The organism is Kocuria rhizophila (assembly GCF_003667225.1).
Taxonomy (GTDB): Bacteria; Actinomycetota; Actinomycetes; order Actinomycetales; family Micrococcaceae; genus Kocuria; species Kocuria rhizophila.
The window spans coordinates 1-43158 of record NZ_RCOM01000013.1; the positions used below are offsets into that span (position 1 = coordinate 1).

Annotated in this window: 47 protein-coding genes and 1 riboswitch; all 47 genes read left to right on the top strand. The window is 67.8% G+C overall.

The annotated features are described in order from the left end of the window. The first annotated feature begins 57 nt into the window (after positions 1–57). Positions 58–555 (top strand): cyclic pyranopterin monophosphate synthase MoaC, encoded by a 498-nt coding sequence (gene moaC / locus D9R02_RS03610; RefSeq protein WP_019309662.1) that lies wholly within the window; start codon positions 58–60, stop codon positions 553–555. Continuing rightward, positions 552–1748: a molybdenum cofactor biosynthesis protein MoaE gene (locus D9R02_RS03615; protein ID WP_220700412.1), complete on the top strand. Its 1197-nt coding sequence runs from the start codon at positions 552–554 to the stop codon at positions 1746–1748. Before moaC ends, D9R02_RS03615 begins: the two co-directional genes overlap by 4 nt. Before the next feature lies 1 nt (position 1749). Further along, positions 1750–2586: a formate dehydrogenase accessory sulfurtransferase FdhD gene (fdhD, locus tag D9R02_RS03620; RefSeq protein WP_059281404.1), complete on the top strand. Its 837-nt coding sequence runs from the start codon at positions 1750–1752 to the stop codon at positions 2584–2586. A gap of 414 nt (positions 2587–3000) precedes the next feature. Then, the gene (rplJ, locus tag D9R02_RS03625; RefSeq protein WP_019309659.1) at positions 3001–3534 is read left to right on the top strand and encodes a 50S ribosomal protein L10; all 534 of its coding nucleotides are present in this window, start codon (positions 3001–3003) and stop codon (positions 3532–3534) included. Positions 3535–3659: 125 nt separating this feature from the next. After that, entirely contained in the window at positions 3660–4046 is a 387-nt protein-coding gene (gene rplL / locus D9R02_RS03630) for a 50S ribosomal protein L7/L12 (RefSeq protein WP_019309658.1), read from the top strand. A gap of 189 nt (positions 4047–4235) precedes the next feature. Next, a riboswitch (glycine riboswitch) is annotated at positions 4236–4353 on the top strand. Positions 4354–4513: 160 nt separating this feature from the next. Next, positions 4514–7408 carry an aminomethyl-transferring glycine dehydrogenase gene (gcvP, locus tag D9R02_RS03635; protein ID WP_121566353.1) on the top strand — a complete coding sequence of 965 codons (2895 nt, stop codon included), beginning with the start codon at positions 4514–4516 and terminating at the stop codon, positions 7406–7408. Continuing rightward, entirely contained in the window at positions 7408–8553 is a 1146-nt protein-coding gene (gcvT, locus tag D9R02_RS03640; protein ID WP_039101866.1) for a glycine cleavage system aminomethyltransferase GcvT, read from the top strand. The genes gcvP and gcvT overlap by 1 nt, the downstream gene beginning before the upstream one ends. A 153-nt stretch (positions 8554–8706) precedes the next feature. Then, entirely contained in the window at positions 8707–9450 is a 744-nt protein-coding gene (locus D9R02_RS03645; RefSeq protein ID WP_039101865.1) for an MBL fold metallo-hydrolase, read from the top strand. Positions 9451–9677: 227 nt separating this feature from the next. Beyond that, the gene (rpoB, locus tag D9R02_RS03650) at positions 9678–13187 is read left to right on the top strand and encodes a DNA-directed RNA polymerase subunit beta (protein WP_070636808.1); all 3510 of its coding nucleotides are present in this window, start codon (positions 9678–9680) and stop codon (positions 13185–13187) included. 65 nt (positions 13188–13252) lie between these two features. Then, a complete protein-coding gene (locus D9R02_RS03655; RefSeq protein WP_019309653.1) occupies positions 13253–17140 on the top strand; it encodes a DNA-directed RNA polymerase subunit beta' in 3888 nt (1295 codons plus the stop codon). 620 nt (positions 17141–17760) lie between these two features. After that, a complete protein-coding gene (rpsL, locus tag D9R02_RS03660) occupies positions 17761–18135 on the top strand; it encodes a 30S ribosomal protein S12 (protein WP_012397684.1) in 375 nt (124 codons plus the stop codon). After that, positions 18135–18605, top strand: a complete 471-nt coding sequence (gene rpsG, locus D9R02_RS03665) for a 30S ribosomal protein S7 (protein ID WP_012397685.1) — start codon at positions 18135–18137, stop codon at positions 18603–18605. The genes rpsL and rpsG overlap by 1 nt, the downstream gene beginning before the upstream one ends. Before the next feature lie 81 nt (positions 18606–18686). Continuing rightward, entirely contained in the window at positions 18687–20801 is a 2115-nt protein-coding gene (gene fusA / locus D9R02_RS03670; protein WP_019309652.1) for an elongation factor G, read from the top strand. Between the two features lie 157 nt (positions 20802–20958). After that, positions 20959–22149, top strand: a complete 1191-nt coding sequence (tuf, locus tag D9R02_RS03675) for an elongation factor Tu (protein ID WP_019309651.1) — start codon at positions 20959–20961, stop codon at positions 22147–22149. Between the two features lie 677 nt (positions 22150–22826). Further along, entirely contained in the window at positions 22827–23135 is a 309-nt protein-coding gene (gene rpsJ, locus D9R02_RS03680; protein WP_003803825.1) for a 30S ribosomal protein S10, read from the top strand. A gap of 16 nt (positions 23136–23151) precedes the next feature. After that, complete coding sequence (gene rplC, locus D9R02_RS03685; protein ID WP_019309650.1) at positions 23152–23808, top strand: 50S ribosomal protein L3; 657 nt, start codon at positions 23152–23154, stop codon at positions 23806–23808. Between the two features lie 5 nt (positions 23809–23813). Next, positions 23814–24437: a 50S ribosomal protein L4 gene (rplD, locus tag D9R02_RS03690; RefSeq protein WP_019309649.1), complete on the top strand. Its 624-nt coding sequence runs from the start codon at positions 23814–23816 to the stop codon at positions 24435–24437. Further along, a complete protein-coding gene (rplW, locus tag D9R02_RS03695) occupies positions 24434–24739 on the top strand; it encodes a 50S ribosomal protein L23 (protein ID WP_019309648.1) in 306 nt (101 codons plus the stop codon). Before rplD ends, rplW begins: the two co-directional genes overlap by 4 nt. A 31-nt stretch (positions 24740–24770) precedes the next feature. Beyond that, positions 24771–25610, top strand: a complete 840-nt coding sequence (gene rplB / locus D9R02_RS03700) for a 50S ribosomal protein L2 (protein WP_019309647.1) — start codon at positions 24771–24773, stop codon at positions 25608–25610. A 12-nt stretch (positions 25611–25622) separates the two neighbouring features. Beyond that, entirely contained in the window at positions 25623–25904 is a 282-nt protein-coding gene (gene rpsS / locus D9R02_RS03705) for a 30S ribosomal protein S19 (protein ID WP_019309646.1), read from the top strand. A 52-nt stretch (positions 25905–25956) separates the two neighbouring features. Then, positions 25957–26322: a 50S ribosomal protein L22 gene (gene rplV / locus D9R02_RS03710; protein ID WP_012397693.1), complete on the top strand. Its 366-nt coding sequence runs from the start codon at positions 25957–25959 to the stop codon at positions 26320–26322. Beyond that, positions 26323–27156, top strand: coding sequence for a 30S ribosomal protein S3 (gene rpsC / locus D9R02_RS03715; RefSeq protein ID WP_012397694.1), 834 nt, complete (start codon positions 26323–26325; stop codon positions 27154–27156). It abuts the gene before it with no gap. Continuing rightward, the gene (gene rplP, locus D9R02_RS03720) at positions 27156–27572 is read left to right on the top strand and encodes a 50S ribosomal protein L16 (RefSeq protein ID WP_019309644.1); all 417 of its coding nucleotides are present in this window, start codon (positions 27156–27158) and stop codon (positions 27570–27572) included. Before rpsC ends, rplP begins: the two co-directional genes overlap by 1 nt. A 3-nt stretch (positions 27573–27575) precedes the next feature. After that, the gene (gene rpmC / locus D9R02_RS03725; RefSeq protein WP_019309643.1) at positions 27576–27872 is read left to right on the top strand and encodes a 50S ribosomal protein L29; all 297 of its coding nucleotides are present in this window, start codon (positions 27576–27578) and stop codon (positions 27870–27872) included. Continuing rightward, positions 27869–28156: a 30S ribosomal protein S17 gene (rpsQ, locus tag D9R02_RS03730; RefSeq protein ID WP_019309642.1), complete on the top strand. Its 288-nt coding sequence runs from the start codon at positions 27869–27871 to the stop codon at positions 28154–28156. The genes rpmC and rpsQ overlap by 4 nt, the downstream gene beginning before the upstream one ends. A 500-nt stretch (positions 28157–28656) precedes the next feature. Further along, positions 28657–29025: a 50S ribosomal protein L14 gene (gene rplN / locus D9R02_RS03735; protein WP_012397698.1), complete on the top strand. Its 369-nt coding sequence runs from the start codon at positions 28657–28659 to the stop codon at positions 29023–29025. Position 29026: 1 nt separating this feature from the next. Next, positions 29027–29365: a 50S ribosomal protein L24 gene (rplX, locus tag D9R02_RS03740; RefSeq protein WP_019309641.1), complete on the top strand. Its 339-nt coding sequence runs from the start codon at positions 29027–29029 to the stop codon at positions 29363–29365. Further along, positions 29365–29934 carry a 50S ribosomal protein L5 gene (gene rplE / locus D9R02_RS03745; RefSeq protein WP_019309640.1) on the top strand — a complete coding sequence of 190 codons (570 nt, stop codon included), beginning with the start codon at positions 29365–29367 and terminating at the stop codon, positions 29932–29934. Before rplX ends, rplE begins: the two co-directional genes overlap by 1 nt. Positions 29935–30008: 74 nt before the next feature. Then, on the top strand, positions 30009–30407 hold the full coding sequence (gene rpsH / locus D9R02_RS03750) for a 30S ribosomal protein S8 (RefSeq protein WP_019309639.1): 399 nt from the start codon (positions 30009–30011) through the stop codon (positions 30405–30407). Positions 30408–30438: 31 nt separating this feature from the next. Next, positions 30439–30975 carry a 50S ribosomal protein L6 gene (gene rplF / locus D9R02_RS03755; protein WP_019309638.1) on the top strand — a complete coding sequence of 179 codons (537 nt, stop codon included), beginning with the start codon at positions 30439–30441 and terminating at the stop codon, positions 30973–30975. 2 nt (positions 30976–30977) lie between these two features. Further along, positions 30978–31349 carry a 50S ribosomal protein L18 gene (gene rplR, locus D9R02_RS03760; RefSeq protein ID WP_012397703.1) on the top strand — a complete coding sequence of 124 codons (372 nt, stop codon included), beginning with the start codon at positions 30978–30980 and terminating at the stop codon, positions 31347–31349. Continuing rightward, a complete protein-coding gene (rpsE, locus tag D9R02_RS03765; RefSeq protein WP_019309637.1) occupies positions 31346–32071 on the top strand; it encodes a 30S ribosomal protein S5 in 726 nt (241 codons plus the stop codon). Before rplR ends, rpsE begins: the two co-directional genes overlap by 4 nt. Further along, complete coding sequence (rpmD, locus tag D9R02_RS03770; protein ID WP_012397705.1) at positions 32071–32277, top strand: 50S ribosomal protein L30; 207 nt, start codon at positions 32071–32073, stop codon at positions 32275–32277. The genes rpsE and rpmD overlap by 1 nt, the downstream gene beginning before the upstream one ends. A gap of 2 nt (positions 32278–32279) precedes the next feature. Beyond that, positions 32280–32747 (top strand): 50S ribosomal protein L15, encoded by a 468-nt coding sequence (rplO, locus tag D9R02_RS03775; protein ID WP_019309636.1) that lies wholly within the window; start codon positions 32280–32282, stop codon positions 32745–32747. A 189-nt stretch (positions 32748–32936) separates the two neighbouring features. Then, positions 32937–34250 (top strand): preprotein translocase subunit SecY, encoded by a 1314-nt coding sequence (gene secY / locus D9R02_RS03780; protein ID WP_121566354.1) that lies wholly within the window; start codon positions 32937–32939, stop codon positions 34248–34250. An 83-nt stretch (positions 34251–34333) separates the two neighbouring features. Further along, complete coding sequence (locus D9R02_RS03785) at positions 34334–34900, top strand: adenylate kinase (RefSeq protein ID WP_019309634.1); 567 nt, start codon at positions 34334–34336, stop codon at positions 34898–34900. Between the two features lie 181 nt (positions 34901–35081). After that, positions 35082–35915 (top strand): type I methionyl aminopeptidase, encoded by an 834-nt coding sequence (gene map / locus D9R02_RS03790; protein ID WP_019309633.1) that lies wholly within the window; start codon positions 35082–35084, stop codon positions 35913–35915. A 48-nt stretch (positions 35916–35963) separates the two neighbouring features. Continuing rightward, positions 35964–37112, top strand: a complete 1149-nt coding sequence (gene rlmN, locus D9R02_RS03795) for a dual-specificity RNA methyltransferase RlmN (RefSeq protein WP_121566355.1) — start codon at positions 35964–35966, stop codon at positions 37110–37112. 211 nt (positions 37113–37323) lie between these two features. Continuing rightward, positions 37324–37545, top strand: coding sequence for a translation initiation factor IF-1 (infA, locus tag D9R02_RS03800; RefSeq protein ID WP_012397711.1), 222 nt, complete (start codon positions 37324–37326; stop codon positions 37543–37545). A gap of 85 nt (positions 37546–37630) precedes the next feature. After that, the gene (gene rpmJ / locus D9R02_RS03805) at positions 37631–37744 is read left to right on the top strand and encodes a 50S ribosomal protein L36 (RefSeq protein ID WP_012397712.1); all 114 of its coding nucleotides are present in this window, start codon (positions 37631–37633) and stop codon (positions 37742–37744) included. A gap of 158 nt (positions 37745–37902) precedes the next feature. Beyond that, the gene (rpsM, locus tag D9R02_RS03810) at positions 37903–38271 is read left to right on the top strand and encodes a 30S ribosomal protein S13 (RefSeq protein ID WP_012397713.1); all 369 of its coding nucleotides are present in this window, start codon (positions 37903–37905) and stop codon (positions 38269–38271) included. A gap of 58 nt (positions 38272–38329) precedes the next feature. Further along, complete coding sequence (gene rpsK / locus D9R02_RS03815; RefSeq protein WP_012397714.1) at positions 38330–38734, top strand: 30S ribosomal protein S11; 405 nt, start codon at positions 38330–38332, stop codon at positions 38732–38734. A 147-nt stretch (positions 38735–38881) separates the two neighbouring features. Continuing rightward, entirely contained in the window at positions 38882–39901 is a 1020-nt protein-coding gene (locus tag D9R02_RS03820) for a DNA-directed RNA polymerase subunit alpha (protein WP_019309631.1), read from the top strand. 71 nt (positions 39902–39972) lie between these two features. Next, a complete protein-coding gene (gene rplQ, locus D9R02_RS03825; protein ID WP_019309630.1) occupies positions 39973–40737 on the top strand; it encodes a 50S ribosomal protein L17, sunset domain variant in 765 nt (254 codons plus the stop codon). Positions 40738–40830: 93 nt separating this feature from the next. Beyond that, positions 40831–41784: a tRNA pseudouridine synthase A gene (locus tag D9R02_RS03830; protein WP_059281415.1), complete on the top strand. Its 954-nt coding sequence runs from the start codon at positions 40831–40833 to the stop codon at positions 41782–41784. Between the two features lie 273 nt (positions 41785–42057). Then, entirely contained in the window at positions 42058–42501 is a 444-nt protein-coding gene (gene rplM / locus D9R02_RS03835) for a 50S ribosomal protein L13 (RefSeq protein WP_019309628.1), read from the top strand. Positions 42502–42533: 32 nt separating this feature from the next. Next, the gene (gene rpsI, locus D9R02_RS03840) at positions 42534–43037 is read left to right on the top strand and encodes a 30S ribosomal protein S9 (protein ID WP_019309627.1); all 504 of its coding nucleotides are present in this window, start codon (positions 42534–42536) and stop codon (positions 43035–43037) included. The last annotated feature ends 121 nt before the right edge of the window (positions 43038–43158 follow it).

The window sequence follows — 43158 nt, forward strand, 5'->3', positions numbered from 1 at the left end:
CCCGCACCACGCCCCACCACGCACGGCGCCCCACGGCCCACGACCCCAAGGAGAACAGTGAGCGATCAGCCCGAGGACAGGACGCCGCAGCGTCTCACGCACGTGCGCGAGGACGGCACGGCGCACATGGTGGATGTCAGCGAGAAGGCCGTGACGTCCCGGGAGGCCACGGCCCAGGCCGTGCTCGTCACGCGCCCGGACGTGGTCGAGCTGCTCGCGAACGGGGACCTGCCCAAGGGCGACGCCCTGGCCGTGGCTCGGATCGCGGGCATCATGGCGGCCAAGCGCACGCCGGAGCTGGTGCCCCTGTGCCATCCGTTGCCGTTGAGCAAGGTGACCGTGGACCTCGAGCCGCAGCGGGACAGGGTGGTCGTGCAGGCCACCGTGCGCACCCGCGGTGTCACCGGTGTGGAGATGGAGGCGCTGACCGCCGCGAGCGTGGCAGCTCTCACGCTGTACGACATGGTCAAGGCCGTCGACAAGGCCGCCAGCATCGAGGACACCCGGGTGCTGGCCAAGTCGGGCGGCAAGAGCGGTGACTGGAGCGCATCGTGAGCGGACACGGCGAGCGGAACGTGGGCGCCCAGCGTCCCGCCCACCGGGACGAGATCGGCGACTTCCACCTGGTGGGACGCCGGGCGGAGGTCGTGATCGTCTCCAGTTCCGCGGCCGCGGGAACGGCGCAGGACCTGTGCGGACCTGTGCTGCGGGACTGGCTCGAGGGCAGGGGTCTGCGGACCAGGGTGCACGTGGTTCCGGACGGACCGGAGGTGCTTACCGCACTGCGGCGTCTCACTGCGCACTCCCACACGGAGGAGGGGCCGCGGTTCGTGGTCACCTCTGGGGGAACGGGGCTGAACTCGGACGACGTGACTCCCGAGGCCACTGCCGCGGTGCTGGAACGTCAGTCCCCGGGCATCGTGCACGCGCTGTGGGCGCAGGGACTTCAGAAGACTCCCACCGCCGCGATGAGCCGCGGCGTGGCCGGTCACGTGGGGCGGACGTTCGTGGTGAACCTCCCGGGCTCCCGCGGCGGGGTCAAGGACGGGATGGCGGTGCTGGATCCCCTCATCGACCACATCAGCGCGCAGCTGGAGGACGTCCACGGCCACGGGGAGGACCGCTCGGTGACCCGCTCCGGTGACGAGGTGCTCCCCGCGGCCGAGGACGACTCCCACCCGGACGACGCGGACGCCAGGGTGGTCGCCGGCACCACTGCCACCTGCGGGCCGGGGCCGGCACACGACGCCGCCCGGGCCGCGGTCCCGGACGCGGCGGCGTCGTCCCCGGGCGGTGACCCGCGCTACGCGCCCGCGGCGGAAGACCCCGTGCTCCGGGCTCGGATCACGGAGGAACCGCTCGACGGGGACCTCGCCCGGCGCGAGGTGGCCGACCCCGGCTGCGGTGCGGTGGTCGGCTTCAGCGGGGTGATCCGGGACCACGACGGCGGCAGGAGCGGTGTGACGGGGCTCGAGTACAGTGCGCACCCCGCGGCCCAGCAGGTCATGACGGACACGGTGCGGGAGGTCGCCCGTGAGCACCCGGGGGTCCGGCTGTGGGCCGAGCACCGCATCGGGGCGCTCGCCGTGGGGGACAGCGCCCTGGAGGTGGCCGTGGCCGCGGCCCACCGAGCGGAGGCCTTCGCGGCGTGCTCCCGGCTCGTGGACCGCATCAAGGAGTGCGTGCCCATCTGGAAGCGGGAGAGCTTCGAGGACGGGCGGCACACCTGGGTGGGACTGGACGCCTGAGATGGTGGCGCGCAGAATCGTCCCCGCCCGCGTGCGGAGCTTCGACGCCTCTGGGGAGGTCGCCGCGGGGCCGGACCGGCTCGCGGGGGAGGAGCCGCTGGAGATCCGCCTGGACGGTGAGCCGTTCACCGTGACCATGCGCACCCCCGGCGACGACTTCGAGCTCGTGACCGGCCTGCTGCTGAGCGAGGCCGTGATCACGGAGATCTCCCACGTGCTCAAGATGGACTACCGCTCCGGTGTGAACCAGGACGGGCACCGCACGTACAACGTGGTGGACGTGCAGCTCTCCCCCCGTGCTCCGGGCCCGGACCGCGGCGCGCGGCGCCAGGTGTTCACGAGCTCCTCGTGCGGGGTGTGCGGCACGCCGTCCCTGGACTCCGTGGCGAAGCCGAGCGCCCACCCGGTGGCCCCGCCCCGCCCCCTCGTGAGCGCGGCGCGGCTCGTCTCGCTGCCCGACGAGCTGCGCGGGCACCAGCGGATCTTCGATGCCACCGGGGGAGTCCACGCCGCGGCCCTCTTCCCCGTGGGGCGGGACGAACCGCTGGTGGTCCGGGAGGACGTGGGGCGCCACAACGCGGTGGACAAGGTGGTCGGCTGGGCCGTGCAGCGTGGGCTGCTTCCTCTGGACGAGGTGGTGCTGCAGGTCTCCGCCCGGGCGTCCTTCGAGCTCGTGGGCAAGGCGGCGATGGCCGGGATCCCCGTGCTCTCCGCCGTCAGCGCGCCCTCGGCGCTCGCCGTCAGCTCGGGGCGGGAGCGCGGTGTCACCGTGGTGGGGTTCAACCGCCGGGGCCGGTGCAACGTCTACAGCTTCCCGGAGCGCATCACGGGACGGTGATCCGCGCGACCGCCGTGACGCGCGGATCACCTCGCTGGGCGACCACCCCGCTGGGCGGCCGACGCGGCGCAGCCGTCGCGCCCCGGGGAGGGGCCGCTCCCGACCCCACCCGCGCTCACGGCCACGCCCCGGGCGGGCGTGGCCGCGGGAAATTGCATGGGCCCACGCCTCTGGGGTACGGTGGTGGCACCAAAGACCGCCGGTCATCATGCGCACTTCGGTGTGCGTGGTCTAAGAGGTTCTCGGCATCGAGAACCGTCCAGCGCAGGTGAACCAGCACGAACCCTTCATCGGAGCACGTACTCACATGTGCGCATCCGAGCATGGTCGAGCCCCGGGCATCTGCGCGGGGCTTTTGTCGTGTCAGCCTCCGGCGGACACGGAGCCGGCATCCACATGTAAGGAAGGAGCACCATGGCGAATCCTGAAAAGGCTGCCGCGGTTGCAGAGTTGAAGGACTTGTTCTCCAACTCGCACGCTGCCGTCCTGACGGAGTACCGCGGGCTCACCGTGGCTCAGCTGAAGACGCTGCGCCGTGCACTCGGTGAGAACGCCGAATACGCCGTGGTGAAGAACACGCTCACCGCCATTGCCGCGCGTGAATCGGGCATCGAGGCGTTCGAGGGCCAGCTCACCGGCCCCTCGGCCATCGCCTTCGTGTCCGGTGACGCCGTCGAGGCCGCCAAGAGCCTGCGTGACTTCGCCAAGGACAACCCCCAGCTGGTCGTCAAGGGCGGTTACCTGGACGGCGTCGCAATGGACGAGAACGAGATCAAGAAGCTTGCGGACCTCGAGTCCCGCGAGGTTCTGCTGGCCAAGGTCGCCGGTGCCGCCAAGGCGTCGATGTCCAAGGCCGCCGCGCTGTTCCAGGCCCCGCTGTCCAAGACCGTGCGCACCGCGGATGCGCTGCGCGCCAAGCTGGACGAGCAGGGCGAGAGCGCTGCCTGATCCCCTTCGGGGAACCCCAGGTTCCGGGTGGTCGGGCCCCGTCCCGCACAGACCCGTGTTCTTCCCACGCACACCTCGTCGGAGCCACCCGCTCCGGCACCACGTACAAGTAAGGAGCCAACACCATGGCTAAGCTGACCACCGAAGAGCTCATCGAGGCTTTCAAGGAACTGTCCCTCATCGAGCTGTCCGACTTCGTGAAGGCCTTCGAGGAGACCTTCGACGTCACCGCTGCCGCCCCCGTGGCCGTGGCCGGTGCGGCCCCCGCCGGCGGCGACGCCGGTGCCGCTGAGGAGGAGAAGACCGAGTTCGACGTCATCCTCGAGTCCGCCGGTGACAAGAAGATCCAGGTCATCAAGGAAGTTCGCGGCCTGACCTCCCTGGGCCTGAAGGAAGCCAAGGACCTCGTGGACAGCGCCCCCAAGGCCGTCCTCGAAGGCGCCACCAAGGAAGCCGCTGACAAGGCGAAGGAAGCCCTCGAGGGCGCCGGCGCCACCGTCACCGTCAAGTGATCCGGGGCGCCTCGCGCGCCTGCCGAGCCCGGGTGAGCGTGCTCTGACGCCGCTCGACCGGCTCACCCCAGAACCCCGCACCGCACGGTGCGGGGTTCTGCGCATCCCGGGCCTCGTGCGTCGCCCCCGGACGGGGGCATTCACGTCGTCGGTGTGATGTGCGAAACTGTCTCCTGACCATTCGGCCGTCACAGTGCGGCGGGAGAGCGTGGCGGGTCAGGGGCGGGGAACCGTCCAGGACCGCGCCACCGCCGAAGGAGCAAACCCTCCCCGGGAATCTCTCAGGCACCCGTACCGCCGCACCAGGCCACTCTGAAGAGCTCACGGTCCTGCGGGACGGGGAGCACCGGCGGGGCAGGTCGGTGGCACGCCGCGGGCGGCCCCGGCGAAATCTCTCAGGTCATGGAACAGAGCGGGGAGGACTCATCGGGCACGCCGTGCCCACGAGCAGCCCAGGAGACTTTCGCATGTCGTTCCTGTCACGCCACATCGGCCCCGACGCCGATGACCTCACCACCATGCTCGGCGCCGTGGGCGCCGAGAGTCTGGACCAGCTGATCGACCGCGCCGTCCCGGAGAGCATCCGGATGCGCGAGTCCCTCGACCTGCCGGAGCCCCTGGACGAGCCCGAGGCGCTGTCCGCGCTGCGCCGGATCGCCTCCCGCAACACCGTGATGCGCCAGATGATCGGCCAGGGCTACCACGACACCGTGACGCCCGCCGCGATCCGCCGCAACATCCTGGAGAACCCGGGCTTCTACACGTCCTACACCCCGTACCAGCCGGAGATCTCCCAGGGCCGCCTGGAGCTGCTGCTGACCTTCCAGAACGCCGTCATCGACCTCACCGGTCTGGAGGTCGCGAACGCGTCGCTGCTGGACGAGTCCTCCGCCGTGGCCGAGGCAGTGCTCATGATGCGCCGCGCCAACCGCCGTTCCAAGAGCATGCGTGTCCTCGTGGACAGCCGCAGCCTGCCGCAGACGCTGGCCGTGCTCACCGGACGCACGCGCGCCGCGGGCATCGAGCTGGTGCTCGCGGACCTCGGCGATCCCGACGCCGCCGCGCAGGCGATCTCGGACGGTGACTTCTTCGGCGTCGTCGTTGCGCAGATCGGCGCGGACGGGGACGTCACCGATCCCACCGCCGTGATCGAAGCCGCCCACGAGGCCGGATCGCTCGTGAGCGTGAGCACTGACCTGCTCGCCCTGACCATGCTGCGCAGTCCGGGGGAGATGGGCGCGGACATCGCGGTGGGCTCCGCCCAGCGCTTCGGCGTGCCCCTGTTCTTCGGCGGGCCCCACGCGGCGTTCCTGGCGTCCCGCAAGGGCACGGAGCGCTCCCTGCCCGGGCGCATCGTGGGTGTGTCCACGGACTCCTCCGGCGCTCCCGCCTACCGCCTGGCGCTGCAGACGCGTGAGCAGCACATCCGCCGCGAAAAGGCCACCTCCAACATCTGCACCGCCCAGGCGCTGCTGGCCATCGTGGCCGCGGCGTACGCGGTGCACCACGGTCCGGTGGCGCTGCGCGCGCTGGCGGAGCGGCTGCACGGCATGGCCGCTGACCTTGCAGCAGGACTGCGGGCCCGTGGCATCGAGGTGGCCCACGAGCGCTTCTTCGACACGGTGACCTTCTCCGTGCCCGGCCAGGCCGACGCCGTCGTGGCCGCCGCCGCGGACCGGGGGTACAACCTGCGCCGCGTGGACGGCGACACCGTGGGCGTGAGCTTCGGCGAGCCGCACACCGACCGGGACGTCGTGGAGGTCCTCACCGCCGTGACCGAGGCGTGCGGCGCCGCCGAGGGCGAGTCCGAACCGGGCGGCTCCGCGTTCGAGCTGCCGGAGGCGCTGCTGCGCACGGACGAGTACCTGACCCACCCGGTGTTCCACACCCACCGCTCGGAGACCTCGCTCATGCGCTGGCTGCGCGAGCTGTCGGACAAGGACCTCGCGCTGGACCGCACCATGATCCCGCTGGGCTCGTGCACCATGAAGCTCAACGCGGCCGCAGAGATGGAGCCCATCTCGTGGCCCGAGTTCGCGAGCATCCACCCCCTGGCTCCCGAGGACCAGACCCGCGGGTGGACCGAGCTCATCGAGCAGCTGCAGGGCTGGCTCGCGGAGATCACCGGATACGCCGCGGTCTCCGTCCAGCCGAACGCGGGTTCCCAGGGCGAGCTGGCCGGCCTGCTGGCCATCCGCCGCTACCAGGTGGACCGCGGCGAGCACCAGCGCAAGACCATCCTGATCCCCTCCTCGGCCCACGGCACCAACGCGGCGTCCGCGGTGCTCGCGGACCTCAAGGTCGTGGTGGTGGCCACCGCCCAGGACGGCACGATCGACCAGGACGACCTCCGGGCGAAGATCGACTCCGTGGGGGACGAGCTGGCCGGCATCATGGTCACCTACCCCTCCACCCACGGCGTGTACGACACCGACATCACCGAGGTCTGCGCCGCGGTGCACGACGCCGGCGGGCAGGTCTACGTGGACGGTGCCAACCTGAACGCGCTCATGGGCCTCGCACGTCCCGGCCGCTTCGGCGGAGACGTCTCCCACCTGAACCTGCACAAGACGTTCTGCATCCCGCACGGCGGCGGCGGGCCCGGCGTGGGCCCCGTGGCCGTGGCCGAGCACCTCGTGCCCTACCTGCCCGGCAACCCGGCCACGGCAGACCTCGACGAGCGCGGCGCGGGCTTCCCCGTGGCCCAGGCACCGCACGGTTCCGCAGGCGTGCTGCCCATCACGTGGATGTACATCGCCATGACCGGGGCGAAGGGGCTCACCGAGTCCTCCCGCACGGCCGTGCTGGGTGCGAACTACATCTCCCGCCGGCTCTCGGACGTGTTCCCCACGCTCTACACGGGGGACGGCGGGCTGGTGGCCCACGAGTGCATCCTGGACCTGCGCCCCATGACCAAGGCCTCGGGCGTCACGGCCGAGGACGTGTGCAAGCGGCTCGTGGACTTCGGCTTCCACGCGCCCACGCTCGCGTTCCCCGTGGCGGGCACCCTCATGGTGGAGCCCACCGAGTCCGAGGGGATCGAGGAGCTGGACCGCTTCATCGAGGCCATGCGGACCATCCACGCGGAGATGCAGGAGATCGCGGACGGGAAGGTCTCCCTGGAGGAGTCCGTGATCCGCCACGCGCCGCACACCGCCCAGGTGCTCACCGCGGACGACTGGGACCGGTCCTACTCCCGCAGCCAGGCCGGCTACCCCGTGTCCGGGCTGCGCCGCGTGAAGTACTGGCCCCCCGTGGGGCGCATCGACAACGCCGCCGGTGACAGGAACCTGGTGTGCGAGTGCCCGCCGATCGAAGCGTTCGACGCCGCGCACGCCGCCGCGTCCGGAGAGGAGAAGTGATGAGCGAGCGTCAGACCGCACTGCACGCGGCCCACGAGCGCCTGGAGGCCCGGTTCACCGACTTCGGCGGCTGGTCCATGCCCGTGCGCTACGCGAGTGACACCGCCGAGCACCATGCCGTGCGCCGTGGCGCCGGGATCTTCGACCTCTCCCACATGGGCGAGGTGGAGGTGACCGGGCCGCAGGCCGGGGCTTTCCTGGACCACGCCCTCGTGGGTGTGCTGTCCGGCATCGGCGTGGGCCGGGCCAAGTACTCGGTGATCGTGGACGAGGACGGCCGCGTGCTGGACGACCTCATCACCTACCGCCTGGGCGAGGACCGCTACCTCGTGGTGCCGAACGCCGGCAACCAGGACACGGTGGTCGAGGCGCTGCAGCAGCGGGCCGAGGGCTTCGACGTCACGGTGCAGAACCAGGGCCCTGAGACGTCCCTGATCGCCGTGCAGGGACCCCGGGCGCTCGAGGTGCTCCGGGCCACCGGACTGGACCCCGCCGAGGAGGTGGCGGGCCTGAAGTACTACGCGTGCGCCGTCGCCCGCTGCGGCGGTGCGGACGTGCTGGCCGCCCGCACGGGCTACACCGGTGAGGACGGCTTCGAGCTGTACTGCGCGAACGCCGATGCCGAGACGCTGTGGAACGCCCTGCTCGCGACCGCCGAGGAGCTCGGCACCGAGGACGCACCCGTGCAGCCCGCGGGACTGGCGGCACGGGACTCCCTGCGCCTGGAGGCGGGCATGCCGCTCTACGGCCACGAGCTCTCGACCGAGATCACGCCCGTGGAGGCGGGACTGGGCAAGCTCGTGGAGGTCGCCCTGCGCAAGAAGGACGAGGCCGGGACCCGCACCGTGGGCCACGACGCCCTGGCTGCCATGCTGCAGAACGCTCCCGAGCGCACCCTGATCGGGCTGGAGGGTCTCGGGCGCAAGCCCATCCGTGCCGGGTACACGGTGCTCGCGGGGGAGCGGACCGTCGGTGAGGTCACCAGTGGTCTGCCCTCGCCCACCCTCGGCAAGCCCGTGGCCATGGCCCTCGTGGCCACGGACGCCCTCGAGGAGATCGCCGCCGGGAACGTGAGTGTCCAGGACGCCCGCGGCCGCGGCGTCGAGGTGGCGCAGACCGCGATGCCGTTCTACAAGCGGGGCTGAGCGCACCACGCACGACCCCCAGGGGTGGTGCCACGAGCGGGCCTGTCGGGAGTAGCCTCCTGGCAGGCCCGCTCCGTCGTACGACACCCGACCACCGTGCGGGCCGGGACAGGCCCACCGCGCGGGAGCGGGGTGGGCGGAGAAGGAGACACCGTGTTCCTGCGAGACGTCGCTCCCGGGATCCACATGATCCAGAACCACCACGTCAACTGCTACCTGCTGGAGGACTCGCGCGGGCTGACGCTCGTGGATGCGGGGCTGCCGCGGGTGTGGAACGAGCTGGGGTGGGCGGTGCGCGAGCTCGGGCGGACACCGCAGGACATCCGGGCTCTCGTGCTGACCCACGCGCACTTCGACCACGTGGGGGTCGCGGCCAAGCTCGTGCGACGCCTGGGGATCCCCGTCTACGCCCACGAGAAGGAGCGCCACCTCGCGGCGCACCCCTACTCCTACGCCCACGAACGCCCCACGGCGGTGTACCCGCTGCGCCACCCCCGGGCCGTCCCCGTCCTGGGATCCATGCTGGCGGGCGGGGCCGCCGCCGTGCGCGGGGTGGACGTCACCCGGGAGCTCACCGCGGGACAGACGGTGCCCGTCCCGGGAAGCCCCCGGGTGGTGGCCACCGCGGGGCACACCTGGGGGCACTGCGCGCTGCACCTTCCGGACGCCGACGCCGTGATCACGGGGGACGCCCTCGTGACCCTCGACCCCTACACCGGTCTGACCGGGCCGCGCATCGTGGCCGGTGCGGCCACCGCGGATGCGGACATGGCCCTGGCTTCCCTCGCGGCGATCGCGGACACCGGGGTGGGGCTGGTGCTGCCCGGTCACGGAGATCCGTGGCGCCTCGGTGCGGTCCGGGCGGCGTCGCAGGGGCGCGCGAACGGCGTCGCCTGAGCGCCGACCGGGCATCTTACGGCCCGGGCGGGGTTTCGTCCAGCAAGGGTGTGGACAAGCCCCGGTGGTTCGCCTAAGCTAGTGCTTTGCGTTGTCCCTTATGCATGCGTGCCTTCATATAGCGGTGGGCGCCGCAGGGGCGGCCCGCGACACTCGTCGTCACCGGCCCCTTTCTCTCTCCCCGGGAACCTCGCGTATTCACTGCATGTCTGTGGAAGGATCACATCTTGGTCGCCTCGAGCACCGATACGAACGTCTCCGCCAACCACCCCACGAGCGACAACATTCCGCGTCGCATATCCTTCGCGAAGATCCACGAACCGCTGGACGTCCCCAACCTGCTCGCGCTGCAGACCGACAGCTTCGACCGCCTGGTGGGCAACGAGCGCTGGCAGGCCCGCGTGGTCGAGGCCCAGGAGACCGGTGACACCAGCGTGTCCACCACGTCCGGGCTCTCGGACATCTTCGAGGAGATCTCCCCGATCGAGGACTTCCAGGGGACCATGTCCCTCTCGTTCTCCGAGCCGGAGTTCTACGACCCGAAGTACACCATGGACGAGTGCAAGGACCGCGACGCCACCTACTCGGCGCCGCTGTACGTCAAGGCCGAGTTCATGAACAACAACACGGGCGAGATCAAGCAGCAGACCGTGTTCATGGGCGACTTCCCGCTGATGACGGAGAAGGGCACGTTCGTGATCAACGGGTCCGAGCGCGTCGTGGTGTCGCAGCTGGTGCGCTCCCCGGGTGCCTACTTCGAGAAGGGCCAGGACCGGACGTCCGACAAGGACATCTACTCCGCCAAGATCATCCCCTCCCGCGGTGCGTGGTTCGAGCTCGAGATCGACAAGCGCGACCAGGTGGGCGTCCGCCTGGACCGCAAGCGCAAGCAGTCCGTCACGGTGCTGCTCAAGGCGCTGGGCTGGAGCGAGGCCAAGATCCTGGAGGAGTTCGGCGAGTTCGACTCCATCCGCGCAACCCTGGAGAAGGACACCACGGAGTCCCGCGAGGACGCCCTGCTGGACATCTACCGCAAGCTGCGCCCGGGGGAGCCGCCCACGGTCGACGCCGCGCAGTCCCTGCTGGACAACATGTACTTCAACCCCAAGCGCTACGACCTCGCCAAGGTGGGCCGCTACAAGCTCAACCGCAAGCTGGGCCTGGACAAGCCGTTCTCGGACCCGGACGCCTCCGTGCTGTCCCTGGACGACATCGTGGCCATGATCCGGTACCTCGTCACCCTGCACGACGGCGGCTCCACCATGCCCGGCACCCGTGACGGCGAGGCCCGCGAGATCCACGTGGACGTGGACGACATCGACCACTTCGGCAACCGTCGCATCCGCGCCGTGGGCGAGCTGATCGAGAACCAGATCCGCACCGGCCTCTCCCGCATGGAGCGCGTGGTGCGCGAGCGGATGACCACCCAGGACGTCGAGGCGATCACGCCCCAGACCCTGATCAACATCCGTCCCGTGGTGGCCGCGATCAAGGAGTTCTTCGGAACCTCCCAGCTGTCCCAGTTCATGGACCAGAACAACCCGCTCGCGGGTCTGACCCACAAGCGCCGCCTGTCCGCGCTGGGCCCCGGCGGCCTCTCGCGCGACCGTGCGGGCATGGAGGTCCGTGACGTCCACCCCTCGCACTACGGCCGCATGTGCCCGATCGAGACCCCTGAGGGCTCCAACATCGGTCTGATCGGCTCGCTCGCGACCTACGCGCGCATCAACCCGTTCGGGTTCATCGAGACGCCCTACCGCAAGGTCGTGGACGGCACCGTCACCGACGACGTCGTCTACCTCACCGCGGACGACGAGCGCGGGCTCACCATCGCGCAGGCCAACGCGCCCCTGACCGACGACGGCCACTTCGCCGAGGACGCCGTCCTCGCCCGTGCCTCCGACGGCTCCGGCGAGGCCGTGCTCGTGGACCCGACCGACATCGAGTTCATGGACGTCTCCCCGCGCCAGATGGTGTCGGTGGCCACCGCCCTGATCCCGTACCTCGAGCACGACGACGCCAACCGCGCGCTCATGGGCGCCAACATGCAGCGTCAGGCCGTGCCGCTGCTCACCTCCGAGGCACCCCTCGTGGGCACCGGCATGGAGCGCTACGCCGCACTGGACGCCGGGGACTCCGTCCTGGCCACCAAGCCGGGTGTCGTCGAGGAGGTCTCTGCGGACCTCGTCACGGTGCTCAACGACGACGGCACCACCAAGCTCTACCCGATCAACAAGTTCGTGCGCTCCAACCCGGGCAACACGTACAACCAGCGCGTGATCGTGTCCGAGGGCCAGCGTGTGGAGCCCCGCACGGTGATCGCCGACGGTCCATCCACGGACCACGGTGAGCTCGCACTGGGCAAGAACCTGCTCATCGCGTACATGTCCTGGGAGGGCCTCAACTACGAGGACGCCATCATCCTCTCCCAGCGCATGGTCTCCGAGGACGTCCTCACGTCCATCCACATCGAGGAGCACGAGATCGACGCCCGCGACACCAAGCTCGGTGCCGAGGAGATCACGCGTGACATCCCGAACGTGTCGGAGGAGGTGCTCTCTGCTCTGGACGAGCGCGGCATCATCCACATCGGCGCCGAGGTCCAGGCCGGCGACATCCTCGTGGGCAAGGTCACGCCCAAGGGCGAGACCGAGCTGACTCCCGAGGAGCGCCTGCTGCGCGCCATCTTCGGCGAGAAGTCCCGCGAGGTGCGCGACACCTCCCTCAAGGTGCCCCACGGCGAGTCCGGCACCGTGATCGGCGTGCGAGTCTTCGACCGCGAGGACGAGGACGACGACCTGCCCGCCGGCGTCAACCAGGTGGTGCGCGTCTACGTGGCGCAGAAGCGCAAGATCACGGACGGCGACAAGCTCGCCGGACGCCACGGCAACAAGGGCGTCATCTCTAAGATCCTGCCCGTCGAGGACATGCCGTTCATGGAGGACGGCACCCCGGTGGACGTCATCCTGAACCCGCTGGGCGTGCCCGGCCGCATGAACCTGGGCCAGGTGCTCGAGGTCCACACCGGCTGGCTGGCCAAGCAGGGCTGGAACATCGAGGGCGACCCCGAGTGGCTCAAGGGGCTCAGCAACTTCCCCAAGAGCTCCGGACCCACCAACGTGGCCACCCCGGTGTTCGACGGCGCCCGCGAGGACGAGATCTTCGACCTGCTGGACCACACCAACCCCACGCGGGACGGTCAGCGCCTGATCGGGCGCTCCGGCAAGGCCCGGCTGTTCGACGGCCGCTCCGGCCAGCCGTTCCCGGACCCGGTCTCCGTGGGCTACCAGTACATCTTGAAGCTCCACCACCTGGTGGACGACAAGATCCACGCCCGCTCCACCGGTCCGTACTCCATGATCACCCAGCAGCCGCTGGGCGGTAAGGCGCAGTTCGGCGGTCAGCGCTTCGGTGAGATGGAGGTGTGGGCGCTGGAAGCGTACGGCGCCGCCTACACCCTGCAGGAGCTGCTCACCGTGAAGTCCGACGACGTCCACGGCCGCGTGAAGGTGTACGAGGCCATCGTCAAGGGCGAGAACATCCCCGAACCGGGTGTGCCCGAGTCCTTCAAGGTGCTCATCAAGGAGATGCAGTCCCTGTGCCTGAACGTGGAGGTTCTCTCCGCGGACGGCAACACAGTGGAAATGCGTGATTCCGAGGACGACAGCTTCCGGGCTGCCGACGAGCTCGGCATCGACCTCTCCCACTCCGAGCCCAGCTCGGTCGAAGAGGTCTGAGACCCCGCTCGTCCACAGATCAGCTCGTCACACTTCAGGATTTTACGAAAGAGGGACAGGACCTTATGTCCAACGATTCTTCACTGGGTCTCATGCAGATCGGCCTGGCCACCGCGGATCAGATCCGCGGCTGGTCCTACGGCGAGGTCAAGAAGCCGGAAACCATCAACTACCGCACGCTCAAGCCCGAGAAGGACGGCTTGTTCTGCGAGAAGATCTTCGGTCCCACCCGGGACTGGGAGTGCTACTGCGGCAAGTACAAGCGCGTGCGCTACAAGGGCATCATCTGCGAGCGCTGCGGCGTGGAGGTCACGCGTGCCAAGGTGCGTCGTGAGCGCATGGGCCACATCGAGCTCGCCGCTCCCGTGACCCACATCTGGTACTTCAAGGGCGTTCCCTCGCGCTTGGGCTACCTGCTGGACCTCGCGCCCAAGGACCTCGAGAAGGTCATCTACTTCGCGGCGTACATGATCACGTCCGTGGACGAGCAGGCGCGTCACGACGACCTGCCCAACCTGCAGGCCGCGATCGACCGCGAGAAGAAGCAGCTCGAGGACACCCGGGACGCGGACATCAACGCGATCGCCCGCGATCTCGAGACCGACCTCGCGCGTGTCGAGGAGGAGGGCGGCAAGGCCGCCGAGAAGCGCAAGCTGCGCGACTCCGCCGACCGCCAGATGGCGAACGTGCGCAAGCGCGCCGACCGCGAGATCGACTACCTGGAGAAGGTCTGGGACCGCTTCAAGAACCTCAAGGTCAACGACCTCGAGGGCGACGAGGCCCTGTACCGCCAGATGGTGGACCGCTACGGCATGTACTTCGAGGGCTCCATGGGCGCTGAGTCCATCAAGAAGCGCCTCGAGACGTTCGACCTCGCGGCCGAGGCCGAGGCGCTGCGCGAGACCATCGCCACGGGCAAGGGCCAGCGCAAGACCCGCGCCCTGAAGCGCCTCAAGGTGGTCAACGCGTTCCTCACCACGGACAACTCGCCGCTCGGCATGGTCCTGGACGCCGTTCCGGTGATCCCGCCGGAGCTGCGCCCCATGGTGCAGCTGGACGGTGGCCGGTTCGCGACCTCCGACCTCAACGACCTCTACCGTCGTGTGATCAACCGCAACAACCGCCTGAAGCGTCTGCTGGACCTCGGTGCCCCCGAGATCATCGTGAACAACGAGAAGCGCATGCTGCAGGAGGCCGTGGACTCGCTGTTCGACAACGGTCGCCGCGGCCGTCCCGTCACGGGTCCGGGCAACCGTGCCCTGAAGTCCCTGTCCGACATGCTCAAGGGCAAGCAGGGTCGCTTCCGCCAGAACCTGCTGGGCAAGCGCGTGGACTACTCCGGTCGTTCCGTGATCGTGGTGGGTCCGCAGCTGAAGCTGCACCAGTGCGGTCTGCCCAAGCAGATGGCGCTGGAGCTGTTCAAGCCGTTCGTGATGAAGCGCCTGGTGGACCTGAACCACGCGCAGAACATCAAGTCAGCCAAGCGCATGGTGGAGCGCTACCGTCCCCAGGTGTGGGACGTGCTGGAAGAGGTCATCACCGAGCACCCGGTGCTGCTGAACCGTGCGCCCACCCTGCACCGTCTGGGCATCCAGGCTTTCGAGCCGCAGCTCGTGGAGGGCAAGGCCATCCAGCTGCACCCGCTCGTGTGCGGCGCGTTCAACGCGGACTTCGACGGTGACCAGATGGCGGTGCACCTGCCGCTGTCCCCGGAGGCGCAGGCCGAGGCCCGTGTGCTGATGCTGTCCTCGAACAACATCCTCAAGCCCTCGGACGGCAAGCCGATCGCCCTGCCCTCGCAGGACATGATCATCGGCCTGTACCACCTCACCACCGTGCGTGAGGGCTGGGCGGGGGAGGGCAACAGCTACTCCTCCGTGGCCGAGGCCATCATGGCCAACGACTCCGGCGAGCTGCACCTCAACGCCAAGTGCAAGATCCGCCTCGAGGACTTCGTGCCCTACGCGGGCTGGGAGGCCCCGGAGGGCTGGGAGCCGGGTCAGCCCGCCGTCGTGGAGACCACCCTGGGGCGCGTGCTGTTCAACGAGACTCTGCCCGAGGACTACCCCTGGGACGAGAACGTCGCGGACAAGAAGCACCTGTCCGCGCTCGTGAACGACCTCGCGGAGCGCTACCCGATGACCCGCGTGGCCAAGACGCTGGACAACCTCAAGGACGCCGGCTTCCACTGGGCCTCGCGCTCGGGCGTCACCGTGGCCATCTCGGACATCGCGACCCCGCCGGAGAAGCCCGCCATCATGGAGGGCTACGAGGCGCAGGCCGCGCGCATCCAGGGCCAGTACGACAAGGGTCTGATCGACGACGACGAGCGCCGCTCGGAGCTCATCGACATCTGGTCCAAGGCCACCGACGAGGTTGCGCAGGCCATGCGCGACAACCTGGAGCCCACCAACACCATCAACCGTATGGTGTCCTCGGGCGCTCGAGGCAACTGGATGCAGGTCCGCCAGATCGCCGGCATTCGCGGCCTCGTGGCCAACCCCAAGGGCGAGATCATGCCCCGTCCGATCAAGTCCTCCTACCGTGAGGGCCTGTCGGTACTGGAGTACTTCATCGCGACCCACGGTGCTCGAAAGGGTCTCGCGGACACCGCGCTGCGTACCGCCAACTCGGGCTATCTGACCCGTCGTCTGGTGGACGTCTCGCAGGACGTCATCGTGCGCGAGTCGGACTGCCAGACCGTACGCGGTCTGACGCTGCCGCTGGCGGACATCACGGACACCGGCGTGCGCACGCTCGGCGAGGACGTGGAGAACACGGTGCACGGCCGCGTGCTGGCCAGCGCCGTGGCGGACGAGAACGGCGAGGTGCTGGCCGAGGCCGGCGCGGACATGTCCGACGCCATGATCGAGAAGCTCTACAATGCCGGTGTGGACCAGGTGCGCGTGCGCTCGGTCCTGACGTGCGAGTCCGCCGTGGGCGTGTGCGCCGCGTGCTACGGCCGGTCGCTGGCCACCAACCAGCTGGTGGACATCGGCGAAGCCGTGGGCATCGTGGCCGCGCAGTCCATCGGCGAGCCCGGTACCCAGCTGACCATGCGCACCTTCCACACCGGTGGTGTGGCTTCCTCGGACGGTGACATCACGCAGGGTCTGCCCCGAATCCAGGAGCTCTTCGAGGCCCGCACCCCCAAGGGCGTGGCCCCGATCTCCGAGGTGGCCGGTCGGATCCGCATCGAGGACACCGACAAGTCCCTCAAGATCGTGGTGGTCCCGGACAACGGCGACGAGGAGTTCGCCTACCCGGTGCTGCGCCGCGCCAAGCTGCTCGTGGCGGACGGCGACCACGTCGACGTCGGCCAGCAGCTCGTCACCGGTGCGGTGGATCCCAAGGAGGTGCTGCGCATCCGCGGGCCCCGCGAGGCGCAGAAGCACCTCGTGGACGAGGTCCAGGGCGTGTACCGCTCACAGGGCGTGGGCATCCACGACAAGCACGTGGAGGTCATCGTCCGGCAGATGCTGCGTCGCGTGACCATCATCGAGTCCGGTGACACCGCGCTGCTGCCGGGTGAGCTGGTGGACAACGTGCGCTTCCTCGAGGCCAACCGCGGTGCGGTGGCCGAGGGCAACCGTCCCGCCGCCGGTCGTCCGGAGCTCATGGGCATCACCAAGGCCTCGCTGGCCACGGACTCGTGGCTGTCCGCCGCGTCCTTCCAGGAGACCACGCGTGTGCTCACGCAGGCCGCCATGGAGGGCAAGTCGGACCCGCTGCTGGGTCTCAAGGAGAACGTCATCATTGGCAAGCTCATCCCCGCGGGTACCGGTCTGGACCGGTACAACAGCGTGGACGTGGAGCCCACCGAGGAGGCGAAGGCCCAGATGTTCACGGACCCGTCCGCGTTCGCCGACTTCAGCTACGCCGAGGAGAACGCCGGCGGACTGGGCTCCGAGTTCCAGGCCATTCCGCTGGACGACTACGACTTCGGCAACTGAGTCGCCCGCACTGCCGGTCCCGCGCCACGGGCGCGGTGACTGCGTGGTGAAGAGCGACTGAGTTCCGACCCGGCCCGGGTGGGTCTCCCGCACGAGGGAGGTCCACCCGGGCTTCGTCGTGTCCCGGCTCCTGTCGTTGATCCAGACGCGGACGGCCGCAGGGGGAAGGGGCGCAGATTGGTGAGAGCCGAGATCAAAGAACAAACGGATGCAGTTGACCGCGCACGAAGCTTCCACTGCCAGCCCATAAGGCAAACGAAAACAGTTGTCCAGACCGGGCCGGCGCGTGGTGGAAGGGTGGCCGCACGGGCTGCTGTCCGGCGGGTGGCCCGCACGTGAGGCCGCGACGGCTCGCGGGAGTTTCCAGGACGGTCCCTCTCCGGTTCCGCGGACCGGACGGGTCTGATACGATGGGGCAGAATTGCTCGATTCCGGGCATTCTGCAATGAGATGGCAAATCGGACCCTGTCCTGTGGTACGCACCTTGTACCTAGATGCCATCTTTCGTCATGCTCAGGGGAGGATCCGCGGCGCGGAACCTGCCCGCGAGCACCCCGGGATCAATGTTCCGTCACCGGCGGGCCCGGCAACCACCGGACTCCGCTCCAACAGGAGGCACTGTGCCAACTATCCAGCAACTGGTCCGCAAGGGCCGGCACTCCAAGGTCGTGAAGACCAAGGCTCCCGCGCTCAAGGGGAACCCCATGAAGCGCGGCGTCTGCACCCGCGTGTTCACCACCACCCCCAAGAAGCCGAACTCGGCGCTGCGCAAGGTGGCCCGTGTGAAGCTCAACGGCGGCGTGGAAGTCACCGCCTACATCCCCGGCGAGGGCCACAACCTGCAGGAGCACTCCATCGTGCTCGTGCGCGGCGGTCGTGTGAAGGACCTCCCCGGTGTCCGCTACAAGATCGTGCGCGGCGCGCTCGACACCCAGGGTGTCAAGGGTCGCCAGCAGGCCCGCTCCCGCTACGGCGCCAAGAAGGAGAAGAAGTAATGCCTCGTAAAGGTCCCGCTCCCAAGCGCCCCCTCGTCGTCGATCCCGTCTACGGCTCGCCCGTGGTCACGCAGCTGATCAACAAGGTCCTGCAGGACGGCAAGAAGTCCACCGCCGAGCGCATCGTCTACGGTGCCCTCGAAGGTGTGCGCAACAAGACCAACTCCGATCCGGTGGCCACCCTGAAGAAGGCCCTGGAGAACGTGAAGCCGGCCCTCGAGGTCCGCTCCCGTCGCGTCGGCGGCGCCACCTACCAGGTGCCCGTCGAGGTCAAGGCCGGTCGCGCCCAGGCGCTCTCCCTGCGCTGGCTCGTGGGCTACTCCAAGGCCCGTCGTGAGAACACCATGACCGAGCGCCTGCAGAACGAGATCCTCGATGCCTCCAACGGCCTCGGTGCCGCTGTCAAGCGCCGCGAGGACACCCACAAGATGGCCGAGTCCAACAAGGCCTTCGCCCACTACCGCTGGTAAAATTCGGTAGTCCTGTCGGCCCCGCGGATCCGCGGGGCCGACTTCCAGGGCCCGGCACCACCTTTTACGAAGGGAACCATCGTGGCACTCGACGTGCTTACCGACCTCAACAAGGTCCGCAATATCGGCATCATGGCTCACATCGATGCCGGTAAGACCACGACCACCGAACGCATCCTGTTCTACACGGGCATCAACCACAAGCTCGGCGAGACGCACGACGGTGCCTCCACGATGGACTGGATGGCCCAGGAGCAGGAACGCGGCATCACCATCACCTCCGCCGCGACGTCGTGCTACTGGCACGACTACCAGATCAACATCATCGACACCCCGGGTCACGTGGACTTCACGGTCGAGGTCGAGCGCTCCCTGCGCGTGCTCGACGGCGCCGTGGCGGTCTTCGACGGCAAGGAGGGCGTGGAGCCCCAGTCCGAGACCGTGTGGCGCCAGGCCGACAAGTACGAAGTGCCCCGCATCTGCTTCGTCAACAAGATGGACAAGCTGGGCGCCGACTTCTACTTCACCGTGGACACCATCAAGTCCCGTCTGGGTGCCACCCCGCTCGTGCTGCAGCTGCCGATCGGCGCGGAGAACGACTTCGTGGGCGTGGTCGACCTCATCACCATGAAGGCCCTGGTCTGGGAGGGCGACTCCAAGGGTGACGTCTCCCTGGGTGCCAAGTACGAGACCCGTGAGATCCCCGAGGACCTCCAGGACCGCGCCGCAGAGTACCGCAACCAGCTGGTCGAGGCCGTGGCCGAGGCCGACGACGACCTCATGGAGAAGTACCTCGGCGGCGAGGAGCTGACGGAGGACGAGATCAAGCTCGGCATCCGCAAGCTCACCATCTCCTCCGCCGCGTACCCCGTTCTGTGCGGCTCCGCGTTCAAGAACCGCGGCGTGCAGCCCATGCTCGACGCCGTGGTGGACTACCTGCCCTCCCCGCTCGACGTGGAGGACGTGCAGGGTCACGCTGTGAACGACGAGGAAGAGGTGCTCACCCGCACCGCAGACGCCAACGGCCCGTTCGCCGCGCTGGCGTTCAAGGTCGCGTCGCACCCGTTCTACGGCCAGCTCACGTACATCCGCGTGTACTCCGGCAAGGCCAAGGCCGGCGAGCAGGTCCTGAACTCCACCAAGGGCAAGCGCGAGCGCATCGGCAAGCTCTTCCAGATGCACTCCAACAAGGAGAACCCGGTGGAGGAGATCTCCGCCGGTCACATCTACGCGGCCATCGGTCTGAAGGACACCACCACGGGCGACACCCTGTGCGACTCGTCCAGCCCGATCGTGCTGGAGTCCATGAGCTTCCCCAAGCCCGTGATCTTCGTGGCCATCGAGCCCAAGACCAAGGGCGACCAGGAGAAGCTCTCCACCGCCATCCAGAAGCTCTCCGCCGAGGACCCCACCTTCACGGTGTCCCTCAACGACGAGACCGGCCAGACCGAGATCGGCGGCATGGGCGAGCTGCACCTGGACATCCTGGTGGACCGCATGAAGCGCGAGTTCCGCGTGGAGGCCAACGTGGGCAAGCCCCAGGTGGCCTACCGCGAGACCATCAAGAAGGCTGTCGAGAAGGTCGACTACACCCACAAGAAGCAGACGGGTGGCTCCGGCCAGTTCGCCAAGGTGCAGGTCTCCTTCGAGCCGTTGCCCCTGGACGCCGAGGAGCTGTACGAGTTCGACAACGCCGTGACCGGTGGTCGCGTGCCGCGCGAGTACATCCCCTCCGTGGACCACGGCATCCAGGACGCCATGCAGCTCGGCATCCTCGCCGGCTACCCGGTCGTGGGCGTCAAGGCCACGCTGGTCGACGGCGCCTACCACGACGTCGACTCCTCCGAGATGGCGTTCAAGATCGCCGGCTCCATGGTGTTCAAGGAGGGTGCGCGCCGTGCGAACCCGGTGCTGCTCGAGCCGCTCATGGCCGTCGAGGTCCGCACGCCCGAGGAGTACATGGGTGACGTCATCGGCGACCTGAACTCCCGCCGTGGCCAGATCCAGTCCATGGAGGACGTCACGGGTGTCAAGCTCGTGCAGGCTCTGGTGCCGCTGTCCGAGATGTTCGGCTACATCGGCGACCTGCGTTCCAAGACGCAGGGTCGCGCCGTGTACTCGATGCAGTTCGACAGCTACTCAGAGGTTCCCAAGGCCGTGGCCGAGGAGATCATCCAGAAGAACCGCGGCGAGTGAGCCATCGGGGTTCGCCCCGAGATTTCAGTAAATTCGTAATCCAGAAGTAGACTTGCACAGGTTTCGACACGCTCAGCGCCGATGCGCTGTGGTCACATGCTCCGGTGCCCGGAGCAGTCGAGCAAGTCTCACCTCAATGTTCTAGGAGGAACACATCATGGCGAAGGCCAAGTTCGAGCGCACCAAGCCGCACCTCAACATTGGCACCATTGGCCACGTTGACCACGGCAAGACCACGCTCACCGCTGCAATCTCCAAGGTCCTGGCTGACAAGTACCCGGACGTCAACGAGCAGCGCGACTTCGGTGCCATCGACTCCGCCCCGGAGGAGAAGCAGCGCGGCATCACGATCAACATCGCGCACATCGAGTACCAGACCGACAAGCGTCACTACGCCCACGTGGACGCCCCGGGTCACGCCGACTACGTGAAGAACATGATCACCGGTGCGGCTCAGATGGACGGCGCGATCCTCGTGGTCGCCGCCACCGACGGCCCCATGGCGCAGACCCGCGAGCACGTGCTGCTCGCCCGCCAGGTGGGCGTGCCCTACCTGCTGGTCGCGCTGAACAAGTCCGACATGGTGGACGACGAAGAGCTGCTCGACCTCGTCGAGATGGAGGTTCGCGAGCTGCTGTCGGACCAGGGCTTCGACGGTGACAACGCCCCCGTGGTGCGCGTCTCCGCTCTGAAGGCCCTCGAGGGCGACGCCCAGTGGGTCAAGTCCGTCGAGGACCTCATGGAGGCTGTGGACGAGAACGTGCCGGATCCCATCCGTGACACCGACAAGCCCTTCCTCATGCCCATCGAGGACGTCTTCACCATCACCGGTCGTGGCACCGTGGTGACGGGCCGCGCCGAGCGCGGCACCCTGCCGATCAACTCCGAGGTCGAGATCGTGGGCATCCGCCCCGTGCAGAAGACCACGGTCACCGGCATCGAGATGTTCCACAAGCAGATGGACGAGGCCATGGCGGGCGAGAACTGCGGCCTGCTGCTGCGCGGTCTCAAGCGTGACGACGTCGAGCGCGGCCAGGTCGTGTGCAAGCCGGGTTCCATCACCCCGCACACCGACTTCGAGGCCAACGTCTACATCCTGTCCAAGGAAGAGGGCGGGCGTCACAACCCGTTCTACTCGAACTACCGTCCGCAGTTCTACTTCCGCACCACCGACGTCACCGGCGTCATCACGTTGCCCGAGGGCACCGAGATGGTCATGCCCGGCGACAACACCGAGATGACGGTCGAGCTGATCCAGCCGATCGCCATGGAGGACGGCCTCGGCTTCGCCATCCGCGAGGGTGGCCGCACCGTTGGCTCGGGTCGTGTGACCAAGATCATCAAGTGATCATGTGATGATCGGGGAGAGGTTCTGAACTGATCCCTCGTGAAGCCCCGTGGTTCCCCGGAACCACGGGGCTTCGTCGTACCCGCTAGCTACGCCGAGGTTTTCACGTCCCCAGGTTCCCCGGTGACCCGGTGCAGCGGGTCGAGGCTGCCGGCGGCCGACGATCGCTGTCGCAGCGGTGCGCCCCGGTGCATGACACCTGGGACTACCGGCTGCGGCCACCTTACCTCGCGTTCCCGAGTCGGGCGGGGCGACGTCGTTGGGCCCGGGGGAGCGTCCCAGGTGCGGTCTCCCAGGTTGCGCCGCTGCTGTTCTCTCTGGCAGAATGGTCGCTGTTGTTCGCTCAGCGGCGCGTGCTTCACGCGCGGCGGCACCAACGCCTCGTACGTCGCAGGAACCGGGTGCAATGCAGTTGTGCAGCCGAAGCACTCGTGACGCACGCAGCACCGCGCGGCCGCGCCGCGGACAACCACTCATCACCGGCACCATGTCATTGTGCGAGCTCGGCAGCGTAGTCCACCGCGACACGCCCGAGTTCGGGTGCCGGAGCCCCGGCAGGGTGAGGAACCCGGAATCGTCCGGATTCAGTCTGTGCGGGGCGGCGGCAGAGGCCGCCGAACACAAGGAGCCCTGGGCTCCATACAGGGAAGTACTTGAAGAAAGAGAGTCACGACGCCATGGCGGGACAGAAAATCCGCATCCGGCTGAAGTCCTATGACCACGAGGTCATCGACGTCTCGGCCCGGAAGATCGTTGAGACGGTGACGCGCGCAGGCGCCACGGTGGTGGGACCCGTCCCGCTGCCCACCGAGAAGAATGTGTACTGCGTCATCCGGTCGCCGCACAAGTACAAGGACAGCCGCGAGCACTTCGAGATGCGCACGCACAAGCGGCTGATCGACATCATCGACCCCACGCCCAAGGCTGTCGACTCGCTCATGCGTCTCGACCTGCCCGCTGACGTGAACATCGAAATCAAGCTGTAAAAAGGATCGCACCCCAATGACTACCACTTTCGAACGCCAGGTGAAGGGCCTGCTGGGCACGAAGCTCGGCATGACCCAGGTCTGGGACGAGAACGGGAAGTTCGTGCCGGTGACCGTGGTCAAGGCCGACTCCAACGTCGTGACGCAGCTGCGCAACGAGGACAAGGACGGCTACAACGCCGTGCAGATCGGCTTCGGTGCGATCGATCCCCGCAAGGTGACCAAGCCGCTGGCCGGTCACTTCGCCGCTGCAGGCGTGACGCCCCGTCGCCACGTCGTCGAACTCCGTACTTCCGACGCCGCCGAGTACGAGCTGGGACAGGAACTGTCCGTCGAGCTCTTCGAGGCCGGCGCCAAGGTCGACGTGGTCGGCACCACCAAGGGCAAGGGCACGGCCGGTGTGATGAAGCGTCACGGCTTCTCCGGCGTCGGCGCCTCCCACGGTGCGCACAAGAACCACCGCAAGCCGGGCTCCATCGGCGGCGCGTCGTACCCCGCACGCGTGTTCAAGGGCATGCGCATGGCCGGTCGGATGGGCAACGCCCGTCACACCACCATGAACCTGACCGTGCACGCGGTTGACGCCGAGAACTCCCTGCTGCTCATCAAGGGCGCCCTGCCGGGCCCCAAGGGATCGGTCGTCCTCGTCCGTTCCACCGTGAAGGGAGCTTGATATCCATGGCAACTGAAACCGTCAACGTCGAGCTGCCCGCTGAGATCTTCGACGCGCAGACCAATGTGGCGCTGCTGCACCAGGTCGTCGTCGCCCAGCTGGCCGCCGCGCGTCAGGGCACGCACAAGACCAAGACCCGCGCCGAGGTCTCCGGCGCCGGCCGCAAGCCGTTCAAGCAGAAGGGCACTGGCCGCGCCCGTCAGGGCTCCATCCGCGCCCCGCACATGACCGGTGGTGGCGTGGTCCACGGTCCGACGCCGCGTGACTACTCCCAGCGCACCCCCAAGAAGATGAAGGTCGCCGCCCTGCGCGGAGCCCTCTCTGACCGGGCCCGCAACGGCCGCATCCACGTGGTTGCGGATCTGGTGAGCGGTGCCGAGCCGTCCACGAAGGCCGCCAAGCAGGCGCTGCGCTCGATCTCCGAGCGCAAGAACCTGCTGGTCGTGCTGGACCGCGGCGAGGACACCGCCGCGCTGTCCGTGCGCAACCTGGTCAACGTGCACGCCGTGTACGCCGATCAGCTCAACACGTACGACGTGCTCGTCTCGGACGACGTGGTCTTCACCAAGGCCGCCTACGAGTCGTTCGTGGCAGCCGCGTCCGGTAGCAAGCAGGAGGACGCCAAGTGAGCGCCATCTACAACAAGGACCCGCGCGACGTCATCATCCGTCCCGTGGTCTCCGAGAAGTCCTACGGTCTGATCGACGAGGGCAAGTACACCTTCCAGGTGGACCCCTCGGCCAACAAGACCGAGATCAAGTACGCAATCGAGCAGATCTTCGGTGTGAAGGTTGCGTCCATCAACACCCTCAACCGTCCCGGCAAGCGCAAGCGCACTCGCTTCGGCTGGGGACAGCGAAAGGCCACCAAGCGTGCCGTCGTGTCCCTTCGGGAAGGCTCCATCGACATCTTCGGCGGTCCGCTCTCCTGAGCGGAGACCACTTTAACGAGGAACTCAAAACATGGCTATCCGTAAGCACAAGCCGACAACCCCGGGCCGTCGTGGCTCGTCGGTTGCGGACTTCGTAGAAATCACGCGCACCACGCCCGAGAAGTCCCTGGTGCGTCCGCTGCCCAAGAAGGGCGGTCGCAACAACACGGGCCGCATCACCACCCGCCACAAGGGTGGTGGCCACAAGCGCCAGTACCGCGTGATCGACTTCCGTCGTCACGACAAGGACGGCGTGGACGCCAAGGTCGCGCACATCGAGTACGACCCGAACCGCACGGCTCGCATCGCCCTGCTGCACTACGTGGACGGCACCAAGCGCTACATCATCGCGCCGAACCGCCTCAAGCAGGGTGACGTCGTGGAGTCCGGCCCCACCGCGGACATCAAGCCCGGCAACAACCTGCCGCTGCGCAACATCCCCGTGGGCACCGTCCTGCACGCCGTGGAGCTGCGTCCGGGTGGGGGAGCCAAGCTCGCCCGCTCCGCCGGCGCATCGGTCCAGCTGGTCGCCCGTGAGGGCAAGTACGGCCAGCTGCGCCTGCCCTCCGGCGAGATCCGCAACGTGGACGTGCGCTGCCGCGCGACCATCGGCGAGGTCGGCAACGCCGAGCAGTCGAACATCAACTGGGGCAAGGCCGGCCGCAACCGCTGGAAGGGCATCCGCCCGACTGTCCGCGGTGTGGTCATGAACCCGGTGGACCACCCCCACGGTGGTGGCGAGGGCAAGACCTCCGGTGGTCGTCACCCGGTCAACCCCAACGGCAAGCCCGAGGGACGCACCCGTCGCCCCAACAAGGAAAGCGACAAGCTCATCGTGCGTCGTCGTCGTACCGGCAAGAACAAGCGCTAAGGAGCCTGAACAATGCCACGCAGTCTCAAAAAGGGCCCTTTCGTTGATCAGCACCTCTTCGTGAAGGTCGCCAAGGAGAACGAGAAGGGCACCAAGAACGTCATCAAGACGTGGTCCCGCCGTTCCATGATCATCCCCGACATGCTCGGCCACACCATTGCCGTGCACGACGGGCGCAAGCACGTTCCCGTGTTCGTCACGGAGTCGATGGTCGGGCACAAGCTCGGCGAGTTCGCTCCCACCCGCACGTTCCGCGGCCATGTGAAGGACGACAAGAAGGGCAAGCGTCGCTGACCCCAGGGGTCAGCACGCTGCACTTCTTCGACAAGACGAGAGAAGGAAAGCAATGGAAGCCAAGGCATCTGCGCGCTACATCCGCGTGACGCCTATGAAGGCCCGGCGCGTCGTCAACCTGATTCGTGGCCAGCAGGCGAATGAGGCATTGGCGATTCTGAAGTTTGCCCCCCAGGCAGCTTCCGAGCCGGTGTTCAAGGTTCTCGAATCCGCCGTGGCGAACGCCCGGCAGAAGGCCGACCGCGAGGGACTCGCGTTCAAGCCGGAAGACCTCGTGGTCTCCGCGGCCTTCGTGGACGAGGGACCCACCATGAAGCGGTTCCAGCCGCGTGCCCAGGGCCGTGCGTTCCGCATCAACAAGCGCACGAGCCACGTGACCGTGGTCGTGGCGACCCCGGAGAAGGAGGAGGTCCGCTAAGTGGGACAGAAAATCAACCCCAACGGATTCCGTCTGGGCATCACCACCGACCACGTCTCGCACTGGTACGCCGACTCCAACCAGCCGGGTCAGCGCTACAAGGACTACATCCGCGAGGACGTCAAGATCCGCGAGCTCATGTCCAAGGGCATGGACCGCGCCGGCATCTCCAAGGTCGAGATCGAGCGCACCCGTGACCGCGTCCGCGTGGACATCCACACGGCACGTCCGGGCATCGTGATCGGCCGCCGCGGCGCCGAGGCGGACCGCATCCGCGGCGAGCTCGAGAAGCTCACCGGCAAGCAGATCCAGCTCAACATCCTCGAGGTGAAGAACCCGGAGATCGACGCGCAGCTCGTCGCCCAGGGTGTTGCCGAGCAGCTGGCCTCCCGTGTCGCGTTCCGCCGCGCCATGAAGAAGGCCATCCAGTCCGCGCAGCGCGCTGGTGCCAAGGGCATCCGGATCCAGTGCGCCGGCCGTCTGGGCGGTGCGGAGATGTCCCGCTCGGAGTTCTACCGCGAAGGCCGTGTGCCCCTGCACACCCTGCGCGCGAACATCGACTACGGCTTCTTCGAGGCGAAGACCACCTTCGGCCGCATCGGCGTGAAGGTCTGGATCTACAAGGGCGACCTGACCGACAAGGAACTGGCTGCCCAGCAGGCGGCTGCTCCGTCCTCGCGCGGTCGCAACGACCGTCGCGGCGGCGGCGGTGGCGAGCGGCGTCGTCGTCCGAATGACCGTAACGACCGTGGCGGGCGCCGTGAGCGCGACTCCGCCGCAGCCCCCCAGCAGAACAGCGCTGCGGAGGCCAACAACGCAGAGGGTGGTAAGTAATGCTTATCCCACGTCGTGTGAAGTTCCGCAAGCAGCACCACCCGCGTCGGCGGGGACAGGCCAAGGGCGGAACCCAGGTCACGTTCGGCGAGTGGGGCATCCAGGCGATGAGCCCGGCGTACGTCACGAACCGTCAGATCGAGGCCGCGCGTATCGCCATGACCCGTCACATCAAGCGTGGCGGCAAGGTCTGGATCAACATCTACCCGGACCGTCCCCTGACCAAGAAGCCCGCCGAGACCCGCATGGGTTCCGGTAAGGGTTCCCCCGAGTGGTGGGTCGCCAACGTCAAGCCCGGACGCGTCATGTTCGAGATCTCGGGCGTGAGCGAAGAGGTGGCGCGTGAGGCGCTGCGTCTGGCAATCCACAAGCTCCCGATGAAGGCACGCATCGTGCGTCGCGAAGGCGGTGAATGATCAATGGCTATTGGATCCAAGGATCTGAACATGGACAACCTCGCGGCTCTTGACACCGGTGCCCTCACCGACCAGCTGCGCAAGTCCAAGGAAGAGCTGTTCAACCTGCGCTTCCAGGCTGCAACCGGTCAGCTCGAGAGCAACTCGCGTCTGAAGTCCGTCAAGCGCGACATCGCGCGGATCTACACCGTGCTGCGTGAGCGCGAGCTCGGTATCCGCGAGGACGTGGCGCCGGCCGCAGCGAAGACCGAGAAAAAGGCCTCGAAGAAGGCTGCCAAGTCTGAGGATGATGCCAAGTGAGCGAGCAGGTCAACAACGAGACGGCTACGGCCGAGCGCGGTGACCGCAAGTCCCGCCAGGGCTACGTGGTCTCCGACAAGATGGACAAGACCGTGGTGGTCCAGGTCGAGGACCGCGTCAAGCACGCGCTCTACGGCAAGGTGCTGCGCAAGTCCAAGCGTGTGAAGGCGCACGACGAGCAGAACTCCTGCGGCGTCGGCGACCTCGTGCGCATCGTCGAGACGCGTCCGCTGTCCGCCAACAAGAACTGGCGGATCGTGGAGATCATCGAGAAGGCCAAGTAGGGCTTTCCCGCCGGGTCTCGATGGCAGGCCCCCGTCCGGTGTTCCGGGCGGGGGCCTGCTGCGTGTCTGCGCCCGGGCGATTGGAGATCGACGTCCCGACGCGGTAGAGTAGGCCGGTACGCGTGTCGACACACGTGTGCCCTCTGGCTTCGACCCTGCTGAGCCAGAATCCACAGCCGACCTCGTGCCCACGCGGCACGTCCACGGGTCGGCGGCAAGTCCCGCGGTTCGCCGCGGAAGGCGACCCACCCGCTCGGTGGGCACGCTGCGAGAACTTGCCCGTTGATTCTGCGCTCAGTCATGAATCCGGGCAGGGCAGCAGGACGATTTCCCTCGTCCACACGTGCGAGATCACAGCGTGCAAACTTTGCGCAGCGCCCCGGGCCCCTCCTACGGCCTCGGGGGAGACCGTGGCGTGAAGCGTTCACACGACCACCGTTCCGCAAGGCTCGACATTCAGCAGGTTTGGATGAGAACCGGCGCGACGACAGGAGTATTCAGTGATTCAGCAGGAATCGCGGCTGCGGGTTGCCGACAACACGGGTGCGAAGGAAATTCTCACCATCCGTGTGCTCGGTGGATCCGGACGCCGTTACGCAGGCATTGGTGACGTCATCGTCGCCACCGTCAAGGACGCCATCCCCGGCGGCAACGTCAAGAAGGGCGACGTGGTCAAGGCGGTTGTGGTCCGTACCAAGAAGCAGAGGCGCCGTCCCGACGGTTCCTACATCCGTTTCGACGAGAACGCCGCAGTGATCTTGAAGAACGACGGGGACCCCCGCGGCACGCGCATCTTCGGCCCGGTGGGCCGTGAGCTGCGCGACAAGAAGTTCATGAAGATCGTCTCGCTGGCTCCGGAGGTGCTCTGACATGGCTAAATTCAAGATCAAGACCGGCGACCTCGTGCAGGTCATCACCGGCAAGAACAAGGGCGAGCAGGGCAAGGTCCTGCGCGTGATCACCGAGACCTCCCGCGTGGTGGTCGAAGGCGTGAACGTCGTGACCAAGCACAAGCGCGCCAACGCCCAGGGCGAAGCCGGCGGCCTCGTCAAGTCCGAGGCTCCGATCCACATCTCCAACGTGATGCTCGTGGACCCGGAGACCGGCAAGCCGACCCGTGTGGGCTACCGCACCGAGACCGTGGAGCGCGACGGCAAGCAGAAGACCGTCCGCGTTCGCGTGTCCAAGAGCACCGGCAAGGATCTGTGATGAGCGAAACGACCGAAACCAAGTTCACCCCCCGGTTCAAGACCAAGTACCAGGAGACCGTTGCTCCGGCTCTGCAGGAGCAGTTCGGCTACGCGAACGTCATGGAGATGCCGCGCGTGGTCAAGGTCGTGGTCAACATGGGTCTGGGCGAAGCGGCCAAGGACTCCAAGCTGGTGGACAACGCCATCAAGGACCTCACCGCCATCACCGGACAGAAGCCCGTGATCAACCGAGCCAAGAAGTCCATCGCGCAGTTCAAGCTGCGTGAGGGCATGCCGATCGGCGCGCACGTCACCATGCGCGGCGACCGCATGTGGGAGTTCCTGGACCGACTGGTCACCCTGGCGCTGCCCCGCATCCGTGACTTCCGTGGTCTGTCCGACCGTCACTTCGACGGCAACGGCAACTACACGTTCGGCCTCACCGAGCAGTCCATGTTCCACGAGATCGACCAGGACAAGATCGATCGTGTGCGCGGCATGGACATCACCGTGGTCACCACCGCCAAGACCGACGACGAAGGCCGTGCCCTGCTCAAGGCGCTCGGCTTCCCGTTCAAGACCAACTGATTCCATCGACGTCAAAAGGTCCCTGCGGGCTGCAACCGGCAGGGAAACCGTGACGAGGAAGGGCTGAAGCCCACATGACAATGACAGATCCCGTCGCAGACATGCTGACGCGTCTGCGCAACGCGAACTCCGCCTACCACGACACCGTGAGCATGCCGTACTCCAAGCTGAAGGCCCGCATCGCGGAGATCCTGAAGGCGGAGGGCTACATCGCGGACTGGTCCGAGGAGCCGGCCCGGGTCGGCAAGACCCTGACCATGTCGCTGAAGTACGGCTCCAACCGTGAGCGCTCCATCGCCGGTGTTCGCCGCATCTCCAAGCCGGGCCTTCGCGTGTACGCGAAGTCCACCAACCTCCCCAAGGTGTTCGGTGGCCTCGGCATCGCGATCCTCTCCACGTCCTCCGGGCTGCTCACTGACAAGCAGGCCGGCAAGAAGGGCGTGGGCGGGGAAGTCCTCGCGTACATCTGGTAACCGGTAGCACAGAAGAAGAAAGGAAGAAGACATGTCACGTATTGGACGTCTCCCGATCTCTGTGCCCGCCGGTGTGGAGGTTTCCGTGGACGGTTCCGCAGTGTCGGTCAAGGGCCCCAAGGGCACGCTGACCCACACCGTCGCGGCACCCATCACGGTGGTCGTCGAGGACGGCACCGTGCAGGTGTCCCGTCCCAACGACGAGCGCGAGTCCCGCTCCTTGCACGGCCTCACGCGTTCCCTGATCGCCAACATGATCCAGGGTGTGTCCGAGGGGTACACCAAGCAGCTGGAGATCGTGGGCACGGGTTACCGCGTGCAGGCCAAGGGGGCCAACCTGGAGTTCGCTCTGGGCTACAGCCACCCGGTTCCCTTCAACGCGCCGGACGGCATCACGCTGTCCGTCGAGGGGAACAACAAGGTCACCGTTTCCGGTATCGACAAGCAGCAGGTTGGCCAGGTCGCCGCGAAGATCCGCTCCCTGCGTCTGCCCGATCCCTACAAGGGCAAGGGCGTCCGCTACGCGGGCGAGCAGATCCGCCGCAAGGCCGGAAAGGCTGGTAAGTAATCATGGCTCTCGTAATCAAGGGAAAGTCGAAGGCTGCTCAGCGCGCACGGCGTCACCGCCGCGTCCGCAAGCACATCGCCGGAACCGCGCTGCGCCCCCGTCTGGTGGTCACGCGTTCCACCCGCCACATGGTCGCCCAGGTGATCGACGACGACAAGGGCTTCACCCTGGTCTCCGCGTCCACCATGGAGAACGACCTGCGTGCGTCGTCCGACGACAAGACCGCCAAGGCCAAGCGCATCGGTGAGCTGATCGCCGAGCGCGCCAAGGCTGCGGGGATCGAGACCGTCGTGTTCGACCGCGGCGGCAACAAGTACCACGGCCGTGTGGCCGCGGTGGCCGAGGGTGCCCGTGAAGGAGGTCTGGCGCTGTGAGCGAGCAGAAGAACGAGAAGGAAACTCAGGTGAGCGAAGCCACCAACGGTTCCAACGAGACGGCTGAGGCGAACGCCTCGCAGCGTGGTTCCGACGAGAACCGCGGTGGCCGCGGCGGTCGCAACGACCGCGGTGGGCGCAACGAGCGCGGCTCCCGCAACGACCGTGGTGGCCGTGGTGGCCGCGGCGGCCGTGACGAGGAGAAGGACAAGTTCCTCGAGCGCGTCGTGACCATCAACCGCGTCTCCAAGGTCGTGAAGGGCGGTCGTCGCTTCAGCTTCACCGCTCTCGTGGTCGTCGGCGACGGCAACGGCATGGTCGGCGTGGGCTACGGCAAGGCCAAGGAAGTTCCCGCGGCCATCTCCAAGGGTGTCGAGGAGGCCAAGAAGAACTTCTTCCGGGTTCCCCGCGTGGAGGACCGCACCATCCCGCACCGTGTGCAGGGTGAGGCCGCGGCCGGCGTCGTCATGCTGCGCCCGGCCACCCCGGGTACCGGCGTGATCGCCGGTGGTCCGGTGCGTGCGGTCCTGGAGTGCGCGGGCATCCACGACGTGCTCTCCAAGTCCCTCGGTTCCTCCAACCAGATCAACATCGTGCACGCGACCATCCAGGCGCTGCGTGAGCTCGAGGAGCCCGCGTCCGTGGCGGCCCGCCGTGGCCTGCCCATGGACGAGGTCGTCCCGGCGCCGTTGCTGCGTGACATCCAGAAGGCAGGTGCCTGATGAACGGAAAGCGCATTCAGGCCACCGGCGCGACCCTGCGCGTGAAGCAGGTCCGCTCCGTGGTCGGTCAGAAGCAGAACATGCGCGACACGCTGCGTTCGCTGGGTCTCAAGCGCCCCGGCCAGGTCGTGGAGCGCAAGGCCGATGCGGCCACCGTGGGCATGATCAACACGGTGACCCATCTCGTAGAGGTTGAGGAGGCTTGAGCATGGCTGAGAACACCCAGAACAAGCGCCACGCTCTGAAGGTTCACCACCTGCGTCCGGCTCCCGGATCGCACCAGGCCAAGACCCGTCTTGGCCGCGGTGAGGCCTCCAAGGGCAAGACGGCGGGCCGCGGTACCAAGGGCACCAAGGCGCGCTACCAGGTCAAGGCCGGTTTCGCGGGCGGGCAGCTGCCGCTGCACATGCGCCTGCCGAAGCTGCGCGGGTTCAAGAACCCGTTCCGCGTGGAGTACCAGGTCGTGAACCTGGACCGTCTCGCGGAGCTGTTCCCCGAGGGTGGCACCGTCACCGTCGCGGACCTCGTGTCCAAGGGTGCAGTGCGCAAGAACCAGCCGGTGAAGGTGCTGGGCAGCGGGGAGATCTCCGTGGCCTTGAACATCACCGCAGACAAGTTCTCGGCCTCCGCGGCCGAGAAGATCGCCGCGGCTGGCGGTTCCACGCAGAACGCGTGAGAAGTTTCCAGCATTCGGTTGTAGGGTGAATCCCTGAACTGGAAGCGGGCCCCGTGCCGGATCACCGGCACGGGGCCCGCTGTTTTTGCCGGGATGTGCGCACGTGGGCCGGGAGGGCCGCGGCACATCCTTCGCTAGACTTGCCCGGGGTCGGAACCCACCGGGCCACCACGTTTTGGAGGAGGACCAGTGCTCAGTGCTTTCGCGCGGGCGTTCACCACGCCGGAGCTGCGCAACAAGCTGCTGTTCACGCTCGCGATCATCGTGATCTACCGGTTGGGGACCTTCATCCCCGCCCCGGGCGTGGACTACGGCAACGTGCAGCAGTGTCTCGCCATGGGAAACACCACGGGCGGAGCGTACGACCTGGTCAACCTGTTCAGCGGAGGTGCGCTGCTGCAGCTGTCGATCTTCGCCCTGGGCGTGATGCCCTACATCACGGCTAGCATCATCGTGCAGCTGCTGCGCGTGGTGATCCCGCGCTTCCAGGAGCTCCACGACGAGGGCGCGCAGGGGCAGACCAAGCTGACCCAGTACACGCGCTACCTCACGATCGGCCTGGCCGCGCTGAACGCCACCACGGTGGTGTCCCTGGCCCGCTCCGGAAGCCTGCTGGGCAACTGCCCCCTCCCGGTGATCCCCGACGACTCCATCATGGTCATCATCATCATGATCATCACCATGACGGCCGGCACCACCGTGATCATGTGGCTGGGGGAGCGCATCACGGACCGCGGCGTGGGCAACGGCATGTCGCTGCTGATCTTCACCTCCATCGCGGCCACGTTCCCGGCGGCTCTCGGGGACATCCTCAAGTCCCGCGGCTGGGGAGTGTTCCTGGGCGTCTGCGCGATCGGCCTCGTGGTGATCACGTGCGTGGTCTTCGTGGAGCAGTCGCAGCGGCGGATCCCCGTGCAGTACGCCAAGCGCATGGTGGGCCGGCGGACGATCGGAGGCACCAGCACCTACATTCCGCTCAAGGTCAACATGGCCGGCGTGATCCCCATCATCTTCGCGTCGTCCATGCTCACGCTGCCCACGATGCTCGCGCAGTTCGCCATGCCGGACGACGGCAGCCCCGCTCCCGGGTGGGTGGACTGGATCAACACGTACCTGGCCGGTGGCGAGCACCCGGTCTACATGGTCACCTACTTCCTGCTGATCGTGGCGTTCACGTACTTCTACGTGTCCATCACGTTCAACCCGGAGGAGGTCTCCAACAACATGAAGCGCTACGGCGGGTTCATCCCCCGCATCCGTGCCGGTCGCCCCACGGAGAACTACCTGCGCTACGTGCTCACGCGCATCACGCTTCCCGGCGCGCTGTACCTGGGCGTCCTGTCCATGATCCCGCTGATCGCCCTGGTGCTGTTCGACGCCAACCAGAACTTCCCGTTCGGCGGACCCTCCCTGCTGATCGTGGTGGGCGTGGGCCTGGACACCGTCAAGCAGATCGACGCGCAGCTGCAGCAGCGCCACTACGAGGGTCTCCTGCGCACCTGAGCCGGTCGCCATCAGACCGGGGCCGCGTGTTGGCGGGCCGTTAGACTGGAGTCCACGTTCACGACGACGCAAGGAGAGAGAGCATGACCCGCATGTTGATCATCGGACCGCCCGGTGCAGGCAAGGGCACGCAGGCCGCCCGGATCTGCGAGCGGCTGGGCGTTCCCGCCATCTCCACCGGGGACATCTTCCGTGCGAACATCAAGGACCAGACGGAGCTGGGCCGTGAGGCGCAGCGCTACACGGACGCGGGCAACCTGGTGCCGGACTCCGTGACCAACGACATGGTGCGGGACCGGCTGTCCCAGCCGGACACCGCAGCGGGGTTCCTGCTGGACGGCTACCCCCGCAACACGGCACAGGTCGAGGAACTGGACAGGATCCTCGAGACGAGCCAGGTGTCCCTGGACGTGGTGCTCCTGCTCACGGCGGACAACGACGAGCTCGTGTCCCGTCTGCTGGGCCGGGCCCAGGAGCAGGGGCGCACCGACGACACCGAGGACGTCATCCGGCACCGGCTGGACGTCTACGACGAGCAGACCGCTCCCGTGGTGGGCGTCTACGAGGACCGCGGCATCGTGGTCCGTGTGGACGGCCTGGGCAGCATCGACGAGGTCACCGAGCGCATCATGGCGGCGCTGCCCCGCTGACACGGCGGTGCGGCGTCGAGTGCCGCTCACCGGACCGGCGCCGCCGCGCAGTCCACAAAAAATATTCACCATGACCGGGCCCCCGAGGCGGTGCGCGAGCACCGGTTCGGGGGCCCGTCCGCCCACCGCACCGGGCCTCGGGGTCGGGGCCATTGACAACACACGGGAGGAGCCGAGCACTGTGTTCGGACGCCGCAGGATCCAGCTGAAGTCCGACGCCGAGCTGGCGGCCATGTCACGCGCGGGCGTGGTGACGTCCCTGGCGCTCGACGCCGCCGTGGCGGCCGCCGTGCCCGGGGCCACCACCGCGGACCTGGACACGGCGTTCCGTGCCGTCCTGGACGAGCACGGGGCGAGCTCCAACTTCCTCGGCTACCACGGGTATCCCGCTACTGTGTGCACCTCCGTGAACGACGAGGTGGTCCACGGGATCCCGGGGGAGCGGGTGCTGCGGGACGGGGACATCGTCTCGATCGACGGCGGCGCCGTGGTCGGGGGCTGGCACGGTGACTCCGCCCGCACGGTCCTGGTGGGCACCACGCACGATCCCGCGGACCAGCAGCTCTCCGACGTGACCCGGGCCGCCATGTGGCGGGGCATCGCCGCGATGGCCACGGGTACGCACGTGGGGGACATCGGCCTCGCCGTGGAGAACCACGTGCGGGCGGCGGTGGGGGCCCGGCTGGGCATCCTCGAGGACTACGTGGGCCACGGCATCGGCACGGAGATGCACATGGCGCCGGACGTCCCGAACTTCGCGATCAAGCACCGGGGGCCACGCCTGACCACCGGGATGGCACTGGCGATCGAGCCGATGCTCGTGCGCGGGGACATCGAGACCCGCGTGCTCGACGACGACTGGACCGTGGTCACGGTGGACGGTTCCCGCGCGAGCCAGTGGGAGCACAGCGTGTGCCTGCACAGCCAGGGGCTCTGGGTGCTGACCGCCGAGGACGGCGGAGCGGCGGAGCTCGCACCACTGGGAGTCCACCCGGTGCCCATCCCCGGCACCTGAGACCGGCAACCACCACGACCCTGGGACACTCGCAGGGAGAGGACAGCAATGACCACGCAACCCGTTGAGATCACCCCGCGGCCGGAAGCCGGCCAGCTCGTGTTCAAGCCCGCCCGTCGAGGCAAACCCCCGCTGCACATAGCGGACTTCGACATGGCCGGGCGCAAGGCGTTCCTGAAGGACGCGGGCTACCCCGCCTTCCGGGCGTCCCAGCTGTCCAAGCACTACTTCGAGAGGTTCGAGGCGGACCCCGAGGCCATGACGGACCTGCCGGCGGACCAGCGCGAGGATCTGGTGGCCAAGGCCATGCCCCCGCTGCTGCGGACCGTGCGGCAGCTGCGTGCGGACGAGGGAATGACGGTCAAGTCCGTCCACCGCCTGTACGACAACGCCATGGTCGAGTCCGTGCTGATGCGCTACGACAAGCGGGTCACCATGTGCATCTCCTCCCAGGCGGGCTGCGGCATGAACTGTCCGTTCTGCGCCACGGGCCAGTCCGGCCTCACCCGCAACCTCTCCGCCGCGGAGATCGTGGACCAGGTGGTCCAAGGTGTTCGAGCGCTGCGGGACGGCGCCGTGGGAGACCCCGAAGAAGCGCCGCAACGGGTGTCGAACATCGTGTTCATGGGCATGGGGGAGGCCCTGGCCAACTACAAGGCCACCATGGGGGCGGTCCACCGCATCATCGACCCCTCACCGGACGGGCTGGGCATCTCGGCGCGCGGTCTCACCATGTCCACGGTGGGGCTGGTTCCCGGGATCCGGAAGTTCACGCTCGAGAAGCTGCCCATCACGCTCGCGCTCTCCCTGCACGCCCCGGACGACGAGCTGCGTGACGAGCTCATTCCGATCAACACACGCTGGAAGGTGGACGAGGCCCTCGACGCCGCCCGGGACTACTACGACGCCACGGGCCGGCGCGTGTCCATCGAGTACGCCCTGATCCGGGACATCAACGACCAGGGCTGGCGCGCGGACCTGCTGGGGGAGAAGCTCAACAAGCGCGGCGGCGGCTGGGTGCACGTCAACCCCATCCCGCTCAACCCCACACCGGGCTCCAAGTGGACGGCGTCCCGTCCGGGCGTGGAGCAGAACTTCGTGGAGCGCCTGCGCGCCCACGGGATCCCCACCACGGTGCGCGACACCCGCGGGTCGGACATCGACGGCGCGTGCGGGCAGCTGGCCACGGACGTCTGACGGTCGCTGCGGAACCACCCCGCCGTCGCTTGCGCCAACACGCAGAACCGGGTAGTGTCGTCGGTTGGTTGTTTGTGCTCGCAGATCGAGTCATGCCCGGAACCCACCCCCTCGTTGCCACGTGCGGCGCGGGGTTGTTCGTCTGGGCAGCTGGAAGCGGGCACCGCCGTCCGGATAGACACCCGGACCCCTCGAGAAGTTAGCGGAGGATATGGCCAAGAAAGACGGAGTCATCGAGATCGAAGGCACTGTGGTCGAGGCACTGCCCAATGCGTCGTTCCGTGTGGAGCTGACCAACGGGCACAAGGTGCTCGCCCATATCTCTGGCAAGATGCGCCAGCACTACATCCGGATCCTCCCCGAGGACCGCGTGGTGGTGGAGCTCAGCCCCTACGACCTCTCCCGAGGCCGGATCGTCTACCGCTACAAGTAGCATCCAGGCCCCGTGCTCGCGCAGACAGCGTCCGCACGGCAGGGGTCGGAGTGCACACGCCATTACGAGTACGCGAAGGAATGCGATGAAGGTCCAACCGAGCGTCAAGCAGATCTGCGACAAGTGCAAGGTGATCCGCCGCAACGGGCGGGTCATGGTGATCTGCGAGAACCCCCGGCACAAGCAGCGCCAGGGCTGACGGGAACGCTCCCGCCCACGCAAGTGGATTGACAAGAACGGACACCGCAGCCGCCGCCCCAGGGCGCGGCAACCCCCGGCACGGAGGCCGGAGACCGGTCGCAGCACGATCGGGACGCGGTGTTCAAGACCTCCGGAACATCAAGGAGAACCGCCACTATGGCTCGTCTCGCAGGCGTTGATCTTCCCCGTGAAAAGCGGCTGGAAGTTGCGCTGACCTACATCTACGGCGTGGGCCGCACCCGCGCACTCGAAACTCTGGAAGCCACGGGCATCTCCGGGGACGTGCGCGTCAAGGATCTCACCGATCCGCAGCTCGTGGAGCTGCGTGACTACATCGAAGGCAACTACAAGGTCGAAGGCGATCTTCGCCGTGAGGTGGCCGCCGACATCCGCCGCAAGGTCGAGATCGGCAGCTACCAGGGCCTGCGTCACCGTCGGGGTCTGCCCGTCCACGGCCAGCGCACCAAGACCAACGCGCGCACCCGCAAGGGTCCCAAGCGCACGGTCGCCGGTAAGAAGAAGTAATCGCGGCCGCCGTCCAGTGGGCGGCTGACCGACGTCGAAGATCTTTGTAGGAGAATCCATGGCCCAGAAAACTCGCGCGACGGCCGCTCGCAAGCCGCGTCGCAAGGTGAACAAGAATGTGACCCAAGGTCAGGCTCACATCAAGTCCACGTTCAACAACACCATCGTGTCCATTACCGACCCCTCGGGTGCGGTCCTGTCGTGGGCCTCGGCCGGCGGCATGGGCTTCAAGGGCTCGCGCAAGTCCACTCCGTTCGCCGCGCAGCAGGCCGCCGAGGCCGCGGCCAAGGGCGCCCAGGAGCACGGCATGCGCAAGGTGGATGTGTTCGTCAAGGGACCGGGCTCGGGGCGCGAGACCGCGATCCGCGCTCTGCAGGCCACCGGGCTGGAGGTCGGCTCCATCCAGGACGTGACCCCGTCAGCGCACAACGGCTGCCGTCCCCCCAAGCGCCGCCGCGTCTGACTCGTGTCGCGTGGTCACCGGGCTCCCAGGAGCCCGGTGACCACGCATCGACGCGGTGACCTCGCCTGCTCACCGCGGCATCCACCCATTTTGTTTTCCACCACCTGCGTGCGTCATATGGCGGAGGCACGCTGAAAGGAAACATCAGTGCTCATCGCACAGCGCCCCACCCTCACGGAAGAGGCTGTGGCCGAGAACCGCTCCCGGTTCGTGATCGAACCCCTCGAGCCGGGTTTCGGGTACACCCTCGGCAACTCCCTGCGCCGCACGCTCCTGTCCTCCATCCCCGGGGCCTCCGTGACCAGCATCCGCATCGACGGCGTGCTGCACGAGTTCTCCACCGTGGAGGGCGTCAAGGAGGACGTCACCGAGCTCATCCTGAACATCAAGAAGCTCTCGCTGTCCTCCGAGGAGGACGAGCCCGTCACCGCGTGGCTGCGCAAGCAGGGCCCGGGCGAGGTCACCGCGGCTGACATCTCGGCTCCGGCCGGTGTCGAGGTGCACAACCCCGAGCTGCACATCGCGACCCTTAACTCGAAGGGCCAGCTCGAGATCGAGCTGACCATCGAGCGCGGCCGCGGCTACGTCTCGGCGTCCCAGAACAAGTCCGGTGACGCGGAGGTCGGTCGGATCCCCGTGGACTCGATCTACTCTCCCGTGCTCAAGGTGACCTTCCGCGTGGAGGCCACCCGTGTGGAGCAGCGCACCGACTTCGACAAGCTCATCCTCGACGTGGAGACCAAGGAGGCCATCTCTCCGCGCGACGCGGTGGCTTCGGCCGGCACCACGCTGGTGGAGCTGTTCGGGCTGGCCCGCGAGCTGAACTCCGCGGCGGAAGGCATCGAGATCGGTCCTTCGCCCACGGACGCGGCCGCCGCCGCGGACATGGCGCTGCCCATCGAGGACCTCGAGCTGTCGGTCCGGTCCTACAACTGCCTCAAGCGCGAGGGCATCCACAGCGTGGGTGAGCTCGTGGGTCGTTCCGAGGCCGATCTGATGGACATCCGCAACTTCGGTGCCAAGTCCATCGACGAGGTCAAGGACAAGCTCGGCGAGCTCGGTCTGGCCCTCAAGGACTCCCCTCCGGGCTACGACCTCGCCGCCCACGCGGCGTCGCTCGAGGACGAGGACGACAACAACAACCCGTTCGACGTCGATCTCGACTGACGCCCACACCACTTTCCGTGCCCCGCGGGCGATGAGTTGCCCGCGCGGGACCGATCACCAGGAGATCTACTATGCCTACCCCTACCAAGGGACCCCGTCTCGGCGCCGGGCCGACCCACGAGCGCATGATCCTCTCGAACATGTCCCAGCAGCTGTTCGAGCACAAGCGGATCACCACCACCGTGACCAAGGCCAAGCGCCTGCGTCCGGTGGCGGAGCGGCTCATCACCTTCGCCAAGCGCGGTGACCTGGCCTCCCGCCGTCGGGTCATGCGTCAGCTGACCGACAAGTCCGTGGTGCACGAGCTGTTCACCAGCATCGCGCCGGCCATGGAGGGTCGCGAAGGCGGCTACACCCGCATCACCAAGATCGGCAACCGCAAGGGCGACAACGCCCCCATGGCCGTCATCGAGCTCGTGATGGAGCCCGTGGCCTCCAAGGCGACCGTGTCCGAGGCCGAGCGCGCCACGGCCAAGGCTGCCCCGGCTCCCGCCGCTCCCGTGGACACCCCCGCCGGTTCCACCACCGCGGACGTCCAGGAGAAGGAGATCCCGGCCGACGAGCAGGCTCCTGCCGTGGGCTCGGAGGAGGCCGCTGAGGTCGCCGCCGAGAACTCGGAGGCCGAGTTCCCGGGTTCGCACGCTCCGCTCGAGTCCGGTGAGGCCCCCGAGGGCTTCTCGGTCAAGGGCAACCGCAACTCCATGAAGTACCACGTGCCCGGTTCGCGCTGGTACTCCGGCACCACCGCGGAGATCTGGTTCGACTCTCCGGCCAACGCCGAGGCCGCCGGCTTCCAGCCCGCGGGCGGCGCCGCCGCGCAGAAGATCTCCGAGTAGTCTCGGGTTCTTCGGTCGAACGGACACCGGAGACGACGCCGCCGCAGGTTGCCTGCGGCGGCGTCGTCGTCTCCGAGAACGAGAGGGAGACCTGTGGGGCAGGAGCAGATCAGACTGCGGATCGACCTGGCGTACGACGGTGCGCCGTTCAAGGGGTGGGCGCGGCAACCGGGTCTGCCGAGCGTCCAGGCGGCCCTGGAGGACGCGCTCTCCCTCATCTTCCGCGAGGCGTGTCCCACCGTGGTGGCCGGACGCACGGACACGGGGGTGCACGCCCGGCACCAGACCGTGCACGTGGATGTGCCCCGGCAGCGCTGGCAGCAGCAGAGCAGGCGGCGTGGCATGTCACGCGACGTCGTGCGCGGCGGCGTGCCCACGCAGCATGGTGACGGGGAGACGGGGGCGGGCGCGCCCGTGCCGGAGCTGACGCGGCGGCTGAACGGGGCGCTGAACAGGGTGCTCGGCAAGGATCGGGCCGCGGAGGGATGGGCGCCCGCCGTGGGCGCCGTGGTGGTGCGGGACGTGTCCGTGGCCGAGGTGGGCTTCGACGCGCGCTTCTCGGCGCTGTCCCGCGGCTACCTCTACCGCGTGGCCGATGCCGTGACGGGCCACGACCCGCTGGCGCGCACGTACTCCTGGTGGGTGGACGAGAGGCTCGACGTGGCCGCCATGGACCGGGCGGTGCGAGACCTCCTGGGTCTGCACGACTTCCTGAGCTTCTGCAAGCCTCGCGAGGGTGCGACCACGGTGCGCGAGCTGCAGCGGGCGTCCGTCACGCGCGGGGCGGACGGCATGATCACGGCGGCGCTCACCGCCGATGCCTTCTGCCACCACATGGTGCGCTCGATCGTGGGCGCGGTGGTGCGCGTGGGGCAGGGGCGGCACGACGCCGCGTGGCCCGCTCAGCGGCTCGAGGCACGGGTCCGGGACGCCGCCGTGGCGATGGCCCCGGCCCACGGCCTGGTCCTGGACGCGGTGCACTATCCCGACGCGCAGGAACTCGCCGAGCGTGCGCGCGTGACCCGAGCCCGGCGAGACGACGACTGACGGCCGGGGAGCGCACGGGTGCTCCCCGGGGCAGTCCTGGCCGTGAGTGGCGGGCGGAGCGGGGATCCGGTATCATCGAACGCTGTTGTGCGTGTTCTGCCCCGGTTCACGTGTACCCGCAGCGGTCGCTCATGTTGCAGAGCGCAGGGCCGTGCGGTGCACCGGGTTGCGGACGCACGGATGCCGCCCGGATCTCACCCGGGCCCCGAAGCACAGCAGAACCGATCGACACGAGTAATCGTGTCTTCACCAGACAAACGAAGGCAGATCAACGTGCGTACGTACACTCCGAAGCCCGGTGACGTCCAGCGTCAGTGGCACGTCATCGACGCCACCGACGTCGTCCTGGGTCGTCTTGCCAGCCAGACCGCAACACTGCTGCGCGGGAAGCACAAGCCGACCTTCGCTCCCCACGTGGACACCGGCGATTTCGTCATCATCATCAACGCGGAGAAGGTGGCCCTCACCGGCTCCAAGCTCCAGAAGAAGCGCGCCTACCGCCACTCCGGCTACCCGGGCGGACTCAAGTCCACCAGCTACGCCGAGCTGCTCGAGAAGAACCCCACGCGCGCCGTGGAGAAGGCCGTCAAGGGGATGCTGCCCAAGAACAAGCTGGCAGCCCAGCAGCTGTCCAAGCTCAAGGTCTACGCCGGTGCCGAGCACCCGCACCAGGCGCAGCAGCCCAAGCCCTACGAATTCACGCAGGTCGCCCAGTAATTCGGGCCAACGAAGAACACATAAGGAGAATCGTGGCTCAGAACACTGAAGAGCAGATCACCGAGGACGTGGAGCTGACCAGCTACACCTCCGAGTCCACCGAGTCCGTGGCCGGTGGCGCCGCCATGTCGGAGCGCCCCGCCCTGACCGTTCCCGGCCAGGCCGTGGGCCGCCGCAAGCAGGCCGTTGCCCGCGTGCGCCTCATCCCCGGCTCCGGCAAGTGGACCGTCAACGGCCGCAGCCTGGAGGAGTACTTCCCCAACAAGCTGCACCAGCAGGAGGTGAACGATCCGTTCACCCTCCTCGAGCTGCAGGGCGGCTACGACGTCATCGCCCGCATCTCCGGCGGCGGCCCCTCCGGCCAGGCCGGTGCACTGCGCCTGGGCGTGGCTCGCGCGCTCAACGAGATCGACGCCGAGCACAACCGTCCCGCCCTCAAGAAGGCAGGCTTCCTGACCCGTGACGCCCGCGTCATCGAGCGCAAGAAGGCCGGCCTCAAGAAGGCGCGCAAGGCTCCGCAGTACTCCAAGCGCTAAACGACGCCACCCAGGCCTCGGCCGGGTTTCGTCTCGCGGGGTCCCGTTCCTCGGTTTCGGCCGAGGCCCGGGGCCCTGCGTTTTTGCGTCCTGGGCTGCGTGGCCGGGGGGAGGGGAGGGG

What these genes read in the sequence shown, in the direction of transcription:
- fdhD (WP_059281404.1), top strand. Translation starts at nt 1,750, where the DNA reads ATGGTGGCGCGCAGAATCGTCCCCGCCCGCGTGCGGAGCTTCGACGCC.
- rplJ (WP_019309659.1), top strand. Translation starts at nt 3,001, where the DNA reads ATGGCGAATCCTGAAAAGGCTGCCGCGGTTGCAGAGTTGAAGGACTTG.
- rplL (WP_019309658.1), top strand. Translation starts at nt 3,660, where the DNA reads ATGGCTAAGCTGACCACCGAAGAGCTCATCGAGGCTTTCAAGGAACTG.
- gcvP (WP_121566353.1), top strand. Translation starts at nt 4,514, where the DNA reads ATGTCGTTCCTGTCACGCCACATCGGCCCCGACGCCGATGACCTCACC.
- gcvT (WP_039101866.1), top strand. Translation starts at nt 7,408, where the DNA reads ATGAGCGAGCGTCAGACCGCACTGCACGCGGCCCACGAGCGCCTGGAG.
- D9R02_RS03655 (WP_019309653.1), top strand. Translation starts at nt 13,253, where the DNA reads ATGTCCAACGATTCTTCACTGGGTCTCATGCAGATCGGCCTGGCCACC.
- rpsG (WP_012397685.1), top strand. Translation starts at nt 18,135, where the DNA reads ATGCCTCGTAAAGGTCCCGCTCCCAAGCGCCCCCTCGTCGTCGATCCC.
- tuf (WP_019309651.1), top strand. Translation starts at nt 20,959, where the DNA reads ATGGCGAAGGCCAAGTTCGAGCGCACCAAGCCGCACCTCAACATTGGC.
- rpsJ (WP_003803825.1), top strand. Translation starts at nt 22,827, where the DNA reads ATGGCGGGACAGAAAATCCGCATCCGGCTGAAGTCCTATGACCACGAG.
- rplC (WP_019309650.1), top strand. Translation starts at nt 23,152, where the DNA reads ATGACTACCACTTTCGAACGCCAGGTGAAGGGCCTGCTGGGCACGAAG.
- rplD (WP_019309649.1), top strand. Translation starts at nt 23,814, where the DNA reads ATGGCAACTGAAACCGTCAACGTCGAGCTGCCCGCTGAGATCTTCGAC.
- rplB (WP_019309647.1), top strand. Translation starts at nt 24,771, where the DNA reads ATGGCTATCCGTAAGCACAAGCCGACAACCCCGGGCCGTCGTGGCTCG.
- rpsS (WP_019309646.1), top strand. Translation starts at nt 25,623, where the DNA reads ATGCCACGCAGTCTCAAAAAGGGCCCTTTCGTTGATCAGCACCTCTTC.
- rplV (WP_012397693.1), top strand. Translation starts at nt 25,957, where the DNA reads ATGGAAGCCAAGGCATCTGCGCGCTACATCCGCGTGACGCCTATGAAG.
- rplP (WP_019309644.1), top strand. Translation starts at nt 27,156, where the DNA reads ATGCTTATCCCACGTCGTGTGAAGTTCCGCAAGCAGCACCACCCGCGT.
- rpmC (WP_019309643.1), top strand. Translation starts at nt 27,576, where the DNA reads ATGGCTATTGGATCCAAGGATCTGAACATGGACAACCTCGCGGCTCTT.
- rplX (WP_019309641.1), top strand. Translation starts at nt 29,027, where the DNA reads ATGGCTAAATTCAAGATCAAGACCGGCGACCTCGTGCAGGTCATCACC.
- rplE (WP_019309640.1), top strand. Translation starts at nt 29,365, where the DNA reads ATGAGCGAAACGACCGAAACCAAGTTCACCCCCCGGTTCAAGACCAAG.
- rpsH (WP_019309639.1), top strand. Translation starts at nt 30,009, where the DNA reads ATGACAATGACAGATCCCGTCGCAGACATGCTGACGCGTCTGCGCAAC.
- rplF (WP_019309638.1), top strand. Translation starts at nt 30,439, where the DNA reads ATGTCACGTATTGGACGTCTCCCGATCTCTGTGCCCGCCGGTGTGGAG.
- rplR (WP_012397703.1), top strand. Translation starts at nt 30,978, where the DNA reads ATGGCTCTCGTAATCAAGGGAAAGTCGAAGGCTGCTCAGCGCGCACGG.
- rpmD (WP_012397705.1), top strand. Translation starts at nt 32,071, where the DNA reads ATGAACGGAAAGCGCATTCAGGCCACCGGCGCGACCCTGCGCGTGAAG.
- rplO (WP_019309636.1), top strand. Translation starts at nt 32,280, where the DNA reads ATGGCTGAGAACACCCAGAACAAGCGCCACGCTCTGAAGGTTCACCAC.
- D9R02_RS03785 (WP_019309634.1), top strand. Translation starts at nt 34,334, where the DNA reads ATGACCCGCATGTTGATCATCGGACCGCCCGGTGCAGGCAAGGGCACG.
- rlmN (WP_121566355.1), top strand. Translation starts at nt 35,964, where the DNA reads ATGACCACGCAACCCGTTGAGATCACCCCGCGGCCGGAAGCCGGCCAG.
- infA (WP_012397711.1), top strand. Translation starts at nt 37,324, where the DNA reads ATGGCCAAGAAAGACGGAGTCATCGAGATCGAAGGCACTGTGGTCGAG.
- rpmJ (WP_012397712.1), top strand. Translation starts at nt 37,631, where the DNA reads ATGAAGGTCCAACCGAGCGTCAAGCAGATCTGCGACAAGTGCAAGGTG.
- rpsM (WP_012397713.1), top strand. Translation starts at nt 37,903, where the DNA reads ATGGCTCGTCTCGCAGGCGTTGATCTTCCCCGTGAAAAGCGGCTGGAA.
- rpsK (WP_012397714.1), top strand. Translation starts at nt 38,330, where the DNA reads ATGGCCCAGAAAACTCGCGCGACGGCCGCTCGCAAGCCGCGTCGCAAG.
- rplQ (WP_019309630.1), top strand. Translation starts at nt 39,973, where the DNA reads ATGCCTACCCCTACCAAGGGACCCCGTCTCGGCGCCGGGCCGACCCAC.